At 64.4% G+C, this 56,163-nt stretch carries 49 protein-coding genes and 2 pseudogenes (1 of these 51 only partly in view); 21 read left to right on the top strand and 30 right to left on the bottom strand.

What is annotated here, in order from left to right; translation table 11 throughout:
• Positions 1 to 141 precede the first annotated feature (141 nt).
• Complete coding sequence (locus tag JNA92_RS21080) at positions 142 to 864, bottom strand: FadR/GntR family transcriptional regulator (RefSeq protein WP_241806475.1); 723 nt, start codon at positions 862 to 864, stop codon at positions 142 to 144.
• A gap of 181 nt (positions 865 to 1,045) precedes the next feature.
• On the bottom strand, positions 1,046 to 2,779 hold the full coding sequence (locus JNA92_RS21075) for an IlvD/Edd family dehydratase (RefSeq protein ID WP_241806474.1): 1,734 nt from the start codon (positions 2,777 to 2,779) through the stop codon (positions 1,046 to 1,048).
• A gap of 186 nt (positions 2,780 to 2,965) precedes the next feature.
• On the opposite strand from JNA92_RS21075, the gene JNA92_RS21070 reads away from it, so the two are divergent.
• The 3 genes from JNA92_RS21070 to JNA92_RS21060 all read left to right on the top strand — a co-directional run bounded on the left by JNA92_RS21070 (position 2,966) and on the right by JNA92_RS21060 (position 7,008).
• A complete protein-coding gene (locus JNA92_RS21070) occupies positions 2,966 to 4,273 on the top strand; it encodes an MFS transporter (RefSeq protein ID WP_241806473.1) in 1,308 nt (435 codons plus the stop codon).
• A 28-nt stretch (positions 4,274 to 4,301) separates the two neighbouring features.
• A complete protein-coding gene (gene araD1 / locus JNA92_RS21065) occupies positions 4,302 to 5,291 on the top strand; it encodes an AraD1 family protein (protein ID WP_241806472.1) in 990 nt (329 codons plus the stop codon).
• 142 nt (positions 5,292 to 5,433) lie between these two features.
• Positions 5,434 to 7,008 carry an aldehyde dehydrogenase (NADP(+)) gene (locus JNA92_RS21060; protein WP_241806471.1) on the top strand — a complete coding sequence of 525 codons (1,575 nt, stop codon included), beginning with the start codon at positions 5,434 to 5,436 and terminating at the stop codon, positions 7,006 to 7,008.
• A gap of 122 nt (positions 7,009 to 7,130) precedes the next feature.
• Here JNA92_RS21060 and JNA92_RS21055 read toward each other — a convergent pair whose 3' ends face one another.
• From JNA92_RS21055 to JNA92_RS21045, 3 genes are all read right to left on the bottom strand, one after another.
• The gene (locus JNA92_RS21055; protein WP_241806470.1) at positions 7,131 to 8,294 is read right to left on the bottom strand and encodes an AAA family ATPase; all 1,164 of its coding nucleotides are present in this window, start codon (positions 8,292 to 8,294) and stop codon (positions 7,131 to 7,133) included.
• A gap of 136 nt (positions 8,295 to 8,430) precedes the next feature.
• Positions 8,431 to 8,700 (bottom strand): DUF3077 domain-containing protein, encoded by a 270-nt coding sequence (locus tag JNA92_RS21050; protein WP_241806469.1) that lies wholly within the window; start codon positions 8,698 to 8,700, stop codon positions 8,431 to 8,433.
• A gap of 333 nt (positions 8,701 to 9,033) precedes the next feature.
• Entirely contained in the window at positions 9,034 to 9,276 is a 243-nt protein-coding gene (locus JNA92_RS21045) for a hypothetical protein (RefSeq protein WP_241806468.1), read from the bottom strand.
• 546 nt (positions 9,277 to 9,822) lie between these two features.
• Here JNA92_RS21045 and JNA92_RS21040 point away from each other — a divergent pair.
• The 3 genes from JNA92_RS21040 to JNA92_RS21030 are packed head-to-tail and all read left to right on the top strand — an operon-like array spanning position 9,823 to position 11,275.
• Positions 9,823 to 10,236, top strand: a complete 414-nt coding sequence (locus JNA92_RS21040; protein WP_241806513.1) for a thiol-disulfide oxidoreductase DCC family protein — start codon at positions 9,823 to 9,825, stop codon at positions 10,234 to 10,236.
• Complete coding sequence (gene folE / locus JNA92_RS21035; RefSeq protein WP_241806467.1) at positions 10,221 to 10,781, top strand: GTP cyclohydrolase I FolE; 561 nt, start codon at positions 10,221 to 10,223, stop codon at positions 10,779 to 10,781. The genes JNA92_RS21040 and folE overlap by 16 nt, the downstream gene beginning before the upstream one ends.
• 35 nt (positions 10,782 to 10,816) lie before the next feature.
• Positions 10,817 to 11,275 carry a DUF3429 domain-containing protein gene (locus JNA92_RS21030; protein ID WP_241806466.1) on the top strand — a complete coding sequence of 153 codons (459 nt, stop codon included), beginning with the start codon at positions 10,817 to 10,819 and terminating at the stop codon, positions 11,273 to 11,275.
• 36 nt (positions 11,276 to 11,311) lie between these two features.
• Here JNA92_RS21030 and JNA92_RS21025 read toward each other — a convergent pair whose 3' ends face one another.
• The 3 genes and pseudogenes from JNA92_RS21025 to JNA92_RS26205 form a co-directional block, all read right to left on the bottom strand.
• Positions 11,312 to 11,698 (bottom strand): cupin domain-containing protein, encoded by a 387-nt coding sequence (locus tag JNA92_RS21025; RefSeq protein WP_241806465.1) that lies wholly within the window; start codon positions 11,696 to 11,698, stop codon positions 11,312 to 11,314.
• Between the two features lie 71 nt (positions 11,699 to 11,769).
• On the bottom strand, positions 11,770 to 12,594 hold the full coding sequence (locus tag JNA92_RS21020; RefSeq protein ID WP_241806464.1) for an AraC family transcriptional regulator: 825 nt from the start codon (positions 12,592 to 12,594) through the stop codon (positions 11,770 to 11,772).
• Positions 12,595 to 12,862: 268 nt separating this feature from the next.
• Positions 12,863 to 12,973 (bottom strand): annotated as a pseudogene (locus JNA92_RS26205) (hypothetical protein); the annotation flags it as partial.
• A gap of 511 nt (positions 12,974 to 13,484) precedes the next feature.
• On the opposite strand from JNA92_RS26205, the gene JNA92_RS21010 reads away from it, so the two are divergent.
• The gene (locus tag JNA92_RS21010) at positions 13,485 to 14,558 is read left to right on the top strand and encodes an aldo/keto reductase (protein ID WP_241806463.1); all 1,074 of its coding nucleotides are present in this window, start codon (positions 13,485 to 13,487) and stop codon (positions 14,556 to 14,558) included.
• Between the two features lie 7 nt (positions 14,559 to 14,565).
• Here JNA92_RS21010 and JNA92_RS21005 read toward each other — a convergent pair whose 3' ends face one another.
• The 8 genes from JNA92_RS21005 to JNA92_RS20970 form a co-directional block, all read right to left on the bottom strand.
• Positions 14,566 to 15,531: a carbohydrate kinase family protein gene (locus JNA92_RS21005; RefSeq protein WP_241806462.1), complete on the bottom strand. Its 966-nt coding sequence runs from the start codon at positions 15,529 to 15,531 to the stop codon at positions 14,566 to 14,568.
• 41 nt (positions 15,532 to 15,572) lie between these two features.
• Positions 15,573 to 17,063 carry a xylulokinase gene (gene xylB, locus JNA92_RS21000; protein ID WP_241806461.1) on the bottom strand — a complete coding sequence of 497 codons (1,491 nt, stop codon included), beginning with the start codon at positions 17,061 to 17,063 and terminating at the stop codon, positions 15,573 to 15,575.
• A gap of 13 nt (positions 17,064 to 17,076) precedes the next feature.
• Positions 17,077 to 18,552 (bottom strand): mannitol dehydrogenase family protein, encoded by a 1,476-nt coding sequence (locus JNA92_RS20995; RefSeq protein WP_241806460.1) that lies wholly within the window; start codon positions 18,550 to 18,552, stop codon positions 17,077 to 17,079.
• Positions 18,553 to 18,563: 11 nt separating this feature from the next.
• Complete coding sequence (locus JNA92_RS20990; protein ID WP_241806459.1) at positions 18,564 to 19,676, bottom strand: ABC transporter ATP-binding protein; 1,113 nt, start codon at positions 19,674 to 19,676, stop codon at positions 18,564 to 18,566.
• Positions 19,677 to 19,740: 64 nt separating this feature from the next.
• Complete coding sequence (locus tag JNA92_RS20985) at positions 19,741 to 20,574, bottom strand: carbohydrate ABC transporter permease (protein ID WP_241806458.1); 834 nt, start codon at positions 20,572 to 20,574, stop codon at positions 19,741 to 19,743.
• 10 nt (positions 20,575 to 20,584) lie between these two features.
• On the bottom strand, positions 20,585 to 21,508 hold the full coding sequence (locus JNA92_RS20980; protein WP_241806457.1) for a carbohydrate ABC transporter permease: 924 nt from the start codon (positions 21,506 to 21,508) through the stop codon (positions 20,585 to 20,587).
• An 80-nt stretch (positions 21,509 to 21,588) separates the two neighbouring features.
• A complete protein-coding gene (locus JNA92_RS20975; protein WP_241806456.1) occupies positions 21,589 to 22,899 on the bottom strand; it encodes an ABC transporter substrate-binding protein in 1,311 nt (436 codons plus the stop codon).
• Positions 22,900 to 23,040: 141 nt separating this feature from the next.
• Positions 23,041 to 23,946 (bottom strand): AraC family transcriptional regulator, encoded by a 906-nt coding sequence (locus tag JNA92_RS20970; RefSeq protein WP_241806455.1) that lies wholly within the window; start codon positions 23,944 to 23,946, stop codon positions 23,041 to 23,043.
• A gap of 122 nt (positions 23,947 to 24,068) precedes the next feature.
• Here JNA92_RS20970 and JNA92_RS20965 point away from each other — a divergent pair, with 122 nt between their 5' ends.
• Positions 24,069 to 24,782 carry a GntR family transcriptional regulator gene (locus JNA92_RS20965; RefSeq protein ID WP_241806454.1) on the top strand — a complete coding sequence of 238 codons (714 nt, stop codon included), beginning with the start codon at positions 24,069 to 24,071 and terminating at the stop codon, positions 24,780 to 24,782.
• Positions 24,783 to 24,787: 5 nt separating this feature from the next.
• On the opposite strand, the gene JNA92_RS20960 is transcribed toward JNA92_RS20965, so the two are convergent.
• The 3 genes from JNA92_RS20960 to JNA92_RS20950 form a co-directional block, all read right to left on the bottom strand.
• Positions 24,788 to 25,738 carry a PDR/VanB family oxidoreductase gene (locus JNA92_RS20960; RefSeq protein ID WP_241806453.1) on the bottom strand — a complete coding sequence of 317 codons (951 nt, stop codon included), beginning with the start codon at positions 25,736 to 25,738 and terminating at the stop codon, positions 24,788 to 24,790.
• A gap of 12 nt (positions 25,739 to 25,750) precedes the next feature.
• On the bottom strand, positions 25,751 to 26,809 hold the full coding sequence (locus JNA92_RS20955) for an aromatic ring-hydroxylating oxygenase subunit alpha (protein ID WP_241806452.1): 1,059 nt from the start codon (positions 26,807 to 26,809) through the stop codon (positions 25,751 to 25,753).
• Positions 26,810 to 26,954: 145 nt separating this feature from the next.
• Positions 26,955 to 27,425 (bottom strand): MarR family winged helix-turn-helix transcriptional regulator, encoded by a 471-nt coding sequence (locus JNA92_RS20950; RefSeq protein WP_241806451.1) that lies wholly within the window; start codon positions 27,423 to 27,425, stop codon positions 26,955 to 26,957.
• Between the two features lie 199 nt (positions 27,426 to 27,624).
• On the opposite strand from JNA92_RS20950, the gene JNA92_RS20945 reads away from it, so the two are divergent.
• The 5 genes from JNA92_RS20945 to JNA92_RS20925 all read left to right on the top strand — a co-directional run bounded on the left by JNA92_RS20945 (position 27,625) and on the right by JNA92_RS20925 (position 34,931).
• Positions 27,625 to 28,455, top strand: coding sequence for a p-hydroxycinnamoyl CoA hydratase/lyase (locus tag JNA92_RS20945; protein ID WP_241806450.1), 831 nt, complete (start codon positions 27,625 to 27,627; stop codon positions 28,453 to 28,455).
• A gap of 75 nt (positions 28,456 to 28,530) precedes the next feature.
• On the top strand, positions 28,531 to 29,979 hold the full coding sequence (locus JNA92_RS20940; RefSeq protein WP_241806449.1) for an aldehyde dehydrogenase: 1,449 nt from the start codon (positions 28,531 to 28,533) through the stop codon (positions 29,977 to 29,979).
• A 76-nt stretch (positions 29,980 to 30,055) separates the two neighbouring features.
• Complete coding sequence (locus JNA92_RS20935; RefSeq protein ID WP_241806448.1) at positions 30,056 to 31,939, top strand: feruloyl-CoA synthase; 1,884 nt, start codon at positions 30,056 to 30,058, stop codon at positions 31,937 to 31,939.
• Positions 31,936 to 33,177 (top strand): thiolase family protein, encoded by a 1,242-nt coding sequence (locus JNA92_RS20930; protein WP_241806447.1) that lies wholly within the window; start codon positions 31,936 to 31,938, stop codon positions 33,175 to 33,177. Before JNA92_RS20935 ends, JNA92_RS20930 begins: the two co-directional genes overlap by 4 nt.
• A 14-nt stretch (positions 33,178 to 33,191) precedes the next feature.
• Complete coding sequence (locus tag JNA92_RS20925) at positions 33,192 to 34,931, top strand: acyl-CoA dehydrogenase family protein (RefSeq protein WP_241806446.1); 1,740 nt, start codon at positions 33,192 to 33,194, stop codon at positions 34,929 to 34,931.
• Here the strand turns inward: JNA92_RS20925 and JNA92_RS20920 are convergent.
• Positions 34,912 to 35,922 (bottom strand): formylglycine-generating enzyme family protein, encoded by a 1,011-nt coding sequence (locus tag JNA92_RS20920; RefSeq protein WP_241806445.1) that lies wholly within the window; start codon positions 35,920 to 35,922, stop codon positions 34,912 to 34,914. The two genes, JNA92_RS20925 and JNA92_RS20920, sit on opposite strands and share 20 nt — an antisense overlap.
• Positions 35,919 to 37,589: an arylsulfatase gene (locus JNA92_RS20915; protein WP_241806444.1), complete on the bottom strand. Its 1,671-nt coding sequence runs from the start codon at positions 37,587 to 37,589 to the stop codon at positions 35,919 to 35,921. Before JNA92_RS20915 ends, JNA92_RS20920 begins: the two co-directional genes overlap by 4 nt.
• A gap of 250 nt (positions 37,590 to 37,839) precedes the next feature.
• Between JNA92_RS20915 and JNA92_RS20910 the strand changes: the two genes are divergently transcribed.
• Together JNA92_RS20910 and mhpT are read left to right on the top strand one after the other, a co-directional pair.
• Complete coding sequence (locus JNA92_RS20910; protein ID WP_241806443.1) at positions 37,840 to 39,231, top strand: alginate export family protein; 1,392 nt, start codon at positions 37,840 to 37,842, stop codon at positions 39,229 to 39,231.
• 36 nt (positions 39,232 to 39,267) lie between these two features.
• Positions 39,268 to 40,473 (top strand): 3-(3-hydroxy-phenyl)propionate transporter MhpT, encoded by a 1,206-nt coding sequence (mhpT, locus tag JNA92_RS20905; RefSeq protein WP_241806442.1) that lies wholly within the window; start codon positions 39,268 to 39,270, stop codon positions 40,471 to 40,473.
• Positions 40,474 to 40,553: 80 nt separating this feature from the next.
• Here the strand turns inward: mhpT and JNA92_RS20900 are convergent, their stop codons facing one another.
• Together JNA92_RS20900 and JNA92_RS20895 are read right to left on the bottom strand one after the other, a co-directional pair.
• The gene (locus JNA92_RS20900) at positions 40,554 to 41,063 is read right to left on the bottom strand and encodes a nucleoside deaminase (RefSeq protein ID WP_241806441.1); all 510 of its coding nucleotides are present in this window, start codon (positions 41,061 to 41,063) and stop codon (positions 40,554 to 40,556) included.
• A gap of 33 nt (positions 41,064 to 41,096) precedes the next feature.
• A complete protein-coding gene (locus JNA92_RS20895) occupies positions 41,097 to 42,431 on the bottom strand; it encodes a nucleobase:cation symporter-2 family protein (RefSeq protein ID WP_241806440.1) in 1,335 nt (444 codons plus the stop codon).
• Positions 42,432 to 42,616: 185 nt separating this feature from the next.
• On the opposite strand from JNA92_RS20895, the gene JNA92_RS20890 reads away from it, so the two are divergent.
• Positions 42,617 to 43,531 carry a LysR family transcriptional regulator gene (locus tag JNA92_RS20890; RefSeq protein ID WP_241806439.1) on the top strand — a complete coding sequence of 305 codons (915 nt, stop codon included), beginning with the start codon at positions 42,617 to 42,619 and terminating at the stop codon, positions 43,529 to 43,531.
• Positions 43,532 to 43,632: 101 nt separating this feature from the next.
• Here JNA92_RS20890 and JNA92_RS20885 read toward each other — a convergent pair whose 3' ends face one another.
• Positions 43,633 to 44,619, bottom strand: coding sequence for a 5'-nucleotidase (locus tag JNA92_RS20885; protein WP_241806438.1), 987 nt, complete (start codon positions 44,617 to 44,619; stop codon positions 43,633 to 43,635).
• A 172-nt stretch (positions 44,620 to 44,791) separates the two neighbouring features.
• On the opposite strand from JNA92_RS20885, the gene adhP reads away from it, so the two are divergent.
• Complete coding sequence (gene adhP / locus JNA92_RS20880) at positions 44,792 to 45,802, top strand: alcohol dehydrogenase AdhP (RefSeq protein WP_241806437.1); 1,011 nt, start codon at positions 44,792 to 44,794, stop codon at positions 45,800 to 45,802.
• 96 nt (positions 45,803 to 45,898) lie between these two features.
• Here the strand turns inward: adhP and JNA92_RS20875 are convergent, their stop codons facing one another.
• From JNA92_RS20875 to JNA92_RS20855, 5 genes are all read right to left on the bottom strand, one after another.
• A complete protein-coding gene (locus JNA92_RS20875; protein ID WP_241806436.1) occupies positions 45,899 to 46,645 on the bottom strand; it encodes an SDR family NAD(P)-dependent oxidoreductase in 747 nt (248 codons plus the stop codon).
• Positions 46,646 to 46,657: 12 nt separating this feature from the next.
• Complete coding sequence (locus JNA92_RS20870; protein ID WP_241806435.1) at positions 46,658 to 47,344, bottom strand: type 1 glutamine amidotransferase domain-containing protein; 687 nt, start codon at positions 47,342 to 47,344, stop codon at positions 46,658 to 46,660.
• A 107-nt stretch (positions 47,345 to 47,451) separates the two neighbouring features.
• Positions 47,452 to 47,664 carry a DUF1737 domain-containing protein gene (locus JNA92_RS20865; RefSeq protein ID WP_241806434.1) on the bottom strand — a complete coding sequence of 71 codons (213 nt, stop codon included), beginning with the start codon at positions 47,662 to 47,664 and terminating at the stop codon, positions 47,452 to 47,454.
• Between the two features lie 447 nt (positions 47,665 to 48,111).
• Positions 48,112 to 49,263, bottom strand: a complete 1,152-nt coding sequence (locus JNA92_RS20860) for an MFS transporter (RefSeq protein WP_241806433.1) — start codon at positions 49,261 to 49,263, stop codon at positions 48,112 to 48,114.
• Positions 49,264 to 49,317: 54 nt separating this feature from the next.
• Positions 49,318 to 51,000 (bottom strand): amidohydrolase, encoded by a 1,683-nt coding sequence (locus tag JNA92_RS20855; RefSeq protein WP_241806432.1) that lies wholly within the window; start codon positions 50,998 to 51,000, stop codon positions 49,318 to 49,320.
• 132 nt (positions 51,001 to 51,132) lie between these two features.
• On the opposite strand from JNA92_RS20855, the gene JNA92_RS20850 reads away from it, so the two are divergent.
• The 4 genes and pseudogenes from JNA92_RS20850 (at position 51,133) to JNA92_RS20835 (ending at position 55,821) form a co-directional block, all read left to right on the top strand.
• Positions 51,133 to 51,753 (top strand): TetR/AcrR family transcriptional regulator, encoded by a 621-nt coding sequence (locus tag JNA92_RS20850; protein ID WP_241806431.1) that lies wholly within the window; start codon positions 51,133 to 51,135, stop codon positions 51,751 to 51,753.
• Positions 51,754 to 51,907: 154 nt separating this feature from the next.
• Positions 51,908 to 52,417, top strand: a complete 510-nt coding sequence (locus tag JNA92_RS20845; protein ID WP_241806430.1) for a sigma-70 family RNA polymerase sigma factor — start codon at positions 51,908 to 51,910, stop codon at positions 52,415 to 52,417.
• Positions 52,417 to 53,361, top strand: coding sequence for a FecR domain-containing protein (locus JNA92_RS20840; RefSeq protein ID WP_241806429.1), 945 nt, complete (start codon positions 52,417 to 52,419; stop codon positions 53,359 to 53,361). The genes JNA92_RS20845 and JNA92_RS20840 overlap by 1 nt, the downstream gene beginning before the upstream one ends.
• Positions 53,362 to 53,425: 64 nt before the next feature.
• A pseudogene (locus tag JNA92_RS20835) lies at positions 53,426 to 55,821 on the top strand (TonB-dependent siderophore receptor).
• A 46-nt stretch (positions 55,822 to 55,867) separates the two neighbouring features.
• On the opposite strand, the gene JNA92_RS20830 reads toward JNA92_RS20835, so the two are convergent.
• On the bottom strand, positions 55,868 to 56,163 hold the 3' portion of the coding sequence (locus JNA92_RS20830; protein WP_241806428.1) for a glutathione S-transferase family protein. 328 nt of this gene lie beyond the right edge of the window; 296 of the gene's 624 nt are visible here — the last part of the coding sequence; its start codon lies beyond the right edge, outside the window; its stop codon occupies positions 55,868 to 55,870.

Raw genomic sequence — 56,163 nt, 5'->3', positions numbered from 1 at the left:
TGACTGCTTCAGAGCTGCACGGGCGCGTGATCTAGATTCGGCGCCCTGTTTCCGCGTCAGCTTGATGACGTAACGCGAGAACTGCGTTACGAGTTCGTTCTGCTCAAAAAAATAACGCGCAGGCAGCCGAAAGACTTTGCCTCAGCTAGTCGGGTCTTGCCCCAACACCTTGCTCAACGCCACACGCGCATCTTCAAGCTGCACCAGCGAAGCATGCCTTGCACCCAGTGCGTCGCCGTTCTGGATAGCCGTGAGAATCGCTTTGTGCCGGGGCAGGGCGAGTTGGTCGAAGTTTGGCCGCTGGTTGGAATAGCGCACCGATTCGCGCAGGGCCATCGACAACATGTTGCACAGGTAGGCCAGCAGGTCGTTGTGGGTGGCGTCGGCGATGCGGGCGTGGAAGTCCAGGTCGGGTTGCAGGCGCTCTTCATGGGTGCGCGCCGCTTCCATGCGCTGGTAGGCCTCGCCGATCGACGCGACATCCTCGGGGGTGGCGTTGGTGGCGGCCAGCGCGGCGGCGGCCGGTTCGATGACCCAGCGCACGCTGGACAGGGTATTGAAAAAGTCCTTTTGTGGGGTGGCCTGCATCAGCCAGTGCAGCACATCGGGGTCGAGCATGTGCCAGTCATGGCGGGGCCGCACCAGCGTGCCGACTCGCGGACGCGCTTCGACCAGGCCCTTGGCGGTCAGGGCGCGCATCGCTTCGCGGAATACCGGCCGGCTGATCGCGTAGCTTTCGCACAGGCTGGCCTCGGAGGGCAGCTTTTGCCCGGGTGCGAGTTGGCCGGATACGATTTGCAGGCCGAGGTCCTGGACCAGGGTGGCGTGCATGCTTTTGCGCGTGGTGGGCTGGCGATAGTTCATGGGGGGCGCGGGAGGTCCTTCGAGCGGGGTGGGCATCATAGCATTAGTGGTCGAGGGGCGGCCTGTGGGGCGGGGCTGGGCGGGGTGATTTGTCTGTCAGCGGGAAGTGGTGCGGTGAAGGGCGCGGGCTTCGCCCTCAAGCGGTACACCGCCGCTACTGCGCGGCGGTGTTGCGGGTTGGTCAGTGCGAATGCTTGGGCACCGCAGCGCCACGGCAGCCAACCAGGAAGTCGAAATCGCAACCTTCGTCAGCCTGCATCACATGGTCCAGATACAGCTTCGCATAACCACCACTGATCAGCTGGGGTGGCGCTTGCAGGTCGGCCAGGCGGCCAGCCAGTTCTTCGGCGCTGATGTCCAGGTGCAGCCGGCCTTCCTTGCAGTCCAGCTCGATCCAGTCACCTTCGCGTACGGCTGCCAATGGCCCGCCCGCAGCAGCCTCGGGTGCCACGTGCAGCACCACGGTGCCGTAGGCAGTACCACTCATGCGGGCGTCGGAAATGCGCACCATGTCGGTCACGCCCTGGGCCAGCAGCTTGGCCGGCAGGCCCATGTTGCCCACCTCGGCCATGCCCGGGTAGCCCTTGGGCCCGCAGTACTTCATCACCAGCACCGAATTGGCGTCCACATCCAACTCGGGGTCGTTGATGCGTGCTTTGTAGTCCTCGAAGTTCTCGAACACCACGGCGCGGCCGCGGTGCTGCATCAGCGCCGGGGTGGCCGCTGAGGGCTTGAGCACCGCGCCTTTGGGCGCCAGGTTGCCGCGCAGGATGCAGATGCCGCCATCGGCTACCAGTGGTTTATCGAGCGGGCGGATGACTTCTTCGTCATACAGCGGCGCGGCCAGGCAGTTGTCCCACAGGCTTTTGCCGTTGGCGGTCAATGCAGTGGGGTTGGGCAGCAGGCCGTGCTCGCCCAGGCGGCGGATGACTGCGGGCAGGCCGCCGGCGTAGTAGAACTCTTCCATCAGGAAGCGGCCCGAGGGTTGCAAGTCGACCAAGGTCGGTGTGCCGCGGCCGACGCGGGTCCAGTCTTCCAGTTGCAGGTCTACGCCAATGCGCCCGGCAATGGCCTTGAGGTGGATCACGGCGTTGGTCGAACCACCGATGGCGGCGTTGACGCGGATGGCGTTCTCGAAGGCTTCGCGGGTGAGGATCTTCGACAAACGCAGGTCTTCGCGGACCATGTCGACAATGCGCATGCCCGACAGGTGGGCCAGTACGTAGCGGCGGGCATCCACCGCGGGGATGGCGGCGTTGTGCGGCAGCGAGGTGCCCAGCGCTTCGGCCATGCAGGCCATGGTCGACGCGGTGCCCATGGTGTTGCAGGTGCCCGCTGAGCGCGACATGCCGGCTTCGGCGGAGAGGAATTCGTTGAGGTCGATCTGGCCGGCCTTATAGGCCTCGTGCATCTGCCAGACGATGGTGCCGGCGCCAATGTCCTTGCCTTTGTGCTTGCCGTTGAGCATCGGCCCACCGGTGACCACGATCGCTGGCACGTCGCAGCTGGCGGCGCCCATCAGCAGTGCCGGGGTGGTCTTGTCGCAGCCGGTCAGTAGCACCACGGCGTCCACCGGGTTGCCACGGATCGCTTCTTCCACATCCATGCTCGCCAGGTTGCGCGTCAGCATGGCGGTGGGGCGCAGGTTGGACTCGCCGCTGGAAAACACCGGGAACTCCACCGGGAAGCCACCCGCCTCCAGCACGCCTTTTTTGACGTGCTCGGCAATCTTGCGGAAGTGGGCGTTGCACGGGGTCAGCTCCGACCAGGTGTTGCAGATGCCGATGATCGGCTTGCCCTGGAATTCGTGGTCCGGGATGCCTTGGTTCTTCATCCAGCTGCGGTACATGAAGCCGTTTTTGTCGGCGGTACCAAACCATTGGGCGGAGCGCAGGGGGCGGTTGTTGTCAGACATAAGCGGAACACCTAATTAGTATTACTATTTGTCGTTGTTGTGCTGACTCTACCGGCTGAAAAGGCGTCTGTGAAGGGTTGTTGTTTTAAATAGTAATACTATATGATCGATTTGCCAGGTTAGCGGTCTGCCAAAAAGCCCCGGCCAGGTGCTGTGCCCATTACAAGAACAATTGGAGACATCGCCATGATTCAGGAGCAGCGGCTCGTCCGCCTGATCACACTGAAACTCATCCCTTTTCTGGTTCTGCTTTACCTGGTGGCCTATGTCGATCGTTCGGCAGTAGGCTTTGCCAAGCTGCACATGGGCGCCGACATTGGCCTGGGTGACGCGGCCTATGGCCTTGGCGCCGGGCTATTCTTCATCGGTTATTTTCTTTTCGAAGTGCCGAGCAACCTGTTGCTCGACCGCTTCGGCGCGCGTCGCTGGTTCGCCCGCATCCTGGTGACCTGGGGCGCGATTACCGTAGGCATGGCGTTCGTCACCGGGCCCAACGGTTTCTACGTGATGCGCTTCTTGCTGGGGGCCGCCGAGGCGGGCTTCTTCCCGGGGGTGCTGTACTACATCACCCAGTGGTACCCGGTGCGCCATCGCGGCAAAATCCTCGGTTTCTTCATTCTCTCGCAGCCGCTTGCCATGCTGATCACCGGGCCGCTTTCGGGCGCGCTGCTGGGGCTTGAGGGCAGTTATGGCCTGCATGGCTGGCAGTGGTTGTTCATCTGTATCGGCACCCCGGCAATGCTGCTGGCCTGGCCCACTTTACGCCTGCTGCCGGACGGCCCTGCCAAGGTGCGCTGGCTCAGCGACGAGCAACGCAACTGGTTGCAAGAGCAGTTGGCCAACGACCTGCGCGAGTTCGGCCAGACCCGCCATGGCAACCCGCTGCATGCCCTGAAAGACAGCCGGGTCCTGTTGCTGGCGCTGTTCTACCTGCCGATGACCCTGAGCATCTATGGCCTGGGCCTTTGGCTGCCAACGCTGATCCACCAGTTTGGCGGCAGTGACCTGGTCACCGGTTTCGTCTCGGCGGTGCCCTACCTGTTCGGCATCATCGGGCTGCTGATCGTGCCGCGTAGCTCCGACCGCCTGAACGACCGCTATGGCCATCTGGGCCTGCTTTACGCCTTGGGTGCAATCGGCCTGTTCTTCAGCGCCTGGCTGACGGTGCCGGTGCTGCAGTTGGCCGCGCTGTGCCTGGTGGCGTTCGCGCTGTTCTCCTGCACGGCCATCTTCTGGACGCTGCCGGGGCGGTTCTTCTCCGGTGCCAGCGCTGCTGCGGGCATCGCCTTGATCAACTCGATCGGCAACCTCGGCGGCTACCTGGGCCCGTTCGGCATCGGCGCGCTGAAGGAGTACACCGGGCAGCTGTCGTCGGGCCTGTACTTCCTGGCGCTGGTGATGCTGTGCGGGGTGCTGCTCACGGGCGTGGTCTACAACCGCCTGGAGCGCCGCCAGCGCCTGGCTTCCTCACGGGCGGCCGAAGCCTCCCGCTAACCTTAGCAACCGACAAGCGAGCACAAGCATGCGACTGATCCAATTCGAAACCGCCGCCGGCGCGCGCCACGTGGGCGTGGTGGAAGGCGAGTACGCCCTTGAAGTACTGGGCGCCAGCAGCACCCGTGAGCTGGCTCTGCAGGCCATCGCTGCGGGCCGTGACCTGGCCAGCGAGGTGCGGGCCGCCGGGCTGGGCGAGCGCCATGACTACCTGGCCCTGCTGGCCGAAGGCCGCGTACTGCCACCGCTGGACCACCCGGACCCGGCCCACTGCCTGGTGACCGGCACCGGCCTGACCCACCTGGGAAGCGCCGCCACCCGCGACAAGATGCACCAGCAGCAAGCCGAAGGCGCCGTCACCGACAGCATGCGCATGTTCCAGTGGGGCCTGGAGGGCGGTCGGCCGGCAGCGGGCGAGGAGGGCGCGCAGCCTGAGTGGTTCTACAAGGGCGACGGCGGCATCGTCGTGCGCCCCGGTGCCGACCTGCCGCTGCCGGCTTTTGCCGAAGATGCTGGCGAAGAGCCGGAGCTGGTCGGGCTGTACCTGATCGGACCCGACGCCACGCCATACCGCCTCGGCTACGCCTTGGGCAACGAGTTTTCCGACCATGTGATGGAGCGGCGCAACTACCTGTACCTGGCGCATTCCAAGCTGCGCGCCTGCAGCTTCGGCCCGGAGCTGCGCCTGGGGGCATTGCCGGCTCACCTTGAAGGCACCAGCCGCATCCTGCGCGATGGCCAGGTGCTGTGGAGCAAGCCGTTCCTGTCGGGTGAGCAGAACATGTGCCACAGCTTCGAGAACCTTGAGTTCCACCACTTCAAGTACGACCAGTTCCTGCGTGCTGGCGATATCCATGTGCACTATTTCGGCACCGCCACGCTGTCGTTTGCCGACGGCGTTCAGGCTCGCCCGGGCGATACCTTCGAGGTCAGCCTCGACGCCTTTGGCCAGCCGCTGCGCAATGGTATTGGCGCAGCGTCCGTGCAGGTTCGCCCCGGGGTAGTGAAAAGCCTTTGAGTGTGTTGCCGGCCAGTCGACGAAGTCGGGACCGCTGTGCGGTCCATCGCCGGCAAGCCAGCGCCCACAGGGCCCGCGCAAACCTAAAGGGGCTGGGCGCCATGTGCCACCGAGCCCTCTTTCTTTGTTACAGGAGTCAACCATGTCTGCAAGCAACTTCATTGGCGGCCAGCGCAGCGCTGCTGGCAGCGTTCGTCTGCGAAGCTTCGATGCACGCACCGGCGAAGCATTGCCGGTGGTCTTCACCCAGGTCACCCCTGAGGAAGTGGCCGCCGCCGCCCAGGCCGCCGAAGCGGCATTTGCCGAATACAATGCGCTGGCACCAGAGCGCCGCGCGCAGTTTCTGGATGCCATCGCCGACCAGCTGGACGCGCTGGACGATACCTTCGTCGCCACAGTGTGCCGCGAGACTGCGCTGCCGGCTGCGCGCATCCAGGGCGAGCGTGGCCGTACCAGCAACCAGATGCGCCTGTTCGCCAAAGTGCTGCGCCGTGGCGACTACCTGGGGGCGCGTATCGACCGTGCGCAGCCACAGCGCCAGCCACTGCCACGCCCTGACCTGCGCCAGTACCGTACCGGCCTTGGCCCGGTGGCGGTGTTCGGCGCCAGCAACTTCCCATTGGCCTTCTCCACGGCAGGCGGTGACACCGCCGCAGCGCTGGCTGCCGGCTGCCCGGTGGTGGTCAAGGCACACAGCGGCCATATGGCCACTGCAGAGCAGGTAGCAGAAGCTATCGAGCGTGCGGTGGTGGCCACCGGCATGCCTGCCGGGGTGTTCAACATGATCTACGGCGCCGGTGTCGGTGAAGCGCTGGTGCGCCACCCGGCGATCCAGGCGGTCGGCTTCACCGGTTCGCTCAAGGGCGGCCGTGCCCTGTGCGATCTGGCGGCGGCGCGCCCGCAGCCTATCCCGGTGTTTGCCGAAATGAGCAGCATCAACCCGGTGCTGGTGTTGCCCGCGGCGCTGCAGGCCCGCGGCGAGCAGGTGGCCAAGGAACTGGCCGCCTCGGTGGTGCTGGGCTGCGGGCAGTTCTGCACCAACCCCGGGTTGGTCATCGGCATCGCTGGCGCAGCGTTCGACACCTTTGTCACGGCACTGGCTGCGCAAATGGCCGACCAGCCCGCGCAGACCATGCTCAATGCCGGTACCTTGCGCAGCTACACCAGCGGCGTACAGCGCCTGCAGCGCCACCCGGGCGTGCGCCATCTGGCCGGTGCCGAGCAGGTCGGCGACCAGGCCCAGGCACAGCTGTTCCAGGCTGATGTGAGCGTGCTGCTAAGCGGCGACGAGCTGTTGCAGGAAGAGGTTTTCGGGCCTGCCACGGTGGTGGTCGAGGTGGCCGACGAAGCCGAACTGCGCCGCGCGCTGCAAGCCCTGCACGGGCAACTGACTGCCACCCTGATTGCCGAGCCGGAAGACTTCCAGCGCTTTGCCGCGCTGGTCCCGCTGCTGCAGCGCAAGGCCGGCCGCCTGTTGGTCAACGGCTACCCGACAGGCGTCGAGGTGTGTGATGCCATGGTGCATGGCGGCCCTTACCCGGCCACCTCCGATGCCCGTGGTACCTCCGTCGGCACCCTGGCCATCGACCGCTTTCTGCGCCCGGTGTGCTACCAGGACTACCCAGACGCGCTGTTACCCGACGCCCTGAAAAACGCCAACCCGTTGGGCGTGCAGCGCCTGGTCGACGGCCAGCACAGCCGCGACCCGCTGAGCTGACGCCGGGGCTGGCTCTGGCTCGAGGGCAGGACGTGCAAAGCGTCCAGTGCGTCAGGGCGCGCGTAGGAGCGATCAGCTCCTACGTTGCACGCCTCGGCATTTGGGCTTTTGGTGCATCGCAGTCAGTCAACCCACCGCCACAGCGGTTCATCCAGCAACCCCACCCCGCGCAGCTGTGTCTGCCCCTGAACCTTCTCCAGCTCCAGTAAGTTGCACCCGTCACAGGCTGACAGCGCCTCAATCAGCGGCGCACTGTGCGACACCACCCAAACCTGGCTCCGCCGCGAAGCACGAACGATCAACCGCGCCAGCGCGGGCAGCAGGTCGGCATGGAGGCTGGTTTCCGGCTCGTTCAGCACCATCAGCGATGGCGGCCGTGGCGTCAGCAGCGCAGCCATCAACAGCAGATACCGCAACGTACCATCCGACAATTCGCCCCCGCCCAGTGGGCGCAGCAGCCCATGCTGGTGCAGCCGCACGCTGAACAGCCCGCCCGGCGGCGCATCAATCTCCAAGCGGCTACCGGGAAACGCGTCATCCAATGCCGCTACCAAGTCCTCCACCTCACCAATCTCGATAATGGTCTGCAACGCCGAGGCAAGGTTGCGGCCGTCATGGTGCAGCACCGGCGAGCGGGTCCCCAGCTGGGGTTGGCGGCAAGGGGCGTCGCGGTCGATACGGAAATGATCGTAAAAGCGCCAGCTGTTGATGAACGCCCGCAGCTCACCAATCTCCGGCGCCTGCCGTGGCCGGCCCACGATGTTGAAGAAGCTCTCGCAGCTGTCGGCATGTTGATCGAGCACCGTCCAACCATTGCCCTCCCGCGCACGAACCATGGCGTTCTTGCGCTCGACCAGCAAGGACGATGGGCGATAAGCCCCAGCGCCCCAGATGGCTTCGGTCTTGATCTCAGGGTCGAGCATGAAGGCGGTGGGATAGGGCAGGGGTATCGGCAAGCCCAGCGAGATGGCAAAGCCGAAATCTTCGGTGGCGAACCCCAGGCGCAGACGTTTGGCTTCGCTCGGGTGCTGGCCTTGGATGGGCACTTCACCGCGTTTCATGCGCGCACTCATCTCTGGCCCCGCCCACCAGGTCGAATCCAACCCGCCTTCGCGGGCAAGCGCTTCGATCACGCCACCCTGAGCGGTCTCGGCGAGCAGGCGCAGGGCTTTGTACAGATTGGATTTGCCGCTGCCGTTTGCGCCGGTCACCAGGTTGAGTTGGCTCAAGGGCAACACAAGATGGTTGATGGAGCGGTAGTTGCCGATGGCGAGGGTGGTGAGCATGCGGTGCGTCCCAAGTTTGACTCAGCGTCTGATTGTGGTCGAACTGCACCAGGCTTACTACCTCTTGGGCAAGGTCCTTTCGCGACACAAGGCCGCTCCGGCGAGGGGCGGCGTAGGTCTGCAGGTAGGGGTAGGGTCACGGGGTTTTCATCGCGCCCAGTTCGGCATCGTCGAGCAGGGCTTTGGCCAGGGCGCAGAGGTAGTGCGAGGCCCAGAGCAGCTGAGGTTTATCTTCCATCAGGCCGTCGAGGGTCAGGTCGCGGGCGTAGCCCATCAGTTCCGAGGCTTGTTCGCGGGCGCTTTGGCAGGGGATGCCGGGCTCGATGCGGAAGAGGGGGTGGGTCTGGTTTTCGCCTTGGTAGAAGACGGTTTTGCCCACGGTGAATGCGGTTTGTTCGGTGGCCATGGTGTGATCTCCCTGAAGTTGTAACTGCCTGGGCTGGCCCTATCGCCGGCGAGCCTGGCTCCCACATGGATTGCGCCAACTTTTAGAAATTGGGCAAGACCTGTGCTTCCACAGGCAAAGCGCAAGCCTGAAGAACTGCGCGATCGTGGTGGGAGCCGGCTTGCCGGCGATGGGCTGCGCAGCAGCCCTTGGGTCCGCGTTGCGGCCCATCGCCGGCGAGCTGACCCCCACAGGTTTCACCGGGCGCCTGAGTGGCGTCCACGACCTCAGCGGCGGTGCTGTGCAAGGAAGCTAGCCCGTGAAGAAGCCAGGCCAGGCCGATCATGATGAGGATTAATGCAGCGTTTGTGGATCGGCTGGCTTTTGTATTTGTGCCAGTGCTGACTCGAGCAATTTGCGCAGGGCATCAAGTTCGTGCATCGAGGTCATGATCATCACGGATACGGGGGCTTTCGGCTGCATCAACATCGCCTGCTGGGCCACGATCTCGGCGCAGAGCGCGTAGTCGGCAGCCATCATCAGCGTGTCTTCGAGGGAATGGGGATTGTGAGGCGGATCGGGGACGATCTTGAGCATGATGAAACTCCAACGTCGAAGGGTGGAGCTACCACGGTCTTGCTGTCAAACAATGAGGTGGCAGCTGTACGCGGGTTGACAGACCGAGACGTTGGCACTCGGCGCACCAGAGGTGCCCGCACGTACAGCCACCATAAAAGTGTGCACATGTGGACAACGAAGACGGCCTGTCAAAACCGATCGCTGAATTGGCAGCGACGGGCCGAGACTAGAATCCACGTTGGGCATGTGCAACGAAAAACAGGCGGCGGCAGTATCTTTGGGAAATGCCCTACAGGAAAGGGGTTAAATCTGATTTTTTCAGCCGTTCGATGTAACAGCCTGTAACGCCGCCCTTCGGCGAGTGACGAGCAGCATGATCACTGCGGTCAGTCCAGGTATTGGGTAGAACAACACAAAAACCGAATACCACTCCAGTCCACTCGAATCGTTGGCCCAGCCCAATCCCCCTGCCAAGATCAGCCCCCACACAAGCGCATGCCCATTGCGAATTCCCTGGTTTCCGCTAACTTATACAAAAACCTGTACAAATATTTGAGGTTGTACATGTATTGTCAGTGGCCCCTAACGCTGTACTTCGATGGCGCCTGCCCCCTGTGCGCTAGAGAGATAGCCTTTCTGCGCCGGAAATCGACCCAGGCGAAGCTCATGCTGGTTGATATCAGTGATGATGATTTCGAAGCAGAGGCATTGAGCGTGACGGTTGAGCAACTGAGGTCATGCCTGCATGGACGGTTCGCGAACGGGCAATGGGTCAAGGGCTTGGACGCTACCTTGTGGGCCTGGCGTGCTGCCGATGCGGGTATGTGGGTCGCGCCACTGTCCTGGCGCCCGCTACGCCCCCTGTTTTCGGTCTTTTACCGGTTGTTCTGTCGTTTGCGGCCACACTTGGCCTGGCTACCACATCCCGATGCCGGGCACCGCTGTAGCGGTGAGGAGTCCAAATGTCACATTCGTTAGCCGAGCACTACCATCAGATCCTTGTTGGCGTTGGTGAAAACCCGCAGCGCGAGGGGCTGGTGGACACGCCCCAGCGTGCGGCCAAAGCGATGCAGTACTTGTGCAACGGATATGCCCAGCGTCTTGACGAGGTCGTCAACGGTGCTCTGTTCGAAAGTCAGAACGACGAGATGATTGTCGTGCGTGACATTGAGCTCTACTCGTTGTGCGAACACCACATGTTGCCGTTCATCGGCAAGGCGCATGTCGCGTATTTGCCAACAGGGCGGGTATTGGGGCTTTCCAAGGTCGCGCGCGTGGTGGACATGTATGCCCGTCGCTTACAGATACAGGAAAACCTGACGCGGCAGATTGCGCATGCAATTGGGCAAGTCACGGATGCCGCAGGGGTTGCGGTCGTGATTGAAGCGAAGCACATGTGCATGATGATGCGCGGTGTCGAGAAGCAGAACTCCGTGATGATTTCCTCCGTGATGCTGGGTGAGTTTCGCGACTCCGCTTCGACTCGGCACGAATTCCTTAACCTCATTGGGCGGCACAATTGACAGGCGATGCTGAACCGTCGCGAAGGGGCGTCCAAATGAATGCAGTCACTGCTGCTTTACCTGCAAGCCGCTACACGATGCTGGGTTACGGTGGCTTGCTGCCCTTCGTTGGTTTGACCCTGCTCATCGTTTTTTTCGCTGAGTATCGAGCTTTCACCTCGTTCATGTTGGTCAGCTACGGCGCTGTGATACTGAGCTTCGTCGGCGCCCTGCACTGGGGCTTCGCCATGACGTTACAGGGTTTGCTCGCGAAGCAGCGTCGCGAGCGGCTCGTGTGGAGCGTTATCCCGGCCCTGATCGGTTGGGTTGGCACGTTGCTACCCGTGCCATTGGGTTGTCTGGTGCTGACCTGTGGTTTTATCGGCCACCTTTGGCAGGATCGCAAACTGGTGCAAGCTGTGCCGGGGTGGTATCTGCCGATGCGGGTCCATTTAACAGCTGTGGCAAGCTTCTGTTTGCTGCTCAGTGCACTTGCGGTAGCAATGGACTTTTGAAACCACAAACAGTCCGCTATGAGTGATGTTTACCCCTCATATCCACACGTCGTTCATGGCAGTGCGTTCTCCACCTTCATGGCCGGTATTCAACACGCCTCTGGGCTCGATCATCATCAGTTTCGCTTCGCCCTGCGCCGCTGTCCTGTGCTCCACCCCACGTGGTACCACATACAACTCGCCTGGGTTCACATGAACGCAGCCCTGCGGTAAATCGATGCGCAAGGTGCCTTCGAGCACAAGAAACGCTTCGTCGGTTTCCGGGTGGGAATGCCAGATGAATTCACCTTCTATTCGCACAACCTTGAACTGGTAGTCGTTCATCTCGGCGACCACTCTCGGGCTCCACTGCTGTTCGATCAGTGCAGCTTTCTGGGCCAGGTTTACGGGTGATGCCGGGCGTTGCGGGCTGGGGTTGGACATGACGGATCCTCATGGGTTGAAGTGGCCAGCCTATCGAACCGCCACAAGGCGTTCTTGTACGATCCTGCACGTCAGCGCGCAGGTCGCAAGCGCTCCAGCCAGCGCAGCGGTGGCACCCCATAGCTGCGTGTGAAGTGCCGTGTCATGTGGCTTTGATCGTGAAAGCCTGCCGCCAGGGCCGCATCGACCAAGGTGAAACCATCGAGCATCAGCCTGCGCACAGTGTCCAGGCGCCGCAGGGTCACGAAGCGGTAGGGGCTGGTGCCGTAGAGGGCGCGAAAGTCGCGGGACAGGCTCCATTGTTCGCGGCCGCTGGCCTGTTCCAGCATCTCCAGGGTGATGCCCAGGTGAAGGTGCTCCAGGATGAACGCCCTGGCGCGCTCGGCCGCCCGGTAATCCAGGCGTTTGCGGCCGCGTGGCTTACCGCCCACCGCACGCAACGCCATCGCCAGGTCATACACGGCGTCCTGTTCCTCCAGCGTTTCCAGCGGGTGCTCCAGTGCCTGCACGAAGGCTTCACTGGCGCGGTACAGGCGCGGGTCGCTGGACAGCCCACCCGCGATGAAGGGCAAAGGTTCACCGCCGAGCGCATTCTGGATCAGTGCTGGGTCGATGTAGGCCATGCGGTAGCGAAAGCCCGCTTCAGTCCCGGCCATGCCGTCGTGCACTTCGTCAGGGTGCAGGACCAACGTGTTACCCGGCAGGCCGTGGCACAGCGCCCCTTTGTAGTGAAAGCTCTGCACCCCCGCGAGGGTGCGGCCGATCGAGTAGGTGTCGTGACGGTGAGGATCGTAGCCATGGCTACCGAACCACGCTTCTATCCGCTCTACGCTGCCAGGGTGAGCGCTGCGGATGACCCAGTCGGGGCGGGCTGCGTGGCTTGCTTTTCGTGCCATGAATAAACGCTCTTTGACTCAACGCTATGCATCCGACTGTCGCTCTGCCGCCTGTTGCGCTTGAGTCGAACACCGCCTCAGGGACCCTGTACAGGTACTGTTTACGGCGATTGATCGCGGGCCCGGAGTATCTCCCGCTGCCCGCATGCACCTTTTCCTTCAGTTTGGGCGTGAGCGCTGTGTTTTTTTTAATCCAGCTCACAAAATCTTCAGATTTCGTGATTATGCCGTTTTTTGTTCACTTTCCACAGGGCATGTGAGGTGGGTGATTGTCACCAACCGGGGCACCGCTGTCGCGGGGCAGGGTGGCAGCCTGGACGGACATCGTCAGCAGGCTTGCTGCGACCAGCAGGCGGCCGGGCTGGAAATGCTTTAGCAGAGTGCTGCGTAGGAGAGCCTGAGGTGTGCAAGCTTTGATGGGTATGTTGGTAATCCCAGTTGAACTGCCTCGTCACGAGGAAGCCCAACGAACATCACCCTGAGGGCAAGCACCATGACTGAGCACAACGAAGACCCGAAACAAAGCCAGGTTCCGGCCCATTCCACGGAAGAGGAAAAAGCCAGGCTCAAGGACAAGAACAAGGACGGTATCCCGCCTGGCGCTGAGTGAAACCTTGAAGATGGGGCCGCTTTGCGGCCCATCGCCGGCAAGCCCGGCCACAGGTCCAGCGTGCAGCTGAAGAACTGCGCTGTTCATGCAAGAGCCGGCAAGCCGGCTGACACAGGTCGAGCGCGCAGCTCAAGAACCGCGCGGCCCGGGTGGGAGCCGGCTTGCCGGCGATGGGCTGCGCAGCAGCCCCAAAGCGCTTAGGCATAACCAATCAGATTGAACGTTTCAGCAATTCACCCCGTCGGTACTTCCAAGTCGTTCGCATTTGGAGGCACTCCCCATGAAGTACCGCACACTCGGCAACACTGGCCTGCTGGTCTCTGAACTGGTAGTCGGCACGGTCCCGTTCGGTGGGCGTGGCGCATTCGAGAAAACTGGCAGCGTGGATGTGGCACTGGCCCGGCGCATGTTCGACATCGCCTTCGACGCCGGGGTCAACCTGGTCGACACGGCAGACCTTTACTCCCACGGCCTGGCCGAAGAAATCGTCGGCCAGGCGCTGGGTGAACGGCGCCAGTCGATCATCCTCGCCACCAAGGCGCGCAGCCCGATGGGCGACAACCCCAACGACAGCGGCGCCTCGCGCTATCACCTGATCCGTGCCTGCGAAGCCAGCCTCAAGCGCTTGGGCACCGACCACATCGACCTCTACCAGATCCATAACTGGGACGGCATCACCCCTGTAGAAGAGACCCTGGCCGCGCTGGAGCACTTGGTGCAAAGCGGCAAGGTGCGTTACTTCGGCACGTCCAACTACACCGCCTGGCAGATGATGAAAACCCTCGGCAGTGCCCGGCTCAACGGCTGGCAGCAGCCGGTTTCCCAGCAGATCTACTACACCCCCGAAGCCCGTGAAGCGGAGTACGAGCTGCTGCCGATGGCGCTCGACCAGGGCCTTGCCACGCTGGTATGGGGGCCGCTGGGGGAGGGCTTGTTGACCGGCAAGGTGCGCCGCGGGCAACAGACACCCGCCGGCACGCGCCAGGGCAATGATTGGCCGGAACCCTACGTGCATGACAAGGAGCGGGCCTACGACATCATCGAGGCGCTGATCGAGGTGGGGCGGCGCCATGGCTGCTCCCCGGCACGGGTGTGCCTGGCCTGGCTCAAGGACCGGCCAGGCATCACCAGTGTCATCACCGCGGGGCGCACGGCCGAGCAGTTGCACGACAACCTGCAGGCGGTGGAACTGGTGCTGACAAGCCAAGACCTGGAGCAGATCGAGCGCGTGACGCAGATTGCGCCGCAGTATCCGTACTGGCACCGCATCGCGGCGAAAATGGACCGCATCGACCCGGCGGAGGCACCCTTCATTGCCCTGCATCGGCAAACGATGAAGCAGCACAACGCCTGATCGGTAATCAGCCCGAGGTATCGACAGCCTGAGGCATGCGGGAAACCTCACGTTCAAACGGCAGGTCCGGCCCGACCCTGGAACAGGTCACCGCCGCCGCCGCAATAGCGTAGGTCAGTATCGCATCGACCGTCTCGCGCGCCAGCATCGCCACACCCCTCGGGCTGTCCACACCCAGTCGAGCCAGGCAGGCCAGCACGGCTGCCTGGAACGTGTCCCCAGCCCCCACGGTATCGCGAACCGGCAGTGAGCTGTCCGCGGGCCTGTGCCATGACCCGTGCGCACAATGCACGCTGGCCCCCTCAGCCCCGTGGGTCACGAACACCAGTCGGCAGCGCTCGTTCAACCAGCCACGGGCTACCTCGCCAACGTCGCGCCCCGGGTACAACACCTGCAGGTCTTCCTCGCTGGCCTTGATCAAATGTGCGTGCGCGGCAAATGCTTCAACGCGTGTGCGCCACAGCGCCACATCCGGCTGTGGATTCAGGCGCACGTTCGGGTCCAGGCTGATCAGCCGCTGGTCGCGTTCGCGTTCCACCAATGCCAGCAGCGTGTCGGCCACGGGTGTCACCACCAGTGTGTACGACCCTACGTGCAGCCCGTGCACGTGCTCATCCAGTATCGGCAGATGCTCAAGCCGCACCTGCCGGTCGGCGCAGCCTTCGCCGCGGAACTGGTACTGCGCCGAGCCGTTGGCATCCAGGCCGACCATGGCCAGGGTGGTGGGGGCATCGCTGGTGACCAGGTGCTGGCAATCGACGCCTTCTTCCTCCAGTACCCGGCGCAGGCGCGCGCCGAGGGGGTCGCTGGACAATCCGCCGAACAACCCAGCAGCAACGCCAAGCCTGCGCAGGCCGACGGCGACGTTGAACGGCGAGCCACCAGCGATTGCGGTTAAGCCCAGTTCTGCGCTGCGCGGGCCGTTTTCCACGCTGAAGACATCGAACAACGCCTCGCCACATACCAGATACATGAAGTTCTCCCAAACAGAAAAAAGTAAGGACAGTACCGCGATCAGCGCACAGGCAGGTGATCCAGGTAGCGTCTGTAGGCCACGCCGTAGGCGGCCTGTTGTGCCAGGTTGGGCAGCGTGCGGGTGCTTTCGTCCAGCTCGACGCAGCGCTCGCACAGGGCCTGGAGGCTGTCGCCGTTGCCCAGTTCGCGGCCAAGGCTCCAGGCGGCCTGGATGGCCGCGCCCAGTGCGGCGGCTTCGGTCTGGCGCGGGCACACCAGTGGCAGGCCCAGCAGATTGGCCAGGACCTGGCGCCACAACTCGCTTTTTGCCGCCCCACCTACCAGGCGGATTTCGCTGCCCTGCAGGCCATTGGCGCGCAGCAGGTCCAGGCCATAGCGCAGGCTGAAGCAGGTGCCTTCGAGCACGGCCCGGCACAAGTTGGCACGGGTCAGGTTGGCGCTGGTCATGCCATGCAGGCTGGCGCTGGCAGTGGGCAGCGCGGGTACGCGTTCGCCATCGAAAAACGGCAGCATCAACAGGCCGTCGGCGCCAACCGGCGCGTGCGCGGCGAGGGCCGTGAAGCGGGTGAGGTCAAGCTCCAGCAGGTCACGCACCAGCGCACAAGCGCTGGTCAGGTTCATCGTGCAGATCAAGGGCAGCCAGCCACCGCTGGAGGCGCAGAAGTTCGCCACCTCGCCCTTGGGGTTGAGCTGGGCATGCTCGGTGTAAGCTGCCAGGGTACCCGAGGTGCCCAGGCTGAGGGTGATCATGCCGGGGCTGATATTGCCGGTACCGATGGCGCTGAGCATGTTGTCGCCGCCGCCGGTGGCCACCCAGGCGTGAGGGTTCAGCCCCAGGCCAGCAGCAGCCTGCTCGCGCAGCGGGCCGACGCAGGCGCCAGGGGCGAGCAGCTCGGGCAGTGCCGCCAACAGGCGCTCGCCCGGCTCTATGAGTTGCAGCACATCGTTTGCCCAGGTGTTGCGGTGCACGTTGTAGTAACCGGTACCCGACGCATCGCCCGGCTCGCTGCAGGCGCGGCCTGTCAGCCAGTAATTGAGGTAGTCGTGGGGCAGCAGCACATGGGCCAGGCGGGCGAACAGGTCGGGGAAGTGCCGTTTGCTCCACAGCAGCTTAGATAGGGTATAGCCCGGGGCGATCACCAGCCCCAGCCGGTCGAGCGAGCCCTGCGGACCGCCGAGCGCGTCCAGCAGGGCCTGGTTTTCTGCCGTGGTTTCGGTGTCGCACCAGAGCTTGGCCGGGCGCAGCACGTGGCCTTGGGCGTCCAGCATCACCAGGCCATGCTGCTGGCCTGATACCGCCAGCGCACGGATGGCCTGGCCGTCGACGCCGGCCTCATGCAGTGCGCCAGCGACTGCCGTGTGCAGGGCGGCCAGCCAGTCGGCCGGGTCCTGCTCGCGGCGCCCGTTTCGGCCCCGGGCAGGCGCGTGCGCGGCACTACCAAGGCCCAGCACCTGGCCGCTGCCGGCGTCCAACACCAGCGCCTTGGTGCCCTGGGTACCGCAATCGATGCCGAGAAACAGTCCGTCCATCGCGCGCTCCGGGTCAGTCGCCAAGCACGTGGCGCAGTGTTTCGCTCACGCCAACCTCACACAGGCTGTCATACAGGCGCTCGAAGGCGCTGACGAAGGCACCGGAGGCGGGGATGACCGTGCCGAATATGGTCTCGTCGCCCAGCACTCGGGCAGCCAGCCCGTCACGCTGCACCACCCGTGCCTGGCACTGGGCCGCGCGCGGGTCGGGGATGGCATAGGTGCTGCCCTGTTCGTCTACCCCGCCCAGGTACAAGGCCCAGGCCGCCACCACCAGGGCCACGCGGTCCAGCGGCTGGCCCTGGGCAATCAGCTGGTTGGCGGTGGGGACGATGTACTTGGGAAACTTCGATGAGCCGTCCGAGCACACCCGCTCCAGTTGATCGGCGATGGCGCGGTTGGCAAAGCGCTCGGTGAGGCTGTCCTTGTAGCGTTCCAGGTCGATGCCGGGCGCCGGGGCAAGCTGCGGGGTCACGTCCAGGTCCATGAACGTGCGCATGTAGCGGCGCAGCAGTGGGTCGGCAAGGGTTTCGTGGACCAGGCGATAGCCCTGCAGGAAGCCCAGGTAGGTCAGTGCCAGGTGGCTGCCGTTGAGCAGCTTGATCTTCATTTCTTCATAGGGGGTGACGTCGTCGGTGAACTGCACGCCGACCTTTTCCCAGGCCGGGCGCCCGGCGACGAATGTGTCTTCCACCACCCACTGCAGGAACGGCTCGCACACCACCGGCCAGGCATCCTCGACGCCGTGGCGCTCGAACAGTTGTTGGCGGTGGTCGCTGCTGGTCATTGGCGTGATGCGGTCGACCATGGCATTGGGGAAGCTCACGTTCTCGCCTATCCAGCGGGCCAGGTCCGGGTCGAGCAACTGGGCAAAGGCCAGCAGCGCCTTGCGCGCCACCGCGCCATTGTGTGGAAGGTTGTCGCAGGACATCACCGTGAACGGCCCCACGCCGGCCTCGCGGCGCCGCCGCAAGGCTTCGCAGAGGAAGCCGAAGACGCCTTGCGGCGCCTGCGGGTTGGCCAGGTCGTGCTGGACCTGCGCCAGCTCGGCGCGAAACTCGCCGGTGCTGTCGTCGATGCAGTAGCCGCCTTCGGTGATGGTCAGCGAGACGATGCGGATGCCGGGCTCGGCCAGTTTGGCCAGCAGCGCCTGGGCGTCGTCCTCGGCCAGAAGCATGTCATTGAGGGCACCGATCACCCGCACTTCGGTGTCAGGTTGGTCGTCCAGCACGAACAGGGTGTACAGGTAGCCCTGCGCCGCCAGCGCGTCGCGCATGGCGCGGTCTTCGCTGCGCAGGCCGGCGCCGCAGATGGCCCAGTCCAGCCCTTCGCCGCGGTTCATCAGGGCGTCGGTGTAGGCCGCCTGGTGGGCACGGTGGAACCCACCTACGCCAATGTGCACGATGCCCTGGCGCAGTTGCGAGGGCGCGTAGGAAGGGCGGGCGACCGTAGGCGCCAGCAGGTCGAGGTGGTGCGGGTCGAGTTTCATCGCGTGTGTCCTCAGGCCGCGTGCTGCAGGCGTTTGTCCAGGGCTTGGCCGTTGCTGTCGAACAGGTGGCAGTGGCCCGGGTCGAAGGTCAGGTCCAAGGGCGCGCCGAAGGCCGGCGCAAAGTCGCCGCGCACCCGTACGGTGAGCATTTCCCCGGAGCCGGCACGTACATGGCAGTAGCTGTCGCTGCCCAGGCGTTCACTGACGTCGGCGGTCACCTGCAGTGAGCCGGGTGTGTCGTGCCCGGTGCTGGCGATGTTCAGGTGCTCGGGGCGGATGCCCAGCGTCACGGGGCTGCCAGCGGGCAGGGCGTCTGTGCTCAGTGCCAGGCTGACACGGGCGCCGCACTCAAGGGTGACCTCGCACTGTGTGCCCTGGCTGTGGCTCAGGTGGCCGCGCAAAAAGCCCATTTTCGGGGTGCCGAGAAAACCTGCGACGAACAGGTTGGCCGGGTGGTGGTACAGCTCCAGCGGTGAGCCGACCTGCTCGATGCGCCCGCCGTTGAGCACCACCACCTTGTCGGCCAGGGTCATAGCCTCGACCTGGTCGTGGGTCACGTAGATCATGGTCGCGGCCAGCTCCTGGTGCAGGCGCGCAAGCTCCAGCCGCATCTGCACGCGCAGGGCGGCGTCGAGGTTCGAAAGCGGCTCGTCGAACAGGAAAATCTTCGGGTTGCGCACGATCGCCCGGCCGATCGCCACCCGCTGGCGCTGGCCGCCCGACAGTTGCCGCGGCTTGCGTTCGAGCAACGGTTGCAGTTCGAGGATGCGCGCGGCGTTGTCGACTTTGGCCTGCACGTCACGCTTGTCCACGCCGGCCAGGTCCAAGGCGAACGACAGGTTCTTGCGAACGGTCATGTGCGGGTAAAGCGCGTAGGTCTGGAACACCATGGCCAGGTCACGTTTGGCCGGGGCGGTGTCAGTGATGTCGACGCCGTCCAGGGTGATATGGCCGCCGCTGACCTCCTCAAGCCCGGCGATCAGCCGCAGCAGGGTCGACTTGCCACACCCGGACGGGCCGACGAAGACCACGAACTCACGGTCGCGCACCTCCAGGTCGATGCCCTTGATGATGGCGTGGCCATCGAAGCCTTTGTGCAGGTTGCGGATCTTCAGGTCAGCCATGGCGAATGTCCTCTGCGGCGGCCGGCAATGGGGTTGATCGAGCAGGTGTCGCGTGGGCGCTGGGTCATTTGACGGCCCCGAACGACAGGCCACGCACCAGCTGCTTTTGGCTGATCCAGCCGAAAATCAGGATGGGCGCGCAGGCCAGGGTCGAGACGGCCGAAAGCTTGGCCCAGAACAGCCCCTCGGGGCTTGAGTAGGAGGCCACCAGCGCGGTCAGTGGCGCGGCCGCCGAAGAGGTCAGGTTGAGCGACCAGAACGCCTCGTTCCAGCACAGGATCAACGACAGCAGCACGGTCGAGGCAAGCCCGCCGCGGGTGATCGGCAGCAGCACGCGGACGATTTCCTGCCAGGTGCCGGCACCGTCCAGGCGCGCGGCTTCAAGGATGTCCACCGGGATGTCCTTGAAGTAGGTGTACACCATCCACACCACGATCGGCAGGTTGATCAGGGTGTAGACGATGATCAGCGCCAGGCGCGAGTCGAGCAGGCCGAACTGCTTGGCCAGCAGGTAGATAGGCATCAGCACGCCCACCGGCGGCAGCATCTTGGTCGACAGCATCCACAGCAGCGTGCGCTTGGTGTGGCGGGTTTCGAAAAAGGCCATGGAGTAGGCCGCCGGCACTGCGATAAGCATGCACAGCGCGGTGGCCGAGAAAGCGATCAGCACCGAATTCCAGGCATAGGCGAAATAATCGCTGCGGTCGTTGATGTGCAGGTAGTTTTCCAGCGTTGGCGCGAAGATGAACTGCGGCGGGGTGGCGAAGGCATCGAGCTCAGTCTTGAAGCTGGTCAGCAGCATCCAGAAGATCGGGAAGAAGATCGTCAGGGCGATGCCCCAGCACAGCAGGCCAATCAATGCGTCGCGCAGGCGGCGGGTTTGCTTGAGTGACAGCATGGCGGGCTCCTCAGCGGCGCTCGGTCAGGTTCTTGCCGATCATCCGTACCAGCACGATGGCGGCGATGTTGGCGATCAACACGGCGATCAGCCCGCCCGCCGAGGCCATGCCCACGTCGAACTGCAGCAGCGCCTGGTTGTAGATCAGGTAGGCGAGGTTGGTCGACTCATAGCCCGGGCCGCCGCTGGTGGTGGTGAAGATTTCGGCGAACACCGACAGCAGGAAGATGGTCTCGATCATCACCACCACGGCAATCGGGCGGGCCAGATGCGGCAGGGTCAGGTGCCAGAAGATCGCCAGCGGCCCGGCGCCGTCCAGGCGTGCGGCTTCTTTCTGTTCCTGGTCCTGCGACTGCATGGCGGTCATCAGGATCAGGATGGCGAACGGCAGCCACTGCCAGGAGACGATCAGGATGATCGACAGCAGCGGGTAGTGCGCCAGCCAGTCCACCGGCTGTGCGCCGAACAGCCGCCACACGGCGGCGAGGATGCCCGACACCGGGTGGAATATCAGGTTCTTCCACAGCAGCGCGCTGACGGTGGGCATGATGAAGAACGGTGAAATCAGCAGCACCCGCACCACGCCGCGGCCCCAGAACTCGCCGGCCTCCAGCAGCGCCGCGATGAGCACGCCAAACACCACGCTGATCGCCAGCACGCTGCCGACCAGGGTCAGGGTGTTGAGGGCGCCGGGCATGAAGCCTGGGTCGGTGACGAAGTACGCGAAGTTCTCCAGGCCGACGTACGCATTTTCGCCCGGGTACAGCAGGTTGTAGCGGATCAGGGAAAAATACAGGGTCATGCCCAACGGGACGACCATCCACAACAGCAGCAGCGCCACTGAAGGGCTGACCAGGAACCAGCTCGGCCCGACGCGGCGTTTGCCGGGGCGTGGGGTGGCGAGGGTCGAGGTATCGAGGGCCGAAGTGTCCATGGCGACTCCGTGTGCAGCGACAAGGGCGGACGGCAGCCCTCCGCGCGCCAGGCGTTGGCGCGCAGATGGCCACGGCTGGGCTACTTGGGATAACCGGCGCGCTTCATCTCGCGTTCGGTGGACTGCTGTGCGGCGGCAAGCACCTGGTCGACCTTCATCTGCCCGGTCAGGGCGGCGGAGAACAGCTTGCCGACCTGCGTACCAATGGCCTGGAACTCAGGGATGGTCACCAACTGAATACCCACGTACGGCACGGGCTTGAGCGTGGGGTGGTTGGGGTCGACGCGTTTGAGCGACTCCAGCGTCACCTTGGCGAACGGCGCAGCGGCCAGGTAGGCGTCGCTGTAGGTCGAGGCGCGGGTGCCTGGTGGCACGTTGGCCACGCCTTCCTTGTCGGCCACCAGCTTGCCGTAGGCTTCGGACGTGGCCCAGGTGCTGAAGGCCTTCGCCGCGTCCTTGGCCTTGGAGCTGCTTGGGATGGCCAGCGCCCAGGCATACAGCCACGAGGCGCCCTTGTCGGTGACCTCCTTTGGCGCAAAGGTGAAGCCGACCTGGTCGGCGACCTTGCTCTGGGTCTTGTCGGTGACGAACGAGCCGGCAACGCTGGCATCGACCCACATCGCGCACTTGCCGCTGTTGAACAGCGCCAGGTTTTCGTTGAAACCGTTGCTCGACGCGCCAGGCGGGCCGTACTGCTTCAAGGTATCGACGTAGAAGTTCAGCGCGTTCTTCCACGCGCTGCCGGTGAATTCCGGCTGCCACTGTTCGTTGAACCAACGTGCGCCAAAGGCATTGGCCACGGTGCCGATCAGCGCCATGTTCTCGCCCCAGCCGGCCTTGCCGCGCAGGCAGATGCCGTACTGGCCCTGGTCGGGGTGGTGGAGTTTGGCGGCGAACTCACCCAGCTGGGTCCAGGTCGGTTGCTCGGGCATGCTCAGCCCTGCGTTCTGGAACAGGTCCTTGCGGTAGTAGGTGATCGAGGCTTCGGCGTAGAAGGGCAGGGCATACAGCGTACCGTTGGCCGACAAGCCATTGCGCACGGACGGGAACACGTCGTCGAGGTTGTAATCGGCCGGCAGGTCCTGCATCGGCTCCAGCCAGCCTTTGGCGCCCCACAGCGCCGCTTCATACATGCCGATGGTCAGTACGTCGAACTGCCCGCCCTGGGTGGCGATGTCGGTAGTCAGGCGCTGGCGCAGCACGTTTTCTTCAAGCACGACCCACTTGAGCCTGATGTCCGGGTGCTGTTCTTCGAACACCTTGGCCAGGCGCTGCATGCGGATCATGTCGTTGTTGTTGACCGTGGCGATGGTCAGTGTTTCGGCGCCCTGGGCCAATAGCGGCAGGCTGAGGCAGGCAGCGGCCAGGCAGGCCTTGATCGCGTCGTTCATCTATGAACTCCCTTACCGGGCCGGCTGACGGCACGGAAGACATTATTATTTTTGTGTCGCTGGCGCTGATTACACCCCCGTGTGGCGTTGGCGACAAAGCGTGGACTGCACGCCGGCTGATACTTTTTTGCAGTGGTTCGCTCAGTGACGGTTCTGCTCGGTCAGCCGCTGGGTCACCAGGCAGCGGTAGTCGGAGGGGGTCATGCCTTTGAGCTGTTGAAAGCGCCGGTTGAAATTGGACAGGTTGCTGAAGCCTGATTCGAAGCACACCTCGGTCACCGGCAGGTCGCTTTTGGCCAGTAATTCGCAGGCCTTGCTGACCCGCAGGCGGTTGACGAACTCGACAAAACCGCGCCCGGCCGCCTGTTTGAAAAAGCGTGAGAAGTAGGTGGGGGTCATGCCCAGATGCTCGGCCACTTCGTTCTGGGTCAAGTCCTGAGCGTAGTGCTGGAAGATGTAGTCCACCGCCCGGTTGATGCGCTCGACGTTGTGCTCGTCAGCCAGGTGCGAGGAGGTGACCGTGGACAATAACTGGTAGTCCTCGCAGCCGGCGAGCTGTTCCATGAGGATAAAAAAGTATCCAAGGCGGGTCATGCCCCGGCTGTCCGCGATGCGTTGCAACAGCTTGCGGCTCTCGGCGATCAGCGCCGGGTCACGAAACTCGATGCCGTAGTGCGCGCGGGCCAGCAACGGGCTGAGTTGGTGCAGTTCAGAAAACACCCGGCTGCCGCTGTGCAGCACCTCGTCGGTGAAATTGACCAGCATGTCGCGCTGGCTGAACACCTCGTCGGGGCCGGCCTGGCTGATCCAGTTGTGCGGCAGGTTGGGGCCTGTGAGGAACAACGTGTTCGGCCCGAAGCTGCCGATGTAGTCGCCGATGAACACTTTGCCGGCGCTGGCCACGATCAGGTGCAGTTCGTATTCCTTGTGGAAATGCCAGCGCACCAGCGGGCTGGGGAAGCCATGCTGGCGGTAGATCAGTGAGTCGCCCTCGTGGTCGTCCATCAACTCGTAGGACGGGTCGGTGACTTTGCTCGTTCTGGGCATGGCGCTGATGGGCTCCGGAGGACGAAGGGGCATCGTAGCCTGAACAGGGCAGGTGTTACAGGCCGCCAAGCGCGCCCGCGCTTGCGGTAAGATGCGCACTTCTGTCTCTGGAACCTCCCTGGATGAGCAAGCCCGGTCAAATGGTGCTGATCGCGTTGCGCAAGATGATCGCTTCGGGCGAACTGGCGGCTGGCGCGCGGCTGATAGAAGTGCCCACCGCCGAACGGTTCGGCGTCTCACGCATGCCCGTACGCATGGCATTCCGAACCCTGGAGCAGGAGGGCCTGCTGGTGCGTTGCGGCGGCCGGGGCTTCCAGGTGCGTTCGGTCAGCGCCGAGGACATCGCCGGTGCCGTGGAGGTGCGCGGTGTACTCGAAGGCCTGGCGGCCCGCCAGGCGGCTGAGCGTGGCCTGCTGCCAGCGGCGCGCGAGGCGTTGCAGCGCTGCCTGGTCGAAGGCGACCTGTTGTTCGACAAGGGGTATGTAAGCGAAGAGGACTTGCACGCCTATCACGACCTGAACATGCGCTTTCACCAGGTGATCGTCGAGGCCAGCCACAACCCGGCCATCGCCGATGCCCTGGCGCGCAACGATCACCTGCCGTTCGCCTCGGTCACCGCGCTGGCGGTGGACCGTCACGACCTTGCCCGTGAATACCGGCGCTTCAACTTCGCGCACATGCAGCACCATGCGGTGTTCGACGCGCTCATCCACGGCCAGGGGGCCCGCGCCGAGGCGATCATGCGCGAGCATGCCAATGCCACGCTGCGCTATGCCGAAACCTTTGGCGGGGCCACGGCGGACGAGGGCATGAAAGTGATCCTGCCCTCGTCCTGAGCCGTTTACAGGTCCAGTACCAGCAGGGGCGTTTTCGCCCGCGAACAGCACGGTGTGAACTGATCGTTCAGGGCTTGTTCCTGTTCCGTGAGGAACAGGTCGCGGTGCTCTGGCGTGCCCTGCAGCACACGGGTCAGGCAGGTGCCGCAAATGCCTTGTTCACAGGAAACGGCGATCTCGATGCCGTGGCGTCCTAGCACCTGCACCACACTTTGGTCGGCCGGCACCTCGAACACCTGGCCGGTGCTGCCTAGCTGCACCGAGAAGCTGCCGTCGTCGCTGTTTTCAACCGGTGCTGCGGCGAAGTATTCGCGGTGCAGGTTGGCCTGCTGCCAGCCCAACTGCTGGGCGGTGTCCAGCACGTGCTGCATGAAGCCGCCCGGGCCGCACACGTAAAGGTGCACATCATCCTGCGCGGTGCCCAGCACCTGGGCGATGTCCAGGGCGGTCTCCGGCTGCTCGTCAAAATGCACGAACAGGCGGTCAGCGAACGGTGCGGCGCGCAGGCGCTCGACGAAGGCCGCGCGTTCGCTGGAGCGGGCGCAGTAGTGCAGCTCGAAATCGTCGCCGTTGCAGGCCAGCTGCTCAGCCATGCACAGCAGCGGCGTGATGCCAATGCCGCCGGCGAACAGCACGCTGCGCCGGGCGCCCTGGGCCAGCGGGAACAGGTTGCGCGGGGCGCTGATGCGCAGGCGGTGGCCGGCCTGCACCTGCTCGTGAAGGCTGCGTGAACCGCCGCGTGAGGCGGGGTCGTTGAGCACACCGATCAGGTAGCGGTGGCGTTCGGCGGGGTGGTTGCACAGCGAATACTGGCGCACCCGCCCATCCGGCAGGTGCACATCGATGTGCGCGCCGGCGCTGAAGGGCGGCAATGGGCTGCCATCGGCGGCTGCCAGCTCGAAGCTGCAGATGCCTTGGGCTTCGTTGTTGCGGGATACCACTACGGCATCGATCATGGCGCGGGCTCCTCAGGCGTGGGTGGCGATCATGTGCGGTTGCGGCGCGTGCTCTTTGGCGATCAGTCGCTCCAGCACCTTGCGTGCCTGTACGCCGCCGGCGTCGATGTTGAGTTTGAGCAGGTTGCGCTCGGGGTAGGCGAGCAGGTTCTGCTGCTGGCGTTCGAGCATGTCCAGGTCTTCGCTGAAGATCTTGCCCTGGCCTTCTCGGATGCTCTCGGTCAGGGCCTGATCGTGGGCGGCAAAATTGCGCGCCATGCCCCAGAAGTACCAGATCGACGTGTCGCTCTCGGGGGTGATGAAATCGACCACGATGCTCGACGCCTTGTGCTCGACCGGGGCGTGGTAGCCGCCGTGGCCGGCATGCGCCACACCCACTTCGATCAGTACATGGCTGGGCGGTGTGAAGCGGCAGATCTGCCAGCGGTCCACCGGCACGTCATCGGCCAGGCCATTGCCGCGCAGGGCCATGCGCCAGAAGGGCGGGGGCATGATGTTTTCCATGTGCCGGGCCGTGACCACTTCGTCGCCGCTCACCGTGGTGACCGGCGGCGCCTCGTCGATTTCCTTCTGGCCGATGCTGGAGGCGTGCACATAGGTTTCGTGGGTGAGGTCCATCAGGTTGTCGATCATCAGGCGGTAATCGCAGCCGATGTGGAACAACCCGCCGCCATAGGCCCACTCATCGCTGGCCGCCCAGGGCAGCTGCGGGATCAGGGCGGGGTCAGCCTGGGCCTGGTCACCCGGCCAGACCCAGATGAAGCCATGGCGCTCGACCACGGCAAAAGCCTTGTTGCAGGGGAAGCCCCGCACCCGTTGGCCCGGCATGTCGACGGTCTTGCCATCACAGCCCATCACCAGCCCGTGATAGCCGCACACCAGGTTGCCGTTTTCGACAAAACCCAGCGACAACGGCGCGCCGCGGTGGGGGCAAAAGTCTTCGACGGCCGCTACGCGGTTTTCGCTGGGGCGGTAGAACACGATCTTTTCCCCGCAAATCTGCCGGCCCAAGGGCTTCTCGGCGATTTCGTCAGGGGTGCAGGCGACATACCAGGCGTTTTTCGGGTACATGAAGGACCTCCGATTGTTGTTATTTAATGGATCCATTAATACCCGAGCTGAAAAGCTGGTCAATGGCAAATCCCAACAAAAATTGGAGGTTGTGCGATTATCGTACGGTTAATGGATCCATTAAGCCGTTTGCGGATGAACTAACCTAGTCCTTGTAGATTTTCGTCAGCAGCCGCAGCAGTTGTGCGCGCTCATCCTCGTCAAGGCTGGCAGTAGCCTCCCGGTCGCTGTCGCTGGCGATCTGCTTGAGCTGCTTGAGCATCGCTTCACCCGACTTGCTCAAGAAGATCCCGTAGGAGCGCTTGTCTGGCTTGCAGCGTACTCGCACGGCCAGCGCACGCTCTTCCAGTTTGTTCAGCAGCGGCACCACTTGCGGCGGCTCGATCGCCAGGGCACGCGCCAGGTCCGCCTGCATCAAGCCTGGGTTCTGCTCGATGATCGCCAGCGCAGAGAACTGCGCCGGGCGCAGGTCGTAGGCCGACAACCGGCCGATCAGGTGCTGGAACAGCTTCAGTTGGGCGCGGCGCAACGCATAGCCGAGCAGGTCTTCGAGGACCGTATCGTCAGGCGGCGTGGGCAGGGAAGCGGTGTCGTCGGTTCGGGCAGACCTTGCCATCGGGTTGCATGCTCCTGGGTCATGAGTAAGAAAGTTACCCAGTTTGCCTGCGCCGGCACGATCCGGCTAGGGGAGCTCAGGCCAAAAAGCCTCTCAACCGGCTGGAAGGCAAAGATAATTTTCATAATAGTTAATTGACATAACTAATTGGCCGGATTAGCTTGATGGTCACCACCCCGAACAACAAGAGTGCAGAACCATGAGCAAATACGAAGGCCGCTGGACCACCGTGAAGGTCGAACTGGAGTCGGGCATCGCCTGGGTAACCCTCAACCGCCCGGAAAAGCGCAATGCCATGAGCCCCACCCTGAACCGGGAAATGGTCGACGTGCTGGAAACCTTGGAGCAGGACGCCGAGGCCGGCGTGCTGGTGCTGACCGGGGCAGGTGAGTCGTGGACGGCGGGCATGGACCTCAAGGAATACTTCCGCGAAGTCGACGCCGGCCCTGAAATCCTTCAGGAAAAAATCCGCCGTGAAGCCTCGCAATGGCAGTGGAAGCTGCTGCGCATGTACGCCAAGCCGACCATCGCGATGGTCAACGGCTGGTGCTTCGGTGGCGGTTTCAGCCCACTGGTGGCGTGCGACCTGGCGATCTGCGCCAACGAGGCCACCTTCGGCCTGTCGGAAATCAACTGGGGTATCCCGCCTGGCAACCTGGTGAGCAAGGCGATGGCCGATACCGTTGGCCATCGTCAGTCGCTGTACTACATCATGACCGGCAAGACCTTCGGCGGTGCCAAAGCCGCCGAGATGGGCCTGGTCAACGAGAGCGTGCCGTTGGCCCAGCTGCGCGAGACGACCCGCGAGCTGGCGCTGAACCTGCTGGAGAAAAACCCGGTGGTGCTGCGTGCCGCCAAGAATGGCTTCAAGCGCTGCCGCGAACTGACCTGGGAGCAGAACGAAGACTACCTCTACGCCAAGCTCGACCAGTCCCGGCTGCTGGACACCGAGGGCGGTCGCGAGCAGGGCATGAAGCAGTTCCTCGATGACAAGTCCATCAAGCCGGGCCTGCAGGCTTACAAACGCTGAGGGCCAGCGCGGGCTGTGCCGCCCCTGGCCACAGCCTGCGGATATTTCTCTATAACCACAACAAGAGGAATGAGCATGTTGCAGGTGCCTTTGCTGATTGGCGGGCAGTCGCGCCCCGCCAGTGATGGACGAACCTTCCAGCGCTGCAACCCGGTCACCGGTGAGGTGGTGTCGCAAGCCGCTGCCGCCTCCCTGGCCGATGCCGATGCGGCGGTGGCAGCGGCCAGCGCAGCGTTCCCGGCCTGGGCCGCGCTGGCGCCCGGTGAACGGCGCAGCCGCTTGCTGGCCGGCGCCGACCTGTTGCAGGCGCGGGCTGCCGAGTTCATCGCCGCCGCCGGCGAAACCGGGGCCATGGCCAACTGGTATGGCTTCAACGTGAAGCTGGCCGCCAACATGCTGCGCGAAGCCGCGGCCATGACCACACAGATTACCGGTGAGGTCATCCCCTCGGACGTGCCCGGCAGCTTCGCCATGGCCTTGCGCGCACCGTGCGGTGTGGTGCTGGGCATCGCGCCGTGGAATGCCCCGGTGATCCTCGCCACGCGGGCCATCGCCATGCCGCTTGCCTGTGGCAACACCGTGGTGCTCAAGGCCTCCGAGGTCAGCCCGGCGGTGCACCGGTTGATCGGCCAGGTGCTCCACGATGCCGGCTTGGGCGAGGGTGTGGTCAATGTGATCAGCAATGACCCGGCCGATGCGCCTGCCATCGTCGAGCGGCTGATCGCCAACCCAGCGGTGCGCCGCGTCAATTTCACCGGGTCCACCCAGGTGGGGCGTATCGTCGGCGAGCTGGCTGCCCGGCACCTGAAACCTGCCTTGCTCGAACTGGGCGGCAAGGCGCCGCTGCTGGTGCTCGACGATGCCGACCTGGACGCCGCCGTAGCCGCCGCAGCGTTCGGGGCGTACTTCAACCAAGGTCAGATCTGCATGTCCACCGAGCGCCTGGTGGTCGACGACCGCATCGCCGACACGTTCGTCGACAAGCTGGCGGCCAAGGTCGCCGGGCTGCGCGCTGGCGACCCGCAGGCCAGCACCTCGGTGCTCGGTTCGCTGGTCAGCGGTGCGGCCGGCGAGCGCATCAAGGCGCTGATCGACGATGCCGTGGCCAAGGGCGCTCGCCTGGTATGCGGCGGCCAGCTGGACGGCAGCATCCTGCAACCCACCTTGTTGGACAACGTCGACGCAAGCATGCGCCTGTATCACGAAGAGTCCTTCGGGCCGGTCGCGGTGGTGCTGCGCGCGCGGGGCGATGAAGCCTTGTTGACGCTGGCCAACGACTCGGAATTCGGCCTGTCGTCAGCCATCTTCAGCCGCGACACCAGCCGTGCGTTGGCTTTGGCCCAGCGTGTGGAGTCGGGTATCTGCCATATCAACGGCCCGACCGTGCATGACGAAGCGCAGATGCCCTTCGGTGGGGTCAAGGCCAGCGGCTACGGCAGCTTCGGCAGCCGCACCGCCATCGATCAATTCACCCAGCTGCGCTGGGTCACCCTCCAGCACGGACCCAGGCATTACCCCATCTAGGCAACGCGCATCATTGGCCGTCGTCCGTACCGTCGGGCGGCGGCAGGCTGTACAACAATAACAAGGAGCAACCTGCGTGAATAACCAAGCCCGCCCAGGGTCGCGCGACCCTGGCCAAAGCCCGCGCTACCGGCAGGTGTCCATCGGGCATCCCCAGGTGCAGTTCAGCGAGGCCGACGGCATATTGCGCATGCAAGCCGTCGAGCCCCTGGCGCCGCTGCCGGCGCGCCTGCTCGACCGGCTGCTGCACTGGGCCGCACAGCGCCCGGACACTACCTTCATTGCCGCGCGGCAGCCCGATGGCGCCTGGCGCGCGATCACCTACGCGCAAATGCTCGTGCAGGTCCGTACCATCGCCGCCAACCTGCTGGGCTTTGGCCTGAGCGCCGAGCGGCCGCTGGCGCTTTTTTCCGGCAACGATATCGAGCACCTGCAGATCGCCTTGGGCGCCATGTATGCCGGCATCCCGTATTGCCCGGTGTCGCCGGCCTACGCACTGTTGTCCCAGGACTTCGCCAAGTTGCGCCATGTGTGTGAGGTACTGACCCCAGGGCTGGTGTTCGCCACCGACACCCAACCGTTCCAGCGGGCCTTCGATGCCGTCCTGGATGCCTCGGTGGCGGTGGTGAGCGTGCATGGCCAGGCCCCGGGCCGTCGGCACCTGAGCTTCGACAGCCTGCTGCAGCCGTGCGACCTTGCGCGCGCCGACGCCGCGTTTGCCGCCACCGGGCCCGACACTATCGCCAAGTTCCTCTTCACCTCTGGCTCCACCAAGCTGCCCAAGGCGGTGGTCACCACCCAACGCATGCTGTGCGCCAACCAGCAGATGCTGTTGCAGACCTTCCCGGTGTTCGCCGAAGAGCCGCCGGTGCTGGTGGACTGGCTGCCGTGGAACCACACCTTCGGCGGCAGCCACAACCTGGGCATCGTGCTGTACAACGGCGGCAGCTTCTACCTGGATGCCGGCAAGCCCACCCCGCAAGGCTTCGGCGAAACCTTGCGCAACCTGCGCGACATTTCCCCCACCGCCTATCTGACCGTGCCCAAGGGCTGGGAAGAGCTGGTCAAGGCGCTGGAGCAGGACGCGCAGTTGCGCGAGGTGTTCTTTGCCCGCATGAAGCTGTTTTTCTTCGCTGCCGCCGGGCTTTCGCAAAGCGTGTGGGACCGCCTGGACCGCATCGCCGAGCAGCACTGTGGCGAGCGCATCCGCATGATGGCTGGCCTGGGCATGACCGAGGCGGCGCCGTCCTGCACCTTCACTACCGGGCCTTTGTCCCTGGCCGGCTACGTGGGCTTGCCTGCCCCGGGTTGCGAAGTGAAGCTGGTGCCGCTGGATGGCAAGCTGGAGGCGCGCTTTCGCGGCCCGCACATCATGCCCGGCTATTGGCGCTCGCCGCAGCAAACGGCCGAGGCGTTCGATGATGAAGGCTTTTACTGCTCGGGCGATGCCTTGAAGCTCGCCGATGCGCAGCAGCCCGAGCAGGGCCTGATGTTCGATGGGCGTATTGCCGAAGACTTCAAGTTGTCGTCCGGCGTGTTCGTCAGCGTCGGCCCGCTGCGTAACCGTGCGGTGCTCGAAGGCTCGCCCTATGTGCAGGACATCGTGGTGGCCGCGCCGGACCGCGAATGCCTGGGCATCCTGGTGTTCCCGCGTTTGCCCGAATGCCGCCAACTGGCCGGGCTATCGGCCGAAGCCAGCGATGCCGACGTGCTCGGCAGCGACGCGGTGCGCAGCTGGTTCGCCGCTTGGCTGCAGCGCCTGAACCGTGACGCCCAGGGCAACGCCAGCCGCATCGAATGGTTGTCACTGCTGGTAGAGCCGCCGTCGATCGACGCCGGTGAGATCACTGACAAAGGTTCGATCAACCAGCGCGCGGTGTTGCAGCGCCGGGCTGACAAGGTAGCGGCGCTGTACCGTGGCGAAGACCCGACCGTGCTGTCCGCGCAGGTGCGCCCGTGAGCAGTGCCGGGCTGTGCACGGCGTTCGACGATGTGGCCATCGTGGAGATGGTACGGACGCCCTGGGTCGACCTTGGCGGTGCGCTCGCCGCGGTTTCCCCGATCGACCTGGGCATCAAGGCTGGGCGGGCGGTGCTGGCACGGGCCGGTATCGCCCCACAGGCGGTGGACAGCGTGCTGGCCGGCAGCATGGCCCAGGCCAGTTTCGATGCGTACCTGCTGCCGCGCCATATCGGGCTGTACTGCGGGGTGCCGCAAGCCGTACCCGCACTGGCAGTGCAGCGTATCTGCGGCACCGGCCTGGAGCTGTTGCGCCAGGCCGGGGAACAGTTGCGCAGTGGCGTGCAGCAGGTACTGTGCGTGGGCGCCGAGTCGATGTCGCGCAACCCGATCGCGGCTTATGAGCACCGTGGCGGCTTTCGCCTCGGCGCGCCGGTAGGGTTCAAGGACTTTCTCTGGGAGGCGCTGTACGACCCGGCTGCCGGAGTGGACATGATCGGTACCGCAGAAAACCTGGCACGCGCGCATGGCCTTGGCCGCGAGGCGGTGGATGCCTGGGCGCTGCGCAGCCATCAGCGTGCGCTGCAGGCTCAGCAGCAGGGCTGGTTCGATGAGGAAATCGTCGAGGTCACGGCAGAGGTCTTCAGCGCTGACGGCTGCCTGCCGCGCGGCATCGAACTGCCACGCGGGGTGGCCCCTGTCAGCCACGACAGCCACCCGCGGCCTACCGATGCCCCAGCGCTGGCCCGCTTGCGTGCGGTGCACGCCGGTGGGGTGCAAACCGCGGGCAACAGTTGTGCGGTGGTCGATGGCGCGGCGGCAGCGTTGGTGAGGCGTTTTTCCACGTGCACCCAGCCACCGTTGGCCCGCCTGCTGATGGCCACCGCCGTGGGTGTGCCCCCCAGCACCATGGGCATCGGGCCGGCCCCGGCGATTGCCCTGCTGCTCGAACGCAGTGGCCTGCGCCTGGAGCAGGTCGACCGCTTTGAAATCAACGAAGCGCAAGCCGCCCAGGTGCTGGCGGTGGCCCAGGCGCTGCAACTGGATGAGGCAAAACTCAACGTCCATGGCGGGGCCATCGCCCTGGGCCACCCCTTGGCCGCCACTGGCTTGCGCCTGGTGCATACCCTGGCCCGCCAACTGCGCCAGGGCAACCTGCGTTACGGCATCGCTGCGGCCTGCATCGGCGGCGGCCAGGGCATGGCGGTGCTGATCGAAAACCCCCACTTCGCGGCTTGAAACCGAGGACGCCCATGGCCTGGAAGGCTCCCCTGCAAGACATGCAATTCGTGCTTGAGCATTGGCTCAGGGCCGACCAGGCCTGGCAGCACCTGCCGGCCTACGCCGACGTCGATCTGGAACTGGCCCTGCAGGTGCTGCAGGAGGCCGCCCGTTTCAGCGAACAGGTTCTGGCGCCGCTGAATGCTTCCGGCGACCGCCAGGGCTGCCGCCTGGAGCAGGGCCGGGTGCGCACGCCGGACGGCTTTGCCGCAGCCTATCGGGCCTACGTGGACGGCGGCTGGCCGGCGCTGGCCTGCGAGCCCCGGTTCGGCGGCCAGGGCTTGCCATTGGTACTGGATGCGGCCGTTCAGGAAATGCTCTTTGCCAGCAACCATGGCTGGGCCATGTACACCGGCATCGCCCATGGCGCCTACCTGTGCCTGAAGGCTCATGGCAGCGCCCAATTGCAGGCGCGTTACCTGCCCGGAATCGTCAGCGGCGCAAGCCTGCCGACCATGTGCCTGACCGAGCCACAGGCTGGCAGTGACCTTGCCTTGCTGCGCTGCCGTGCCGAACCGCTGGGCGATGGCAGCTACGCCGTTACCGGCAACAAGCTGTTCATTTCCGGCGGCGACCACGACCTGACCCGCGACATCCTGCACCTGGTGCTGGCGCGTTTGCCCGACGCCCCGGCAGGCAGCCGCGGGCTGTCATTGCTGCTGGTACCCAACGGCCTGGAAGGTGGTGTGGGCAATGGTGTGCAGTGCGATGGCCTGGAGCACAAGCTGGGCATTCGCGGTAGCGCCACCTGTGCGCTGCGCTTCGAGGGTGCCAGAGGCTGGCTGGTCGGGCAGGCCCACGGTGGCCTGGCGGCCATGTTCGTGATGATGAATTCGGCCAGGCTGCAGGTTGGCCTGCAAGGGTTGGGGCACGCCGAAGCGGCCTGGCAACTGGCCCGTGACTACGCACGGGAGCGTCGCCAGATGCGCGCCCCCGGGCATTGGCCGGGGGCTGCTGCCGACCCCATTCACCTGCACCCTGCCATGCGCCTTGCGCTGCTGGAGTTGCGGGTGCGTAGCGAAGGCATGCGCACTTTGGGCTACTGGACGGCGCACTGGCTGGATGTGGCCGACGCCTCTGCCGACCCTGCGCTGCGCGCCAAAGCGGCGACGCTGGCGGCGTTGCTGACGCCCATCGTCAAGGCAGCGTTCACTGATTACGGTTTCAGCCTGTCGAGCAAAGCGCTGCAGGTGTTTGGCGGTTACGGCTACACCTGCGAGTTCGCCATCGAGCAGGTGCTGCGCGACAGCCGGATTGCGATGATCTACGAAGGCACCAACGAAATTCAGGCCAACGATCTGTTGTTGCGCAAAGTGCTGGGCGATGGCGGTGAAGGTTTCGCGCTGCTGCTGGGCGAGCTGCGCGCGGAGGCTGTTGCTGCCCCGGGCGCGGCGGCCGAGGCACTCGGCGTGATCTGCGACCGGTTGCAAGGGCTGGTTGCCACGCTTGAGCGCAGTGCGGCGCACAACGTGGAATACCCCTATCGCGCGGCGGGGGCCTTCCTGCAGGTGTGCGCCACGGCGCTGCAGGCCTTTGCCTGGGCCCGCACCGTACGCTGCCTCGACACGTTGCCGGCCGAGGCGCCGCTACGGCGTGAGAAGCATGAAAGCGCCACCTTCTTTTTCAGCTACCTGCTGCCTGACTTCGACCGGCAAGTGGCCGCTGTCGAGGCGGCCGCCTGCCCATTGCCTTTCATTGCCGAACCGTTCTGAACCCCACGTGCGAAGTCGCGATAAAGACCGGCTGGGGCTGGCGCGCCGAGGGCCGGTAACGCATGCACAGGTCCGCTGAACACAGGTGCGATCCGCCTTTGATCACCACCACCGGTACGCCGGGTTCGGCCGGGTCGTAGCTTTCGCTCAAGGCGGGGCCGGGCGGGTCGAGGGCCGCGTCGCGTCGCGCATCGTGGCCCGGGCGGTAGCCGGTGCGGGTCAGCTCCCAGACATTGCCCCCTGCATCGAACACACCAAACCGGTTGGCCGGGAAGCAGCCCACCGGTGAAGTACCGCTGAAGCCGTCGGCGGCCGTGTTGTTGTAGGGGAACTGGCCCTGCCAGGTGTTGGCCATCAGCTTGCCCTTGGGCAGTTCAGTCTTGCCCCAACTGAAGTCGGCATCGTCCAGCCCGCCACGCATGGCGTATTCCAGTTGCGCTTCGCTGGGCAGTGCACGGCCCGCCCAGCGCGCGTAGGCCTGGGCATCTTCCAGTGTCACTTGCACCACCGGGTGGTTTTCCAGCCCTGCCAGGTCACTGCCAGGGCCTTGCGGGTGTCGCCAGCTGGCCCCCGGCACGAACTGCCAGCCGGGAGCGAGCACCTTCGGCCCTTGCTGGAACACCATAGCGCCCGGCACGCGCAGCGTGTCGGGCAGGGTGGGGTCCGCCTCGGTGCTGATGCCCCGTTCGGCCTGGGTACGGTAGCCGGTAACGGCCACGAACCGGGCGAACTGGGCGTTGGTGACCGGGTGCCTGTCGACCCAGAAGCCCGACACCTTTGCCGCATGTGGCGGGCCTTCTTCATCGTAGAAACGGTCGGAGCCGAAGGTGAAGGCGCCCCCCGGCAAGTGCACCATGCCATCTTGCCTGCCGGGTAAGCCGCTATAGCCATCGCACAGCAGTACCGGCGCCGGGGCGTGTGGCCAGGCGCCGTAGGCCACGGCGAGCAAGCCAGCGGCGAGCAGCGCGCAGCCGGCTACCCGGGCCATCATGGTTTGCTGGCCAGGGGCATGGCGGGGCTGGCGGGGCGCCCGTCAGCGTCGATGGCGATGTTGCTGCGCTGGGCATAGGCCTTCCAGTCGCGCAGCAGGTCGCTCACCTGCCGGGGGTGTGCAGCTGCGATGTCATGGTGTTCGCCGGGGTCTTTGCTCAGGTCGTACAGGTGCCAGGCCGGCGTGCTGTCGGTGGCGTCCCACAGCAGTTTCATCGGCCCCTTGCGCAGCGAGGCGCTGCCGTTGATTTCCCAGCCCAGCGCTTCGTCATGGGCGTGGATCCGCGTGTCCTTGCCTTGCAGGTAGTCCAGCGCCGAGGTGCCCTGTGGCGGCACGATGGCCCGGTCGCGGTAGCTGATGCCGGGCATCGGCGCGCCGGCCAGTTGCAGCAGGGTCGGCATGATGTCCCTGACACTGGCCATCTCATCGCTGCGTCCGGCCTTGATGCTGGCCGGGTGGTAAACGAAGGCAGGCACGCGGATGCCGCCCTGGTAGGTGGTCATCTTGTAGCGGCGGCTGGGCAGGGCACTGACTTGCGCCCAGGCCGAGCCGATCATCAGGAACGAATCACGCCGGCCGTAGTTGGCCAGGCGGTTATCGAAGTGTTCCTTGATCCAGTTGGGGTCGACGCGGGTGGCATTTTCCGGCCCGTTGTCGGACATGAACAGTACCAGTGTGTTGTCCAGCTCGCCGGTTTGGCGCAGGTGATCGACCAGGCGCCCGACCTCGGCATCCAGGGCCGCCACCATGGCCGCGTACACCTCCATGGTGCGCGCCGATTGCCGTTGTTGCTGTTCGCTCAGCGTGGCCCAGCCCGGTACACCTTCCAGTTGCGGCTCGAGGGGGAAGTCTGCGGGCACCAGCCCGGCCTTGCGTTGGCGCGCCAGGCGCTCGTGGGCAATCACCTCATAGCCCTGGTCGTAGCGGCCGCGGTATTGCGCCAGGTATTTATCCGGTGCCTGCAAGGGCCAGTGCGGCGCGGTGTAGGCGGCAAAGGCAAAGAAAGGTGTGTTGCTGGCCTTGCCATCGTCGATGGCGGCGATGAGGCGGTCGGTGAACCAGGTGGTGGAGTAGAAGTCGTCAGGCAGTTCGATGGGGTCGCCATTGTGGCGGAAGGTCGAACTGTAGTTCGGCTGCAGCGCCATGTTGGCCTGCTTGAAATGCGCGGCGCCGCCTTCGAGCAGCACGTAGGCCTGGTCGAAGCCCCGGTTCTGGGGCTGCTGCGCAGGCTGCATGCCCAGGTGCCATTTGCCGGAGATGTAGGTGCGGTAGCCAGCATCGTGCAGCAGTTCTGCCAGGGTCGCGACGTTGCTGCCCAGTACCCCTTCGTAGCCGGCGCGCACCGCAACGCCGGCCGGCAAGCGCTTGCGTGCTTCGGCCATCATGCCCAGCCCTGCCAGGTGCGGGTCGTTGCCAGACATCAGCATGGCGCGGGTAGGGGAGCAGCTTGGCGCCGCGTGGAAGTCCAGCATCAGGCGGCCGTCGGTCAGCAACTTGTCCAGGTTGGGCGTCTGGATTTCGCTGCCCAGGGCCGACAGGTCAGAGAAGCCGAGGTCATCGGCAACAATCAGCAGAATGTTTGGTTGTTTAACGGTTGGCGTGGCCATGGCCTGGCTGGTGCCAAGCATGAGCAGGCCGAGAGCGGCAAGGGATTTGAGGCAGTTCATCAGAGTGCTCTTTTTGTTTTTTGTTGGGGGTCGTGGCGGCGTGCCCGCAAGGTAGAGAGCCCGCAGCACTCATGTTAACGGCCATAACGGCGGCTGCGCAGGCGCCCTGGAAAAAAGCGTTCGATAAACGAACGCTGGATTTGGTCAATATCAGGTAGTTTGCATCCCCCTATTGACGGCAAGATGGTTAACAAAAATAATCGTTAACAGAGTTATCCAATTTCATAAAAACAAGTAAAGGGAAATTCTGATGACCAGGCCGTTGAACCGGTGGTGGGTGCCCGTTGTACTGCTTTCCATAGGCCAATGCGTGCAGGCGGCCAGTCCGCTTGAACAGAGCCGGCCAGGCCGGCCCGGTGCGCCTCGCTGGGTCGAGGACTATCGCTTCCTGGATGCCCCGGCCAAGGCCAGCGACCCATTCGATGGGGTGCGCTACCATCGCTTGTCCGGGTCGGCCTGGCTGCAGCTGGGGGCCGAAGCCCGTTACCGGGCCGATGTATTCAACAAGCCATTTTTCGGCTTGCGCGGGTTGAACGACGACTCCTACCTGATGCAGCGCTTGCAGGCGCACGCCGACCTGCATCTGTTCGATGATGCTGTGCGCACGTTCGTCCAGGTGGAGAACACCCGGGCTTTCGGCAAGGACCTGTACTCCCCCAACGATGAAAGCCGCAATGAAGTGCGCCAGGCCTTCGTCGACTTCAATCATGACGTTGCCCAAGGGCGCTACACCACCCGCATTGGCCGCCAGGAGATGGGGCTTGGCGACCAGGCGTGGGTCACCTACCGGGACTCACCCAACATCCGCCTGAGCTTCGATGGCGTGCGCGCCAGCCTCAACCTCAAGGATGGTCGCAAGCTCGATGCCTTCGCGTTTCGGCCGCTCAAGACCGGCGAGGACAGCTGGGACGACGGCAGCAACAATGCGGTGAAGTTCTATGGCCTGTACGGCACCTTGCCGCTGACGCCAGCCTGGAACATCGACCTGTTCGCCTTCGGCCTGGAAACCGATGACCGCAGCCTGGCGGGTGAAGCAGGCGATGAACAGCGCTATACCTTCGGCACGCGGCTGTTCGGCCGCCAGCAGGCCCTGGACTGGAGCTGGAACCTGGCCGGGCAGACCGGCCACCTGGGCAATGCCTCGATCCGTGCCTGGGCACTGTCCAGCGACACCGGCTACACCTTCGCGCACCCCTGGCAGCCGCGGTTGGGCATGCGCATCGACGCCGCCAGCGGTGACCGCGAACTGGGCGATGGCAAGGTCAACACCTTCGACCCGCTGTTCCCGCGCAACGGCGTTTATGGCGAGGCCAGCCTGACCACCTTGAGCAACCTCATCGTGGTCGGGCCGACGTTGGGCTTTTCACCCTGGCGTACCTTGCGCTTCGAGCCGGGCGTCTTCGAGGTGTGGAAGCAGCGTGCAGAAGACGGTGTGTACATGCCTGGCATGAGCATGCTGGCCAACACCCGGGGCACCGGGCGCCATGTGGGCACCATCTACCGCGCCAACACCCGTTGGTTGGCGACACCCAATCTGACCCTGGACGTCGACCTGAAGTACTACGACGTCAGTTCCGCCATCAAGGACGCCGGTGGGGAAGATTCTTCGTTCATCTCATTACGTGCCACGTTCAGGCTTTGATCCTAACCCAACGCATAACAACAAAAGGGCCTACCCATGCGTGATTCATCCTCGTCCTCAAGCAAGCCGGTGCTTACCATCGGCCTGTGTTTTCTCGTGGCACTGCTCGAAGGCCTCGACCTTCAGGCGACCGGCATCGCCGCACCGCACATGGCCAAGGCGTTCGCGCTGACCCCGGCGATGCTTGGCTGGGTGTTCAGCGCAGGGCTGCTGGGGTTGTTGCCCGGCGCCTTCATCGGTGGTTGGCTCGCCGACCGGTTGGGCCGCAAGAACATCCTGATTGTCGCGGTGCTGCTGTTCGGTGGTTTTTCGCTCGGTACTGCCTTGGCCGACAGCTACGCCTCACTGCTGGTCGCACGGCTGATGACGGGGCTGGGGCTGGGGGCGGCGTTGCCCATCCTCATTGCCCTGGCCAGTGAGGCTGCGCCCGAGCAATTGCGCAGCACCGCGGTGAGCATCACGTATTGTGGCGTGCCCCTGGGCGGCGCCATCGCTTCGATCATCGGCATGGCGCCGCTGGGCGAAGACTGGCGGGTAGTGTTCTATGTGGGCGGTATCGCGCCGATCGTCATCGCCCTGGTGCTGGTGGTATGGCTGAAAGAGTCCCAGGCGTTTCGGGCGCAAACCGGTGTAAGGATTGCCGGCCAAGGCATGCTGGCCCAGCTGTTCGGGCCTGGGCATGCAAGCCGCACCTTGCTGCTGTGGGTGGCGTGCTTCTTTACCCTTACCGTGTTGTACATGCTGCTCAACTGGTTGCCGTCGTTGCTGATCGGGCAAGGTTTCAGCCGCCCGCAGGCTGGCATGGTACAGATCCTGTTCAACCTCGGCGGTGCGGCGGGCTCGTTCCTGACCGGGCGGATGATGGACAAGGGGCATGCCCGGCGCGCAGTGTTCATCGCGTACATCGGCATGCTGGCAGCGCTGGCGGGGCTTGGCCTGTCGACGAGCTTTGCGTTCATGCTGGTGGCCGGTTTCGTTGCCGGCTATTGCGCCATCGGCGGCCAACTGGTGCTGTACGCACTGGCGCCGACCCTGTATTCGACTCAGGTTCGGGCCACGGGGGTGGGGGCTTCGGTAGCCATCGGGCGCTTGGGTTCGATGGCCGGGCCGTTGGCGGCGGGGCAGATTCTGGCCGCCGGTACGGGGGTGGGTGGGCTGCTGCTGGCAGCCTCACCGGGGCTGGTGGTGGCTGCTGTGGCGGCACGCGCATTGCTGGCCAGGCGTAACCGCCAACCGCAGTGAGCCGGCCCGCAGCCGGTTCAAGCTGCCAGGCAGCTCGATGAGCCTGCCTGGCGCTTCTTGGGCTCAGTCAGTGCCCATGTTCATTTCCAGAACCCTTTGTGCGCCGCAGCGGCTTCGTCCTCCAACAGCGGGCCGTGCACGACGATCTCACGCTGGCCGCGGGCGAACACCTCGCGGCATGGCAAGGAAAACGTCGGGTTTTCCGGGTGGTCCCCGGTCAGTTCGAGCAGCGTATGTTCCGACAGCGCATACACCACCCGGCCGATGCCGGTCCAGTACACGGCGCCGGCGCACATGCAGCAGGGTTCTGCGCTGGTGTAGAGCGTGCAGTTGGCCAGTGCTTCGGCTGGCAGGGCTTTGGCAGCCAGGGCTGCGGCGACCAGTTCCGCGTGTTGGGTGGGGTCGCCTTCGGGTGGCATGGAGTTGTTGCCAGCGCTGGCGATCACCCGGCCTTGGGCATCGGCGACAATGGCCGCAAAGGGGTGACGACCGCGTGCTTTGGCCTGCTCTGCCAGGCGCATCGACTGGCGTAGCAGGTCCAGGTCGAGGGCGGACAGGTCGGCGGCGGCAGGTGTGTGGAGAGTGGTCATGGTTGCTCCTGGGATCGGCAGGGGTAAAAGGGCTCACTTGGCCACGCTGGCATCGGCGCGGTCCGGGTCAGTGGTCTTGGTGTTGTTGAGCAGCAGATTGAGCGTGATCGCCGTGATCGCGCCGAGGAAAATACCGCTCTCCAGCACCAGCTTGAGCGGGCCGCTCAGGTGCTGGAACAGCCCGGGGAAGGACATTGGCAATACGCCGATGCTGATCGAAACGGCAACGATGATGCCGTTGCGGGTACCTTCGAACGGTACGCGGGAGAGCGCCTGGATCCCGGCCACCGTGGTCATGCCGAACATGACGATGGCGCAGCCGCCCAGCACCGGCGTGGGTACGGCAGCGATCAGCGCGCCCAGTTTCGGAAACAGCCCCATCAGCACCATGATTGCGCCGGCGGCGGCCACCACAAAGCGGCTCTTGACGTTGGAAAGCGCGATCAACCCGGTGTTCTGGGTGAAGGCGTTGTACGGGAAACTGTTGAACAGCCCGCCGAGCATCGTCGATAGCCCGTCTGCGCGGAAAGCGTCGCCCAGTGTGGTGGCGTCTGTGGGCTTGCCGACCAGTTTGCCGATGGCCAGGCAGTTGCCGGTGGTTTCGGCCATGATCACCAGCATGGCCAGCACCATGATGAGGATTGGCGTGGTGGAGAACTGTGGCGCACCGAAAGCCATGGGCGGGCTCAGCTCGAACCACGCGGCCTGGCTGACTTTGCCGAAGTGCGTCATGCCGAAGGCTGCGGCCAACAGGCTGCCGCCCAACAGGCCGAGCAGCACGCTGAGGTTGCCGATAAAGCCTGAAAAGCGTGCATGAATCAGCAGCGTGATGGCCACCGTCGCGATGCCCAGCAACAGGTTGGCGGGGGCGCCGAAGTCCGCCGCGCCCGGGTCGCCGCCCCCCAGCCAGATGGCCGCTGCGGGCATCAGCGAAATACCGATGATGGTGATCAGGCTGCCGATCACCACCGGCGGGAAGAAGCGCAGCAGCCGGCTGAACAGCGGCGCGAGGGCGATGGTGATAGCGCCGGCGGCAATCACCGCACCAAACACCTCCTGCAGGCCGAACTGCTTGCCGATCATGATCATCGGTGCCAGCGCGATGAACGAGCAGCCCTGGATCAACGGCAGGCGCGCCCCGAAGCGCCAGAAACCGAGGGTCTGGATGAGTGTGGCGATACCCGAGGTGAACAGGTTGGCGTTGATCAGCGTCACCACCTGCGCCTGGGTCAGGCCCAGTGCGCTGCCGAGGATGAGCGGCACCGCGACCGCGCCGGCATACATCACCAGTACGTGCTGCAGGCCAAAGGTGAACAGTTGGCGCAGCGGTAATACTTCGTCTACAGCGTGGACCTTGCATGGGCTCATGGCGTGAATCTCCTGAAGGTGCGGCTCTTTTCGTTGTTATCGGCGCCTGGAGTGACACGCTGCGCAGGGTTTGAACAGGGCAGCTGCAAGCGTGGCTGAGGCTGATGATCCGGCGAAACAAACGATGGAACAAATGAGTAACCATCGTTAGCATCGATGGTTCGCTGGGTTGGCAGGGGGTAAGGATGCGTTTTTCGCTGGAGCAATTGCAGGTGTTCGTTGCCGCGGTACAAGCGGGCTCGTTTTCGGCAGCGGCGCGGCGCCTGGGGCGTACGCAGTCCACCGTCAGCGCTGCAATCGCCAACCTGGAAACCGACCTGGGCGTGGCGCTTTTCGACCGTAGCAGCCGCATACCGGCACTGACCGCCGCCGGGCATAAACTGCTGCTGCGAGCCGAGGGCATCCTTGAGCGTTGCTACGCCCTGGAGGGCAGCGCCGACAACTTGGCCCAGCAGGCCGAGCCTGCGCTCACGCTCGCCATCGAGGTGCCGTATGGGTCACTGATCCCGGTGTTCAAAGCGTTCGACCAGGCCTTTCCCTTCGTCGACTTGCTGATTCGTCACCCGGTGCACGGCGATGTCAGCGAGATGGTGCATAAAGGTGAGGCAGACCTGGGCATCGCCTTTTCCCAGCCGGGCTACCCGCCTGCGTTGGCCTTCCAGCAGCTGGGCAAATTGATCATGGCGCATGTCTGCCACGCCACCCACCCGCTGGCGCAACTGCAAACCTGCACCTTCGCCGACTTGCACGCCCACCGCCGGCTGGCCTTCTTCGCCCACGCACAAAAGCTGCCCAGCAGCGAATACCTGCGTACTGCGCAGCTCTGGCAGGCCGAGAGCTACCTGGCGTTGGTGGAGATGGTGCGCGGTGGCCTGGGGTGGGCGACCCTGCCACGGCAGCTGGTGCAGCGGGAGCTGGACGCCGGGGAGTTGATCGAGCTGCAACTGCAGGCCTATCCGCACACCGACTGGCTGGTCGGCGTGGACCTGCTGTGGCATCAGCAGCACCGGCCGGGCAAGGCTGCCCTGTGGTTGCGCGATTGCCTGCAGCGTACCAAGGTGTTCGAGCTGGACCGGCGCGGCATGCCTACCACGTTGTAGGTGGCATGTGCTGAGCCTGCCAGGTGCGCTGGCCTTGCCACCCGGGGTGAATCCACGAGGTGGTAAGCGGAGCGTTCGATCGAAGTGGTTGAAGAGCGCTTTCAACTCATCTTCAAGCGTGCCGTGGTCGTTTTGGCAGCCTCGTTCGCGGGCCGCTCTAGCCTTTTGTTGGCTACCCCAAACGGCACATGGACCATCGGTAAATTCCCTGCCGCCGACATCAGATGGCTGCGCTGGTCATCAAAGAACATGTGCGGTTTGAGAATCGACAGCACTCGACTCTTCTCCATTCCCCCAAGAAAGAACGATTCATCCGGCGAAACGCCCCAGTTTTTCAAGGTAGTCACCACACGTTCATGCGACGGAGCATTGCGCGCGGTGACGATGGCGATGCGCAGAATGCGTTTGTACGTTGGGTCCTGCACCAACTTCTGATCTTCCAGCGTCCGGATCAGCGAAAGTTTGCGATACAGGTCTGCCAACGGCCCCGGCTGATGCGGAATCGTCTTGTGCGCGTGCTCGTGGGCCTGAAACTCAGTCAGATCCTGGCGCTGCTTGTACACGCTTTCGGCTTCGTCATCGGCGATCACCCCGTCGAAGTCGAAAGCCACCCGTAATTCGGTGTCGATCTCGTCATCGTAGATCTTGCTCGGCAACACCAGGCCGGCGGGGTAGTCGGCGTCGATGGCGCGCTGCACGTCCCCTTCGTGGGCGCTTAGAAACAGCGAGGCGTTGAAGGCGGGGATGTATTCGTAGGGCGAGCGGCCGGACATGAACGCGGCGCGGGTGATGTCCAGGCCGTAATGGGCGATGGAGCGGAACACCCGCAGGCCGGTTTCGGGTGAGTTGCGCGAGAGCAGCACCACTTCTACGGGCAACTGCTCGGGGAACGCTTTGTTGATGCTCAGGAAGCGGCGGATAAAGGGGAATGCCACACCTTTGGGGAAGGGCACGTCAAGGTTGGCCTCCTGGTGCAGGCGGTAGGCTTCCACGCCATCTGCCTGATAGATATCGTCCGAGACGGTCAGGTCGAACAGTGCACTGGAAGCGACGCCGACGACGAGTTTCTGTTCGATGGGGTAGGGCATGGCGGGCTTCCTGGTGATGGAGCTGGGGCGCCTTGTCAGCAGGCTAGGCCGAATCCTAGCAAACCCGGCCACCTATCGTCACAGACCCTGACCTGCAGCAAGTTTTGCGGCCAAACCACCACTATGCTGAACGCTTCGACTCAAGCTCACTCAGGTAATCAAGGAGGCATTCATGAAAGCTGCAGTTGTGGCCAAAGGGCAACGCGTGGACGTGGTGGAGAAAACCCTGCGCCCGCTTGCCCACGGTGAAGCGTTGCTGAAGATGCAGTGCTGTGGCGTGTGCCACACCGACCTGCACGTCAAGAATGGCGATTTCGGTGACAAGACGGGTGTGACCCTCGGCCACGAAGGGATTGGCGTGGTGGTGGAGGTAGGCCCGGGCGTCACGTCGCTCAAGCCGGGCGACCGCGCCAGCGTGGCGTGGTTCTTCCAAGGGTGTGGGCACTGCGAGTACTGCAACAGCGGTAACGAAACGTTGTGCCGTGAGGTGAAGAACTCGGGCTATACCGTCGACGGCGGCATGGCCGAGGCGTGCATCGTGGTGGCCGACTACGCGGTGAAGGTGCCTGACGGGCTCGACTCGGCTGCCGCCAGCAGCATCACCTGCGCCGGTGTGACCACGTACAAGGCGGTGAAATCGTCCAACATCCGCCCCGGGCAGTGGCTTGCGGTCTATGGCCTCGGCGGGCTGGGCAATCTGGCCCTGCAGTATGCGAAGAATGTCTTCAACGCCCGGGTCATAGCGATTGACGTGAACGATGAACAGCTGGCATTCGCCCGTGAGATGGGCGCCGACCTGGTGGTCAATGCGCGCAGTGAGGATGTAGCCAAAGTCATCCAGGCGAAAACCGGCGGCGCGCAGGCGGCGGTGGTGACGGCGGTGTCGAAAAGCGCGTTCAATTCTGCGGTCGATGCGCTGCGTGCCGGGGGCCGGCTGGTGGCGGTCGGGCTGCCGCCAGAGGCCATGAGCCTGGACATTCCGCGCCTGGTGCTCGATGGCATCGAAGTGGTCGGCTCATTGGTCGGTACCCGCCAGGACCTGGCTGAAGCCTTCGAGTTTGCCGCGCAAGGCAAGGTGGTACCGAAGGTGACGTTGCGGCCGATCGAAGACATCAACGCTATTTTCGAAGAGATGCTGGAAGGCAAGATCAAGGGCCGCATGGTGATCAACTTCGCGGATTGAGCAGTGCGCTGTCAGGGGCATGGGGCGGGTCTTCGGCACTGCTTGGATCGAGTGCCATAGCACTTGCGCCATGCACCCGGCTTCACCTTGGCAACGTCACCAGGTGATCGGCTGACCATCCCACGCCCAGAAGCTGCCACTGTCCGCCGGCCCGAGCCGGCCAATCTGCTCCAGGATGCACTGCGCAGCGAATGCAGGTGCAAACAATTGTTCGGCGGGCACATTCGCCTGAAACGGTTGGGAAAGCTGGGTATCGGTGGTGCCGGGGTGCAGCACCAGCACCGTAGAGGCCGGGTTGAGCCGTTTGAGTTCGATGCTGGCCGTATGCAGCAGCTGGTTCAACGCGGCCTTGCTGGCGCGGTAGCTGTACCAGCCGCCCAGGCGGTTGTCGCCGATGGAACCGACCCTGGCCGAAAGCGCGGCAAAGGTGCAGGGCTGCTTGCGCAGCAGCGGCAGCAGGTGTTTGAGCAGCAGCACCGGTGCGAACGCATTGGTAGCGAAGCTGGCCTGCAGGCCCGCCAGGTCGAGTTGGGCCAGGGCCTTTTCCGCCTTGGCCCCTTCGCGCTGCAGAATGCCCAAGGTACTTATGACCAGATCGAGGTGCGTGCAGATGCGGCTGACCTCGCTGGCCAATGCTTCAAGGGCCTGCTCATTGCGGGCGTCGCAATCGATACGCACCAGGCGCTCGCCATGTGCAGCGGCGAGCGCGGCTAGGGCTTGGCTGCCCCTGGCCTGGCGTGACACCGCCCACACCCGCGCCACGTCGTCGCGTGCCAGCAGCTGTTCGCAAAGCGCCAGGCCGATGCCCTGGCTGGCGCCGCAGATGAGTGCGTTCAGCCTCATGGTGCAGCGGGCCTACTCGGCTGCCAGGCGCTTAAGCAGCGCCTTGGCCACCGCTTCGGACGATGCCGGGTTCTGCCCAGTGATCAGATGCCCGTCCTCGACCACATGGCTTGCCCAGTCGGGGCCTTTGGAGTACTCGCCGCCGTTGTGCTTGAGCATGTCCTCGACCAGAAAGGGCACCACATCAGTCAGCCCGACCGCATCTTCCTCGCTGTTGGCGAACCCGGTCACTTTCTTGCCCTTGACCACAGGGTGGCCGTCTGGCGCGTTGACATTCTTGAACACCCCCGGTGCATGACACACGGCGGCAATCGGCTTGTTGGATGCATAGAAGGCTTCGAGCAGCGTCTTGGAGTCGGTGTCCTCGGCCAGGTCCCACAGCGGCCCATGGCCACCGGGGTAGAATACGGCGTCGAAGTCATAAGGGTCGATTTCGCTCAGCGGTACTGTGTCGGCCAGTGCCATCTGCCCCTCGGTGTCACTGCGAAAACGCCGGGTCGCGTCGGTTTGCGCATCGTCCTCGTCACTTTTGGGGTCCAGCGGTGGCTGGCCGCCTTTGGGCGAGGCAAGGGTGACGTCGGCGTTGGCGTCGATGAACACGTAGTAAGGTGCGGCAAACTCCTCCAGCCAGAAGCCGGTTTTCTTGCCGGTGTCGCCCAACTGATCGTGGGATGTCAGCACCATCAGGATTTTTTTCATCTGAGCCAGTTCTCCAAGCATGAATGGGCAGCGCGCCGTTCGCCCTGCATTACTGTGGGAGGGCGTAGCGGGGCAGACGTTCCCTGCCCGGCATCAGCCTGGTGTAGTCAGCACTGCTGAGGCTGGCCCTTGGCGCTCGGCCATACCACCGCCTGGCCTGCGATGACGCACTGTTGCTGGGGGTCATAGGTAAGGCTTGGCGAACCATGCAGTTCATACCCCAAGGCAAGTATGTCCGATATTCTGCGACAGAACGCAGCATCGTCCTTGCCGGTGATCAGCCGGTAGCGGGGGAGGTCATTGGGAGGGGATGCTTGCATGTCGAGTTCCTTTCAGGGGGGGCACCGATCATGCCGTTTCGCTGTGCGTCATTCCACAGCAACCGGCGAGCCTTGTTGATCTTCGCCAGGCGTGAACTGGTCCCGTCGAGGGCGCTCGGGCTATTACCGCACCGCTATGGGGGCTGCTGCGCAGCCCATCGCCGGCAAGCCGGCTCCACCGCCACCGCGCAGTTCATCAGGCCTGTGTTTTACCTGGCAAGCAACCGTCTTGCCCAATTTCTAAAAGCCGGCGCGATCCCTGTGTGTGCCGGCTTGCCGGCGATCACCGGCAAAGCCGGTGCCTCCCACCGCGACCGCGCAGTTCATCAGGCCTGTGCTTTACCTGGCAAGCAACCGTCTTGCCCAATTTCTATAAGCCAGCGCAAATCCCTGTGGCCGGCTTGCCGGCGATCACCGGCAAAGCCGGTGCCTGATGAGCCTCAGCCATCACGCCAGCCCGGCCCTGCGATGAACCACCCCCGCCGCGCATTTGAGCGCAAAGCCCAGCACGATGGCTGCCCCGGCACTCACGAAAATCATCTCCCGCCCCGCACTCTGTTGCTGCACGGCGACAAATGCCGGCGCCGCAGCCGCGGCCGCCACCTGCAGAGTACTCACCCATGGGGTCAGTGTGCCCTTCGGGTCATTGGTGGCAATTGCGCCCATGTAGTAGGTCAGCGCCAGCACCCAGCCAAAGTTCATCAGCAGCAATGCCACGCAAAGCTGTTGTGCATCGTGGCTGTAACGCGCCAATAGCACGATCGACAGCAACACCAGTAGCGAACCGAAGCCTATCATCGGCCCTCGCGGCACTCGCGCGCCGAGCACGCTGGGCAGGGCGCCGCCGGGCAGGCCGCCAAGGATCCCCAGGCCGAACGCCCAGCCCACGTCCATCGGCGCGATCCCTCGCTCACGCGACAGCGGGTCGACAAAGCCCCAGATGCAATAAATGGCAAGCTGCAAGCACAGCATCCCCAGCAAGGCATAGCGCCCCAGCATGGCCGAACCATCCCCGCCCTGCGCCAGTTGTCGAGGCGGCTCACGGTGCATCCGGGGCGGGATGGCAAGCGCTGCCAGAGCGATCAATACGAACCAGAAGCCGATCGACGCGATCGCCCATCGATTGCCAAACATCTCAGCCAATTGCGGCATGCAGGTGGCGTACAGGGCGAACACGGCAGTCTGAATCAGCAGCGACAGACCATACGAGCGGTCCTGCCCAGGCAAGCGCCCTAGCCCGCTGATAGCACCGGCATACAGCAGGCCCGTGGCCACGCCACAGGCCAGGCGGCAGACGATCAGCGCCGACAGTGCATCCACTGCACCACTGAGCAGGTTCAATGCCATGGCCAGCAGCGCGCAGGCCAAGTAGAAGCGCCGGCCGCCAAAGCGCCGCCCCAGGCTGGGCAGCAGCAGGCTACCGAGTAAAGTGCCGATCATTTCTACAGACAGCACCCAGCCTTGCTGGCTGAGGTCCAGCTGCAGGCGTTCGCCCACCAGGCCAATGAAGATCGGTTGCACGCCTATGATGATCAGCGCCGTGGCGGCGATGTAGATCAGGGCGGCACGCAGAAGCAGGGTATTTTTATTGTTGTGCATCGAGGGTTTCCCGGGTGGAGCAGGTCGCGCGGCCCGCAGGCCGCAGCGCTCGGATCAGGCGTGCTGGAGGGTGCCTGCGTCGTGGGTGATACGGCCGTTCATCAAGGTCAGGGCGACATCGGTTTTGCCGATCTGGTAGCGGTCCAGCTCGAACAGGTCCTGTTCCATGATGATGATGTCTGCCCGTTTGCCCACCGTAATCGAGCCAATCTCTTTTTCCAGGCCCAGCTGGTAGGCACCGTTGAGGGTGTAGGCGGCGATCAGCTGGGGAATGCTCAGGCGCTCGTTGGCATCGGGCATCACTGGCGCACCGGGCTCGCCACTGAGCTGACGGGTGTGGCCCGACTCGATGTGCTCCACCGGTTTGTGCTGGCAGCGGCACTGGCATACCAAACCGTCCATGCCGATGGACACCGTCACACCCTGGTCGATGAAGGTACGGAACTTGTACATCGAGGCCCAACGCTCGAACCCGTACGACTGTTGTATCGCCTCGGCATAGGCATCGACCACACCCCATTGCAGCTGGGTGTTGGCTATGACGCCAATGCGGCGGAAGCGCGGGATGTCGTCGGGGTGGGTGAGGAAGGCGTGGGTGATCACATGGCGTCGGTCGCGTGGTGGGTTGCTGGCGAAGGTGCGTTCGAACACGTCCAGGGCCATGCGCACCGCTGCGTCCCCCACCGCGTGCACCATCACGTCGATACCGTTGGCGTCAGCGTTGCGTACATGCTCTTCGAACACCGCCTCCGGCATGGTGGTCGAGCCACAGCTGTGGGGTTTGTCGCAGTAGGGTTCGAGCAAAAATGCGGTGTGGTTCAGCTCGGTGCCGTCGAGCATCAGCTTGAGGGTCTGCGCCTTGACCAGCGGCGAGTCGTAGCGCTGGCACAGAGCCTGTAGCTGGGCCACCGGGTCGGGCTCGGTGCCCATGTTGATGTAGCTGCCCACCACACGCAGTTTCAGGCGTGCCTCGCGTTCCAGTTGCTGCAGGGTCTCGTACAGCAGCGCCTGGTCGCCGCTGGGGTCGAGAAAGCCTGCGTCGAACACCGTAGTGATGCCGGCAGCCACCAGCTTCTCCTGCCAGAACGGGATCGAACGCAGGTACAGGTCGATCCCTGTCGGCAGATAGCCGGCCTCGCTAAGGCGTTGCATCAGCAGCGAGTAAGCCGCGCAGTCGATGATGATGCCAGTGGGTTCGCCGGTGACCGGGTCTTTCTCGAACCAGCTGGCACCTTCCTCCACCGCCGGGGTGTCGCGATCGATGCCCGCCGCTTGCAAGGCAAAGCTGTTGACCCACATGGTGTGGTAGTCGGTGGACAACAGGCACACCGGCTTGTCCGGGCAGATGGCGTCCAGCACTTCACGGCGCAGCATCGCGGGCGGCATCAGCGGCTGTATCCAGCCCATGCCGGTGATGGCCTTTTCTGCGGGGTTGGCCTGGACATACTGCTCAAGCAGGGCCAGCACCTGGTGCGGGTCTTCGTGGTTGATCAGGGCCTGGAAGGCGAATGCAGTGCTGGAAAAGTGCCAGTGCGATTCGACGAAGCCCGGCAGTACCAGTTTGCCGTCGGCATCCAGCAGTCGGGTGGATGGGCCGGCATGGGCCATGACGCTGGCCTTGTCGCCCACGCGCAGGATGCGTTCACCCTGGATGGCTACGGCATCGGCCCAGGGCTGGTGCGGGTCGACGGTGTAGATACGGGCGTTATGGATGATGAGGTCTGCAGCGGCGGTCATGGCGACTCCCTGGGTCAAAATGCCGCGCTAGTTTTGCGTCGATAAAAAGATTTAGTCAATAAAATATTTTCTCGGTTCAGCAATGTTGTATGCTGGCCCTCCCGACCAATCGGGTTCGATGAAGGTAGTGACGTGAGCGGATTACGCGAACAGCAGAAGGCCATGCGCCGGGAGACGATCAGCCGTACGGCGCTGGGCCTGTTCGAGGTGCAGGGCTATCAGAGCACCACCATGGAGCAGATCGCGCGCTTGGCGGCGGTGTCTGTGCCCACGGTATTCGCCTATTTCGGCAGCAAACAGGAGATCCTGCTGGAAAAACTGCGCGAGGCGGACCACCGCGCCGTTACCCAGGCGCGTCGCCGTCTGCCTGAGTTCGACGATGCGCTGGATGCCTTGTGCTGTTACGAGGAGCACCTTACCGACTACGCTTTCGCGGTGCTGCCCGCGCCGCTGTGGCGCGAGATCCTGCCGCCCTTGCTGCCGCTGCTGGGCGGTGGCCAGCAAGCCTTGCCCGCCGCGTACAAGCGGGTCAACGACGCCTTGGTCGAGGAGCTCAAGCACCTGCTGCAGGACTTATGCGACAGTGGCAAGCTGCGGGCCGACCTGGATGTTGGCTATGCGGCGTTTCTGATCAACGACTATGGGCACTTGCAACTGCTGCGCCTGTGCAGCAGTGAGACGCCGGACATGCCTGCGCACCGCACGCAAGTGCGCGCTTTCATGGCCATGCTGCTTGCCGGCATGCGGGGTTGAGGCCCCTATGACTCGCAGCTGTCCAATTGCACTTCCATTCGCTGAAAAGCACATTCACCGGCGTCCTTACGGTCCTGTACGCACAAACCCCTTGGATCTGCACCGCAACGTAAAATAGAATCACTTCTATTTACGCCACTGCAGGGCCTTCCCCATGACTGACGCCGCGACGCCCCCGGAGCACAGCTTGCCTGCCCTGTACCGCGAGCACCGTGGCTGGCTGGAAGCCTGGCTGCGCCGGCGCCTGAGCAACGCCTGGGATGCGGCCGACCTGAGCCAGGACACTTTTCTGAAAGTGCTGGCCAGTGCCCAGCCGCTGGCCGAAATCCGCGAACCGCGCGCCTACCTGTTGACCGTCGGCAGGCGCCTGTTGAGCAATTTCCACAAGCGCCGCAGCCTGGAGCAAGCCTACCTGGACGCGCTGGCACGATTGCCCGAGCAGTGCCTGCCATCGCCGGAACAACGCTGGATCTTGCTCGAAACCCTGCAAGCGCTGGATGAGCTGCTCGACGGCCTCAACGCGCCGGTGCGCAAGGCCTTTCTCTGGAGCCAGCTGGAAGGCCTGGGCTACAGCGACATTGCGCAACGCCTTGGGGTATCCGAGCGCACGGTCAAACGCTACATGGCGCAGGCCTATGAGCACTGCCTGCTGGTGGACCTGTAATGGCCGAACCTTCCGCCCAAGCCCGCGAAGTCGTACGCACGGCGGCGCGCTGGCTGGCACTGTTGGAGTCAGGCAAGGCCAGTGAAGGTGAGCTGCAGCGCCTGGCGCAGTGGCGCGCCAGCAACACCCTGCATGAGCAGGCCTGGCAGAAGGCGCAGCTGCTGCGCCAACGCTTCGCCCAACTGCCCGGAGAGCTGGCGCTGGCCACGCTCGACCGCCCGGACGCAGAGCGTCGTGCCCTGCTCAAGCAAGCGTTGGGGGTGGCCGCGCTGGTTCCCGCCGCCTGGCTGCTTGGTCGGCAGGTACCCCTGGATGCGTGGACCGCCGATGTGCATACCGCTGTGGGGGCGCGCAGTCGACGGGTGCTGGGCGATGGCACGGTCTTGCAGCTGAACACCGACAGTGCCGTCAACATTGACCTGGCAGCGCGACGGCTGACGCTGGTCCGCGGTGAGGTGGCTATCAAAACCCCCCAAGGCGTGAGCATGGCCGTGCAGGTACCGTTTGGCCAGGTAGCGGTCAACGCAGGCGAGGCCTGTGTTCGTCTGTTCGATCAGTCGTGTCGGGTTTCTGTACTCAACGGCACCGCCACGCTGCAACCACTGCGCGGCACGGCCGTGGCGTTGCAGGCGGGGCAGCAGGCCAGCCTGCAGGCCGCCAGCGTCGGCGCGGTAAGCGAACTGGATGATTGGCTGCTGGGCTGGCGCGACGGGGTGCTGAAGCTGGACGATCGGCCATTGGGCGACTTGTTGCGTGAATTGCGCAGGTACCGCCCCGGTGTTTTGCGCTGGGCAGCGGCGCTGGACACGCTGCGTGTCACCGGCACCTTCCGCCTCGACGACACGGACCGCGCGCTGTCACTGCTGGCGGCCAGCCTGCCGCTGGAGGTGCATGCGCGCACCCGTTATTGGGTCACGCTGACGGCGCGAGAAAAACGCGCGTAAGGCTGTCCCCTTTTTTCCACTCGCCGGTCATTAGCAGTAGAAAAAATAACGGGAGCTTCATTCAATGCCTGCAGTACAGCCTTGCCGCCCACGTCCCTGGATGCACCTGGGTTTCACCCTGAGCCTGTTGTTGAGTTCACCCACCTTTGCCGATGATGTTGCCAGGCGTGCCTATCAGGTGCCTGCCGGCAGCCTGGGCGCGGCGCTGACGCGGTTCGCCGAGCAGGCTGGGGTCAGCCTTTCGCTCGACCCGGCACTGCTCCAGGGCCGGCAAAGTGCCGGGTTGTCCGGCCGCTACAGCGTAGCCGAAGGTTTCATGCAGCTGCTCCAGGGCAGCGGCCTGCAATGGCAGCAAGTGGGCGAGGGGGCCTTCACCCTGGTGCCTGCAGCGCAAAGCGCCAAGGCAATGGAGATCGCCCCGACCAACATCGTTGGCGGCCCTGCAGCGGGTAGCCAAGCCCAGCCTTACGCCGGCGGCCAGGTCGCCCGGCAGGGCGCGCAAGGCATGCTCGGCGCGCGCGATTTCATGGACACGCCGTTCAGCATGACCACCTACACCAGCGACCTGGTCAAGAACCAACAGGCCCGGACGTTGGGCGACCTGGTCGCCAGCGACCCATCGGTGCGGGCAACCAACCCGGCGGGTGGGCGTTTCGAGCAATTCACCATCCGCGGTTTCAGCCTGTTCAACAGCGATGTCGCCTATAACGGCCTGTACGGCATCCTGCCGACCTACTCGATCGACATGGAGATGGCCGACCGGGTCGACATCATCAAAGGGCCCAGCCAGCTGATCAATGGCATATCGCCCCGGGGCAGCGTGGGCGGCGGTATCAATGTGGTGCCCAAGCGCGCGGGGGATACACCGCTCACCGAGTTCACCGGCAGCTACGCCTCCGATAGCCAGGTGGGTGGTGCGGTGGATATCGGGCGCGCTTTGGCGAGGGCGACTCGTTCGGCCTGCGCTTCAACGGGGTGAAGCAGTCCGGCGACACCGAATGGGACCACCAGCGTGTGGAACGCGAGATGGCCGTGCTGGGCCTGGACTTTCGGGGTGAGCGCTTGCGCCTCTCGGCTGACCTCGGCCATACCGAGCGTGACACCGACGCCCCCCAGGAACGGGTACTGATCGGTGCCAATGCCAAGGTGCCGAACGCCGACCAGGTGCGCCACAACTACGCCCAGGCCTGGAGTCAGGCGCGCACCAACGATACCTTTGGTGCGCTCAATGCCGAGTACGATATCAGCGATGCGTTGTTGGCCTACGGCGCGGTCGGTGCCCGCAAGAGCAACCATGACTTTCTGCGGCACAACGTTTCGATCATCAACGATGCGGGTGATTTCAACGTTCAGCCACGGGATTTCTCCCGTGATGAAACCGTGCGCACCGCCATGGCCGGCCTGCGCAACTGGTTCCATACCGGGCCGGTCAGCCATGAGCTGAACCTGGCTGCCACCTACTTCTATATGGACTTCGAAAACGGTGGTGCGCGCTATGCCTCGGCGCCCAGCAACCTCTACGACCCGGTCGCGACACCCAGCCCAACCACGCCGACGCGGATCGATGCCATGGTCTACACCGAAAACCGCTTCACCGGCTTGGCGCTGGCCGATACGCTCGGCTTTTTCGACGACCGCCTGCTGCTGACGCTGGGGGCCCGCTGGCAGCGCGTTCAGGTCGATGACTGGAGCGATGGCGTCAAGGGCGACACCGCCTACGACGAGGAAAAGGTCTCGCCCTCGGGCGGTGTGCTGCTCAAGGTCACCGACCAGCTCTCGCTCTACGCCAACTACATGGAGGGATTGAGCCAAGGCAAGATCGCACCGTCGACTGCGGTCAACGAGGACCAGATCTTCCCGCCGTTCACCAGCCGCCAAGTGGAGCTCGGCGCCAAGTACGACCTGGGCCATGTCGCCTTTACCGCCAGCGCCTTCCGCATTCGCCAGCCCGCCTACGAGACCAATGCCGGTTCACGCGTGTTCGGCCCCAATGGCAAGCGCGACAACCGTGGCATCGAGCTCAGCGTATTCGGCGAGCCGCTGACGGGCGTTCGCCTGCTGGGCGGAGTGATGTATATCGACAGCGAGCTGACTGACACTATTGGCGGCGCCTACGACGGCAACCGCGCACCGGCAACCCCGGCGTACAACGTCAACCTCGGCGCCGAATGGGATGTGCCCGGGCTGGCCGGGCTGACCTTCACCGCACGGGGCATCCACTCGAGCTCCCAGTACCTGGACCAGAACAACAGCAAGCAGATCGATGGCTGGGAGCGCCTGGACCTTGGCGCGCGGTATGCCTTCAGGGTCGACGCAACCCAGGTCACCTTGCGCGCCAATGTGGAGAACGTGCTGAACGAGCGCTACTGGGCCTCTGCCGGGGCGTCAGATGACAGCGAGCCAGGGCTGACGCTGTCTACGCCGCGTACCTGGCTGCTGTCGGCAACGGTTGGGTTCTAGGGCCGGCGCTGCAGCCAACCCCACCCACCCGCACGCGACGGCCCCGCTACGCCATTCCGTTGCGGCCATGGGCCAGGAAGCCTGGATGCTCGCTCAGGCGCTGATAGTAATCACGCACCGCTGGCAGGTGCGGGTGCTCCAAGGGTGTTTCGAACCAGCGATTGACCGAAAGCCCGATGGGGATATCGGCCAGCGTAAAGCGGTCACCGGCTACATAAGCACCGGTCGTGGCCAACTGCTGCTCGAGGATTCGCATATGGCGCGACCAGTCTGCGCAGCCGGCGGCCAGCGCCTGGGCGTCCTGGTGCGCCGGTGAGTGGCGCACCAGCGACATGAAGGCAT

The organism is Pseudomonas putida (assembly GCF_022627325.1).
GTDB lineage: Bacteria > Pseudomonadota > Gammaproteobacteria > Pseudomonadales > Pseudomonadaceae > Aquipseudomonas > Aquipseudomonas putida_X.
This window is presented reverse-complemented; position numbering and strand designations above follow the sequence as displayed.

Coding starts and splice junctions, on each gene's coding strand:
- JNA92_RS20965 (WP_241806454.1), top strand. CDS start 24,069: ATGAGCAAGCCCGGTCAAATGGTGCTGATCGCGTTGCGCAAGATGATC.
- JNA92_RS20920 (WP_241806445.1), bottom strand. CDS start 35,922: ATGATGGCCCGGGTAGCCGGCTGCGCGCTGCTCGCCGCTGGCTTGCTC.
- JNA92_RS21080 (WP_241806475.1), bottom strand. CDS start 864: ATGAACTATCGCCAGCCCACCACGCGCAAAAGCATGCACGCCACCCTG.
- JNA92_RS20870 (WP_241806435.1), bottom strand. CDS start 47,344: ATGAAAAAAATCCTGATGGTGCTGACATCCCACGATCAGTTGGGCGAC.
- JNA92_RS21070 (WP_241806473.1), top strand. CDS start 2,966: ATGATTCAGGAGCAGCGGCTCGTCCGCCTGATCACACTGAAACTCATC.
- folE (WP_241806467.1), top strand. CDS start 10,221: ATGTCACATTCGTTAGCCGAGCACTACCATCAGATCCTTGTTGGCGTT.
- JNA92_RS20910 (WP_241806443.1), top strand. CDS start 37,840: ATGACCAGGCCGTTGAACCGGTGGTGGGTGCCCGTTGTACTGCTTTCC.
- JNA92_RS20940 (WP_241806449.1), top strand. CDS start 28,531: ATGTTGCAGGTGCCTTTGCTGATTGGCGGGCAGTCGCGCCCCGCCAGT.
- JNA92_RS20945 (WP_241806450.1), top strand. CDS start 27,625: ATGAGCAAATACGAAGGCCGCTGGACCACCGTGAAGGTCGAACTGGAG.
- JNA92_RS21030 (WP_241806466.1), top strand. CDS start 10,817: ATGAATGCAGTCACTGCTGCTTTACCTGCAAGCCGCTACACGATGCTG.
- JNA92_RS20885 (WP_241806438.1), bottom strand. CDS start 44,619: ATGCCCTACCCCATCGAACAGAAACTCGTCGTCGGCGTCGCTTCCAGT.
- JNA92_RS20960 (WP_241806453.1), bottom strand. CDS start 25,738: ATGATCGATGCCGTAGTGGTATCCCGCAACAACGAAGCCCAAGGCATC.
- JNA92_RS21055 (WP_241806470.1), bottom strand. CDS start 8,294: ATGCTCACCACCCTCGCCATCGGCAACTACCGCTCCATCAACCATCTT.
- xylB (WP_241806461.1), bottom strand. CDS start 17,063: ATGGACGGACTGTTTCTCGGCATCGATTGCGGTACCCAGGGCACCAAG.
- JNA92_RS20855 (WP_241806432.1), bottom strand. CDS start 51,000: ATGACCGCCGCTGCAGACCTCATCATCCATAACGCCCGTATCTACACC.
- JNA92_RS21025 (WP_241806465.1), bottom strand. CDS start 11,698: ATGTCCAACCCCAGCCCGCAACGCCCGGCATCACCCGTAAACCTGGCC.
- JNA92_RS21045 (WP_241806468.1), bottom strand. CDS start 9,276: ATGCTCAAGATCGTCCCCGATCCGCCTCACAATCCCCATTCCCTCGAA.
- JNA92_RS20865 (WP_241806434.1), bottom strand. CDS start 47,664: ATGCAAGCATCCCCTCCCAATGACCTCCCCCGCTACCGGCTGATCACC.
- JNA92_RS20925 (WP_241806446.1), top strand. CDS start 33,192: ATGGCCTGGAAGGCTCCCCTGCAAGACATGCAATTCGTGCTTGAGCAT.
- JNA92_RS20995 (WP_241806460.1), bottom strand. CDS start 18,552: ATGAAACTCGACCCGCACCACCTCGACCTGCTGGCGCCTACGGTCGCC.
- JNA92_RS21050 (WP_241806469.1), bottom strand. CDS start 8,700: ATGGCCACCGAACAAACCGCATTCACCGTGGGCAAAACCGTCTTCTAC.
- JNA92_RS20990 (WP_241806459.1), bottom strand. CDS start 19,676: ATGGCTGACCTGAAGATCCGCAACCTGCACAAAGGCTTCGATGGCCAC.
- JNA92_RS20890 (WP_241806439.1), top strand. CDS start 42,617: ATGCGTTTTTCGCTGGAGCAATTGCAGGTGTTCGTTGCCGCGGTACAA.
- JNA92_RS20980 (WP_241806457.1), bottom strand. CDS start 21,508: ATGGACACTTCGGCCCTCGATACCTCGACCCTCGCCACCCCACGCCCC.
- JNA92_RS21075 (WP_241806474.1), bottom strand. CDS start 2,779: ATGTCTGACAACAACCGCCCCCTGCGCTCCGCCCAATGGTTTGGTACC.
- JNA92_RS21040 (WP_241806513.1), top strand. CDS start 9,823: ATGTATTGTCAGTGGCCCCTAACGCTGTACTTCGATGGCGCCTGCCCC.
- mhpT (WP_241806442.1), top strand. CDS start 39,268: ATGCGTGATTCATCCTCGTCCTCAAGCAAGCCGGTGCTTACCATCGGC.
- JNA92_RS20975 (WP_241806456.1), bottom strand. CDS start 22,899: ATGAACGACGCGATCAAGGCCTGCCTGGCCGCTGCCTGCCTCAGCCTG.
- JNA92_RS20860 (WP_241806433.1), bottom strand. CDS start 49,263: ATGCACAACAATAAAAATACCCTGCTTCTGCGTGCCGCCCTGATCTAC.
- JNA92_RS20895 (WP_241806440.1), bottom strand. CDS start 42,431: ATGAGCCCATGCAAGGTCCACGCTGTAGACGAAGTATTACCGCTGCGC.
- JNA92_RS21005 (WP_241806462.1), bottom strand. CDS start 15,531: ATGTATCTGGTATGTGGCGAGGCGTTGTTCGATGTCTTCAGCGTGGAA.
- JNA92_RS20840 (WP_241806429.1), top strand. CDS start 52,417: ATGGCCGAACCTTCCGCCCAAGCCCGCGAAGTCGTACGCACGGCGGCG.
- JNA92_RS21020 (WP_241806464.1), bottom strand. CDS start 12,594: ATGGCACGAAAAGCAAGCCACGCAGCCCGCCCCGACTGGGTCATCCGC.
- JNA92_RS20985 (WP_241806458.1), bottom strand. CDS start 20,574: ATGCTGTCACTCAAGCAAACCCGCCGCCTGCGCGACGCATTGATTGGC.
- JNA92_RS20875 (WP_241806436.1), bottom strand. CDS start 46,645: ATGAGGCTGAACGCACTCATCTGCGGCGCCAGCCAGGGCATCGGCCTG.
- JNA92_RS20915 (WP_241806444.1), bottom strand. CDS start 37,589: ATGAACTGCCTCAAATCCCTTGCCGCTCTCGGCCTGCTCATGCTTGGC.
- JNA92_RS20845 (WP_241806430.1), top strand. CDS start 51,908: ATGACTGACGCCGCGACGCCCCCGGAGCACAGCTTGCCTGCCCTGTAC.
- araD1 (WP_241806472.1), top strand. CDS start 4,302: ATGCGACTGATCCAATTCGAAACCGCCGCCGGCGCGCGCCACGTGGGC.
- JNA92_RS21010 (WP_241806463.1), top strand. CDS start 13,485: ATGAAGTACCGCACACTCGGCAACACTGGCCTGCTGGTCTCTGAACTG.
- JNA92_RS20970 (WP_241806455.1), bottom strand. CDS start 23,946: ATGCCCAGAACGAGCAAAGTCACCGACCCGTCCTACGAGTTGATGGAC.
- JNA92_RS20950 (WP_241806451.1), bottom strand. CDS start 27,425: ATGGCAAGGTCTGCCCGAACCGACGACACCGCTTCCCTGCCCACGCCG.
- JNA92_RS20900 (WP_241806441.1), bottom strand. CDS start 41,063: ATGACCACTCTCCACACACCTGCCGCCGCCGACCTGTCCGCCCTCGAC.
- adhP (WP_241806437.1), top strand. CDS start 44,792: ATGAAAGCTGCAGTTGTGGCCAAAGGGCAACGCGTGGACGTGGTGGAG.
- JNA92_RS20955 (WP_241806452.1), bottom strand. CDS start 26,809: ATGTACCCGAAAAACGCCTGGTATGTCGCCTGCACCCCTGACGAAATC.
- JNA92_RS21060 (WP_241806471.1), top strand. CDS start 5,434: ATGTCTGCAAGCAACTTCATTGGCGGCCAGCGCAGCGCTGCTGGCAGC.